The 57671-nt window shown below is 67.7% G+C and carries 55 protein-coding genes, 1 tRNA gene and 2 pseudogenes (2 of these 58 running past the window's edge); 16 read left to right on the top strand and 42 right to left on the bottom strand.

Annotated features, from left to right (window positions below; translation table 11 throughout):
- The 3 genes in view from ASG64_RS20150 to ASG64_RS20140 are tightly spaced (at most 13 nt apart) and all read left to right on the top strand, a layout consistent with a single transcriptional unit that may run on beyond the window.
- A protein-coding gene (locus tag ASG64_RS20150) for a molybdopterin molybdotransferase MoeA (RefSeq protein ID WP_056076373.1) crosses the window boundary here: on the top strand, positions 1–485 show its 3' portion. The gene continues 721 nt to the left of window position 1, outside the view; only the last 485 of its 1206 coding nucleotides appear in the window; its start codon lies beyond the left edge, outside the window; the stop codon is at positions 483–485.
- Between the two features lie 13 nt (positions 486–498).
- Complete coding sequence (gene moaCB / locus ASG64_RS20145) at positions 499–1527, top strand: bifunctional molybdenum cofactor biosynthesis protein MoaC/MoaB (protein WP_268793349.1); 1029 nt, start codon at positions 499–501, stop codon at positions 1525–1527.
- On the top strand, positions 1524–1937 hold the full coding sequence (locus ASG64_RS20140) for a molybdenum cofactor biosynthesis protein MoaE (RefSeq protein WP_042576462.1): 414 nt from the start codon (positions 1524–1526) through the stop codon (positions 1935–1937). The genes moaCB and ASG64_RS20140 overlap by 4 nt, the downstream gene beginning before the upstream one ends.
- Here the strand turns inward: ASG64_RS20140 and ASG64_RS20135 are convergent.
- Both ASG64_RS20135 and ASG64_RS20130 read right to left on the bottom strand, forming a co-directional pair.
- On the bottom strand, positions 1934–2962 hold the full coding sequence (locus tag ASG64_RS20135; protein WP_056075889.1) for a CobW family GTP-binding protein: 1029 nt from the start codon (positions 2960–2962) through the stop codon (positions 1934–1936). The two genes, ASG64_RS20140 and ASG64_RS20135, sit on opposite strands and share 4 nt — an antisense overlap.
- Before the next feature lie 43 nt (positions 2963–3005).
- A pseudogene (locus ASG64_RS20130) lies at positions 3006–3770 on the bottom strand (N-acetylmuramoyl-L-alanine amidase); the annotation flags it as partial.
- A 304-nt stretch (positions 3771–4074) separates the two neighbouring features.
- Between ASG64_RS20130 and ASG64_RS20125 the strand changes: the two are divergent.
- Positions 4075–4452, top strand: coding sequence for a histone-like nucleoid-structuring protein Lsr2 (locus ASG64_RS20125; RefSeq protein ID WP_056075887.1), 378 nt, complete (start codon positions 4075–4077; stop codon positions 4450–4452).
- Positions 4453–4539: 87 nt separating this feature from the next.
- Here ASG64_RS20125 and ASG64_RS20120 read toward each other — a convergent pair.
- Positions 4540–4612: transfer RNA gene (locus ASG64_RS20120), tRNA-Ala, on the bottom strand.
- A 94-nt stretch (positions 4613–4706) separates the two neighbouring features.
- Positions 4707–5498, bottom strand: coding sequence for a DsbA family protein (locus tag ASG64_RS20115; protein WP_042576532.1), 792 nt, complete (start codon positions 5496–5498; stop codon positions 4707–4709).
- Positions 5499–5621: 123 nt separating this feature from the next.
- Here ASG64_RS20115 and ASG64_RS20110 point away from each other — a divergent pair, with 123 nt between their 5' ends.
- A complete protein-coding gene (locus ASG64_RS20110; RefSeq protein WP_056076369.1) occupies positions 5622–6374 on the top strand; it encodes a VIT1/CCC1 transporter family protein in 753 nt (250 codons plus the stop codon).
- Here ASG64_RS20110 and ASG64_RS20105 read toward each other — a convergent pair.
- The 3 genes from ASG64_RS20105 to ASG64_RS20095 form a co-directional block, all read right to left on the bottom strand.
- Entirely contained in the window at positions 6315–7559 is a 1245-nt protein-coding gene (locus ASG64_RS20105) for an MFS transporter (protein WP_235579655.1), read from the bottom strand. The genes ASG64_RS20110 and ASG64_RS20105 overlap by 60 nt on opposite strands.
- 71 nt (positions 7560–7630) lie before the next feature.
- Positions 7631–9268, bottom strand: coding sequence for a phosphoglucomutase (alpha-D-glucose-1,6-bisphosphate-dependent) (gene pgm, locus ASG64_RS20100; protein ID WP_056075884.1), 1638 nt, complete (start codon positions 9266–9268; stop codon positions 7631–7633).
- A 62-nt stretch (positions 9269–9330) separates the two neighbouring features.
- Entirely contained in the window at positions 9331–10026 is a 696-nt protein-coding gene (locus ASG64_RS20095; protein WP_056075882.1) for an LON peptidase substrate-binding domain-containing protein, read from the bottom strand.
- A 93-nt stretch (positions 10027–10119) separates the two neighbouring features.
- Here ASG64_RS20095 and treZ point away from each other — a divergent pair, with 93 nt between their 5' ends.
- Positions 10120–11877 carry a malto-oligosyltrehalose trehalohydrolase gene (gene treZ, locus ASG64_RS20090; RefSeq protein ID WP_082518529.1) on the top strand — a complete coding sequence of 586 codons (1758 nt, stop codon included), beginning with the start codon at positions 10120–10122 and terminating at the stop codon, positions 11875–11877.
- Here treZ and ASG64_RS20085 read toward each other — a convergent pair.
- Positions 11853–13328: an MFS transporter gene (locus ASG64_RS20085; protein WP_082518602.1), complete on the bottom strand. Its 1476-nt coding sequence runs from the start codon at positions 13326–13328 to the stop codon at positions 11853–11855. The two genes, treZ and ASG64_RS20085, sit on opposite strands and share 25 nt — an antisense overlap.
- Before the next feature lie 170 nt (positions 13329–13498).
- On the opposite strand from ASG64_RS20085, the gene ASG64_RS20080 reads away from it, so the two are divergent.
- On the top strand, positions 13499–14035 hold the full coding sequence (locus ASG64_RS20080) for a TetR/AcrR family transcriptional regulator (RefSeq protein WP_042576458.1): 537 nt from the start codon (positions 13499–13501) through the stop codon (positions 14033–14035).
- Here ASG64_RS20080 and ilvA read toward each other — a convergent pair.
- Together ilvA and ASG64_RS20070 are read right to left on the bottom strand one after the other, a co-directional pair.
- Positions 14023–15360, bottom strand: coding sequence for a threonine ammonia-lyase IlvA (gene ilvA / locus ASG64_RS20075; RefSeq protein WP_056075877.1), 1338 nt, complete (start codon positions 15358–15360; stop codon positions 14023–14025). The two genes, ASG64_RS20080 and ilvA, sit on opposite strands and share 13 nt — an antisense overlap.
- A 38-nt stretch (positions 15361–15398) precedes the next feature.
- Entirely contained in the window at positions 15399–15833 is a 435-nt protein-coding gene (locus ASG64_RS20070; RefSeq protein WP_042576456.1) for a nitroreductase family deazaflavin-dependent oxidoreductase, read from the bottom strand.
- 137 nt (positions 15834–15970) lie between these two features.
- On the opposite strand from ASG64_RS20070, the gene ASG64_RS20065 reads away from it, so the two are divergent.
- Together ASG64_RS20065 and ASG64_RS20060 are read left to right on the top strand one after the other, a co-directional pair.
- A complete protein-coding gene (locus ASG64_RS20065) occupies positions 15971–16201 on the top strand; it encodes a hypothetical protein (RefSeq protein ID WP_056075873.1) in 231 nt (76 codons plus the stop codon).
- 234 nt (positions 16202–16435) lie between these two features.
- Entirely contained in the window at positions 16436–17053 is a 618-nt protein-coding gene (locus ASG64_RS20060; RefSeq protein ID WP_056075870.1) for a hypothetical protein, read from the top strand.
- Positions 17054–17060: 7 nt separating this feature from the next.
- On the opposite strand, the gene dnaE is transcribed toward ASG64_RS20060, so the two are convergent.
- Positions 17061–20594 carry a DNA polymerase III subunit alpha gene (gene dnaE / locus ASG64_RS20055; protein ID WP_268793348.1) on the bottom strand — a complete coding sequence of 1178 codons (3534 nt, stop codon included), beginning with the start codon at positions 20592–20594 and terminating at the stop codon, positions 17061–17063.
- 75 nt (positions 20595–20669) lie between these two features.
- The gene (rarD, locus tag ASG64_RS20050; protein WP_442971169.1) at positions 20670–21638 is read right to left on the bottom strand and encodes an EamA family transporter RarD; all 969 of its coding nucleotides are present in this window, start codon (positions 21636–21638) and stop codon (positions 20670–20672) included.
- Here rarD and ASG64_RS22215 point away from each other — a divergent pair.
- Together ASG64_RS22215 and ASG64_RS22130 are read left to right on the top strand one after the other, a co-directional pair.
- Positions 21600–21851: pseudogene (locus ASG64_RS22215) on the top strand (DUF2256 domain-containing protein); the annotation flags it as partial. The gene rarD and the pseudogene ASG64_RS22215 overlap by 39 nt on opposite strands.
- A complete protein-coding gene (locus ASG64_RS22130; protein ID WP_268793354.1) occupies positions 21834–22121 on the top strand; it encodes a DUF3253 domain-containing protein in 288 nt (95 codons plus the stop codon). The pseudogene ASG64_RS22215 and the gene ASG64_RS22130, both read left to right, overlap by 18 nt.
- A 9-nt stretch (positions 22122–22130) precedes the next feature.
- On the opposite strand, the gene ASG64_RS20040 is transcribed toward ASG64_RS22130, so the two are convergent.
- Positions 22131–22895 (bottom strand): MBL fold metallo-hydrolase, encoded by a 765-nt coding sequence (locus ASG64_RS20040; RefSeq protein WP_056075862.1) that lies wholly within the window; start codon positions 22893–22895, stop codon positions 22131–22133.
- A gap of 124 nt (positions 22896–23019) precedes the next feature.
- Here ASG64_RS20040 and ASG64_RS20035 point away from each other — a divergent pair, with 124 nt between their 5' ends.
- A complete protein-coding gene (locus ASG64_RS20035; protein ID WP_231568792.1) occupies positions 23020–23682 on the top strand; it encodes a hypothetical protein in 663 nt (220 codons plus the stop codon).
- Between the two features lie 20 nt (positions 23683–23702).
- Here the strand turns inward: ASG64_RS20035 and ASG64_RS20030 are convergent, their stop codons facing one another.
- Both ASG64_RS20030 and ASG64_RS20025 read right to left on the bottom strand, forming a co-directional pair.
- Positions 23703–24197, bottom strand: a complete 495-nt coding sequence (locus ASG64_RS20030; RefSeq protein WP_056076361.1) for a beta-class carbonic anhydrase — start codon at positions 24195–24197, stop codon at positions 23703–23705.
- Between the two features lie 121 nt (positions 24198–24318).
- On the bottom strand, positions 24319–24975 hold the full coding sequence (locus ASG64_RS20025) for a SanA/YdcF family protein (protein ID WP_056075860.1): 657 nt from the start codon (positions 24973–24975) through the stop codon (positions 24319–24321).
- A gap of 83 nt (positions 24976–25058) precedes the next feature.
- Here ASG64_RS20025 and ASG64_RS20020 point away from each other — a divergent pair, with 83 nt between their 5' ends.
- Positions 25059–25655 carry a CHAP domain-containing protein gene (locus ASG64_RS20020; RefSeq protein WP_056076358.1) on the top strand — a complete coding sequence of 199 codons (597 nt, stop codon included), beginning with the start codon at positions 25059–25061 and terminating at the stop codon, positions 25653–25655.
- A gap of 6 nt (positions 25656–25661) precedes the next feature.
- Here ASG64_RS20020 and ASG64_RS20015 read toward each other — a convergent pair whose 3' ends face one another.
- The 3 genes from ASG64_RS20015 to lspA are packed head-to-tail and all read right to left on the bottom strand — an operon-like array spanning position 25662 to position 27744.
- Complete coding sequence (locus ASG64_RS20015) at positions 25662–26297, bottom strand: hypothetical protein (protein ID WP_056075857.1); 636 nt, start codon at positions 26295–26297, stop codon at positions 25662–25664.
- Positions 26298–26299: 2 nt separating this feature from the next.
- Positions 26300–27226: an RluA family pseudouridine synthase gene (locus ASG64_RS20010; RefSeq protein WP_056075855.1), complete on the bottom strand. Its 927-nt coding sequence runs from the start codon at positions 27224–27226 to the stop codon at positions 26300–26302.
- The gene (lspA, locus tag ASG64_RS20005; RefSeq protein WP_156388456.1) at positions 27223–27744 is read right to left on the bottom strand and encodes a signal peptidase II; all 522 of its coding nucleotides are present in this window, start codon (positions 27742–27744) and stop codon (positions 27223–27225) included. The genes ASG64_RS20010 and lspA overlap by 4 nt, the downstream gene beginning before the upstream one ends.
- A 151-nt stretch (positions 27745–27895) precedes the next feature.
- Between lspA and ASG64_RS20000 the strand changes: the two genes are divergently transcribed.
- Complete coding sequence (locus ASG64_RS20000) at positions 27896–28834, top strand: DUF6263 family protein (RefSeq protein ID WP_056075853.1); 939 nt, start codon at positions 27896–27898, stop codon at positions 28832–28834.
- A complete protein-coding gene (locus ASG64_RS21715; RefSeq protein ID WP_056075849.1) occupies positions 28825–29580 on the top strand; it encodes a sensor domain-containing protein in 756 nt (251 codons plus the stop codon). Before ASG64_RS20000 ends, ASG64_RS21715 begins: the two co-directional genes overlap by 10 nt.
- Before the next feature lie 76 nt (positions 29581–29656).
- Here the strand turns inward: ASG64_RS21715 and ASG64_RS19990 are convergent, their stop codons facing one another.
- Positions 29657–30163, bottom strand: coding sequence for a hypothetical protein (locus ASG64_RS19990; protein WP_042576447.1), 507 nt, complete (start codon positions 30161–30163; stop codon positions 29657–29659).
- Positions 30164–30369: 206 nt separating this feature from the next.
- Here ASG64_RS19990 and ASG64_RS19985 point away from each other — a divergent pair, with 206 nt between their 5' ends.
- Complete coding sequence (locus tag ASG64_RS19985) at positions 30370–30927, top strand: dihydrofolate reductase family protein (protein ID WP_056075846.1); 558 nt, start codon at positions 30370–30372, stop codon at positions 30925–30927.
- A 43-nt stretch (positions 30928–30970) separates the two neighbouring features.
- Here ASG64_RS19985 and ASG64_RS19980 read toward each other — a convergent pair whose 3' ends face one another.
- The 23 genes from ASG64_RS19980 to ASG64_RS19875 form a co-directional block, all read right to left on the bottom strand.
- On the bottom strand, positions 30971–32266 hold the full coding sequence (locus ASG64_RS19980; RefSeq protein ID WP_056075843.1) for a sensor domain-containing phosphodiesterase: 1296 nt from the start codon (positions 32264–32266) through the stop codon (positions 30971–30973).
- Between the two features lie 77 nt (positions 32267–32343).
- Positions 32344–32685: a DUF2200 domain-containing protein gene (locus tag ASG64_RS19975; RefSeq protein WP_056075840.1), complete on the bottom strand. Its 342-nt coding sequence runs from the start codon at positions 32683–32685 to the stop codon at positions 32344–32346.
- Between the two features lie 28 nt (positions 32686–32713).
- A complete protein-coding gene (locus ASG64_RS19970; RefSeq protein ID WP_042575289.1) occupies positions 32714–33361 on the bottom strand; it encodes a cutinase family protein in 648 nt (215 codons plus the stop codon).
- Positions 33362–33928: 567 nt separating this feature from the next.
- Positions 33929–34492, bottom strand: coding sequence for a TIGR03086 family metal-binding protein (locus ASG64_RS19965; RefSeq protein WP_056075837.1), 564 nt, complete (start codon positions 34490–34492; stop codon positions 33929–33931).
- A 13-nt stretch (positions 34493–34505) separates the two neighbouring features.
- Complete coding sequence (locus tag ASG64_RS19960; RefSeq protein ID WP_442971174.1) at positions 34506–35801, bottom strand: DNA polymerase IV; 1296 nt, start codon at positions 35799–35801, stop codon at positions 34506–34508.
- 72 nt (positions 35802–35873) lie between these two features.
- Positions 35874–39011, bottom strand: coding sequence for an isoleucine--tRNA ligase (gene ileS, locus ASG64_RS19955; protein ID WP_056076349.1), 3138 nt, complete (start codon positions 39009–39011; stop codon positions 35874–35876).
- Positions 39012–39265: 254 nt separating this feature from the next.
- Complete coding sequence (locus ASG64_RS21950) at positions 39266–39424, bottom strand: hypothetical protein (RefSeq protein ID WP_042575277.1); 159 nt, start codon at positions 39422–39424, stop codon at positions 39266–39268.
- A gap of 37 nt (positions 39425–39461) precedes the next feature.
- The gene (wag31, locus tag ASG64_RS19950; protein ID WP_042575276.1) at positions 39462–40313 is read right to left on the bottom strand and encodes a DivIVA-like cell division protein Wag31; all 852 of its coding nucleotides are present in this window, start codon (positions 40311–40313) and stop codon (positions 39462–39464) included.
- A gap of 241 nt (positions 40314–40554) precedes the next feature.
- Complete coding sequence (locus ASG64_RS19945; RefSeq protein ID WP_042575275.1) at positions 40555–40833, bottom strand: YggT family protein; 279 nt, start codon at positions 40831–40833, stop codon at positions 40555–40557.
- 130 nt (positions 40834–40963) lie between these two features.
- Positions 40964–41653, bottom strand: a complete 690-nt coding sequence (locus tag ASG64_RS19940; protein ID WP_042575274.1) for a cell division protein SepF — start codon at positions 41651–41653, stop codon at positions 40964–40966.
- Positions 41654–41744: 91 nt separating this feature from the next.
- Positions 41745–42470, bottom strand: a complete 726-nt coding sequence (locus tag ASG64_RS19935) for a YggS family pyridoxal phosphate-dependent enzyme (protein WP_056075834.1) — start codon at positions 42468–42470, stop codon at positions 41745–41747.
- On the bottom strand, positions 42467–43198 hold the full coding sequence (gene pgeF / locus ASG64_RS19930) for a peptidoglycan editing factor PgeF (RefSeq protein ID WP_442971168.1): 732 nt from the start codon (positions 43196–43198) through the stop codon (positions 42467–42469). The genes ASG64_RS19935 and pgeF overlap by 4 nt, the downstream gene beginning before the upstream one ends.
- Entirely contained in the window at positions 43195–44382 is a 1188-nt protein-coding gene (gene ftsZ, locus ASG64_RS19925) for a cell division protein FtsZ (RefSeq protein ID WP_042575272.1), read from the bottom strand. The genes pgeF and ftsZ overlap by 4 nt, the downstream gene beginning before the upstream one ends.
- Before the next feature lie 168 nt (positions 44383–44550).
- Entirely contained in the window at positions 44551–45357 is an 807-nt protein-coding gene (locus tag ASG64_RS19920) for a cell division protein FtsQ/DivIB (RefSeq protein ID WP_082518525.1), read from the bottom strand.
- A 14-nt stretch (positions 45358–45371) separates the two neighbouring features.
- Positions 45372–46847, bottom strand: coding sequence for a UDP-N-acetylmuramate--L-alanine ligase (murC, locus tag ASG64_RS19915; RefSeq protein ID WP_042575271.1), 1476 nt, complete (start codon positions 46845–46847; stop codon positions 45372–45374).
- Complete coding sequence (murG, locus tag ASG64_RS19910) at positions 46844–47980, bottom strand: undecaprenyldiphospho-muramoylpentapeptide beta-N-acetylglucosaminyltransferase (protein WP_235579626.1); 1137 nt, start codon at positions 47978–47980, stop codon at positions 46844–46846. Before murG ends, murC begins: the two co-directional genes overlap by 4 nt.
- On the bottom strand, positions 47977–49509 hold the full coding sequence (gene ftsW, locus ASG64_RS19905) for a putative lipid II flippase FtsW (RefSeq protein WP_082518524.1): 1533 nt from the start codon (positions 49507–49509) through the stop codon (positions 47977–47979). The genes murG and ftsW overlap by 4 nt, the downstream gene beginning before the upstream one ends.
- Positions 49506–50996 (bottom strand): UDP-N-acetylmuramoyl-L-alanine--D-glutamate ligase, encoded by a 1491-nt coding sequence (murD, locus tag ASG64_RS19900; protein ID WP_442971167.1) that lies wholly within the window; start codon positions 50994–50996, stop codon positions 49506–49508. The genes ftsW and murD overlap by 4 nt, the downstream gene beginning before the upstream one ends.
- Positions 50989–52068 (bottom strand): phospho-N-acetylmuramoyl-pentapeptide-transferase, encoded by a 1080-nt coding sequence (gene mraY / locus ASG64_RS19895; protein WP_042575268.1) that lies wholly within the window; start codon positions 52066–52068, stop codon positions 50989–50991. Before mraY ends, murD begins: the two co-directional genes overlap by 8 nt.
- Complete coding sequence (locus ASG64_RS19890; protein WP_056075825.1) at positions 52065–53516, bottom strand: UDP-N-acetylmuramoyl-tripeptide--D-alanyl-D-alanine ligase; 1452 nt, start codon at positions 53514–53516, stop codon at positions 52065–52067. The genes mraY and ASG64_RS19890 overlap by 4 nt, the downstream gene beginning before the upstream one ends.
- Entirely contained in the window at positions 53513–55096 is a 1584-nt protein-coding gene (locus ASG64_RS19885) for a UDP-N-acetylmuramoyl-L-alanyl-D-glutamate--2,6-diaminopimelate ligase (protein ID WP_442971166.1), read from the bottom strand. The genes ASG64_RS19890 and ASG64_RS19885 overlap by 4 nt, the downstream gene beginning before the upstream one ends.
- A gap of 206 nt (positions 55097–55302) precedes the next feature.
- Complete coding sequence (locus ASG64_RS19880) at positions 55303–57198, bottom strand: peptidoglycan D,D-transpeptidase FtsI family protein (protein WP_156148928.1); 1896 nt, start codon at positions 57196–57198, stop codon at positions 55303–55305.
- Between the two features lie 35 nt (positions 57199–57233).
- A protein-coding gene (locus ASG64_RS19875) for a hypothetical protein (protein ID WP_052493294.1) crosses the window boundary here: on the bottom strand, positions 57234–57671 show its 3' portion. 354 nt of this gene lie beyond the right edge of the window; only the last 438 of its 792 coding nucleotides appear in the window; its start codon lies off the right edge, out of view — the gene reads right to left on this strand; it ends in the stop codon at positions 57234–57236.

Genomic DNA, 57671 nt, shown 5'->3' with positions numbered 1-57671 from the left:
AGATGCTGACCGAGGCCGCCGCATCCGCGGACGTGGTCTTCACGTCCGGCGGAGTCTCGATGGGCGACTTCGAGGTGGTACGGGACGTGCTGGGGCCGCTCGGCGGCACGTTCACCCACGTCGCGATGCAGCCGGGTGGTCCGCAGGGATGGACCGACCTGGACGGCACACCGGTCATCAGCTTTCCCGGCAACCCGGTCAGCACTGTCGTGTCGTACCTCGTCTTCGCCCGGCCGGTGATACGTCGACTGACCGGGCTGCCCGTCTCGGCGCCGTCCGACCACGTCGCCGACGCCGAGATCGTGTCCATCCCCGGCCGTCGACAATTTCTCCGCGGCCGCCTGACCGACACCGGCGTGGCCGTGACGTCCGGGCCCGGTTCGCACCTGGTGGTCTCGATGGCGGCAGCGGACGTCCTCGTCGACGTCCCGGCGGACACGGTCCGGATCCCCGCCGGCAACACCGTGCGCGTCCTGCCGTTGTGACAGGCTGATCTCCGTGAACGAGACCACCCCGCAGACGAGTCCTGACCAGGAACAGCCCGGCGGCGCCCTCTCGCACCTCGATTCCGACGGGCGCGCCCGCATGGTCGATGTCAGCGACAAGGCCGAGACCCGACGCGTCGCGGTCGCCGCGGGACTGCTGCGGACCACTGCGGACGTGATCCGTCTGGTCCGCGCGGACGGGATGCCCAAGGCCGACGTCCTCGCCACCGCCCGCATCGCCGCCATCTCGGGAGCGAAGCGGACATCCGAGCTCATTCCCTTGTGCCATCCCCTCCCGTTGTCGTCGGTCGCCGTGTCGTTCGAGTTCGGTGAGGACTCCATCTCCATCGAGGCGACGGCCGTCACGACCGGACGCACCGGTGTGGAGATGGAAGCGTTGACGGCCGTGTCGATCGCCGGCCTGACACTGCACGACATGGTCAAGGCCGTCGATCCGGCCGCGTCGATCGAGTCCGTCCGGTTGGTCCGCAAGGAAGGCGGAAAGCGCGGTGTGTGGACACGGGACTCGGCGACACCGACGCCCGCGCCTGCTCGAGCTCCCCTCGGAGATCGCACCGCCGTCGTCGTCGTCGCCTCGACCGGAAGCGCCGCCGGAACGCGCGAGGACACCACCGGACCCCGTATCGCGGCATGGCTCGACGAGCGTGGATACGACGTCCGTGGACCGCTGGTGGTCGCGGACGCCGACATCGCCGCCGGGCTGCGGGACGCGCTGACGGACGGTCCCGCACTGGTGATCACCACGGGCGGCACCGGTGTTTCGCCGACCGACGCAACTCCCGAGGCCACCAGGGCAGTGCTCGACCGCGAACTCCCCGGGGTCGCGGAGCAGATCCGGCGCGCAGGCCTCGAGGCGACGGTGCACGCATCACTGAGCCGCGGCCTGGTCGGGGTCGCCGGGCGGAGCGTCGTGGCGAACCTGCCGGGATCGCCCGGAGGGGTGAAAGACGGCCTGGGAGTTCTGGATCCGCTCCTCGATCATTTCGTCGCACAGGTCCGAGGCGGAGGAGCACACGAATGACCGAGATCCTTGCTCGCATCTCGAGCGATCCGATCGATCCCGCCACCGTGTCCGACGCGGTCGCCGGGCCCACTCACGGTGCGGTACTGGTGTTCTGGGGTGTGGTCCGCGATCACGACCACGACAAGTCCGTCTCCGCCCTGGAATATCGCGCCCACCCCGATGCCGAGAAGTTCCTGCGGCGATGCTGCGAGGACGCCGCGGCGGCCTCGGGGCTGCCCACGGCGGCAATTCATCGCGTGGGCGATCTGACGATCGGGGACACGGCACTCGTCGCCGCCGTGGCGTCACCGCATCGCGCCGAAGCCTTCGCCGCCCTGCAGACCCTCGTCGACCGCATCAAGACAGAGGTACCGATCTGGAAGCGTCAGCAGTTCCCGGAAGGCACCAGCGAGTGGGTCGGACTCTAATCCCGTTCTGCCGCAACGTCATCCGTCGACCGGCGGACGAAGCGATGGACCGCCAGCAACTCGGCGTCCGTCGCGCTCTCCGTCTGGATCATGGAACCGACCCGTCGCCTGGTGTCCTCCACGTCCAAGCCTGACCCGATGAACACCAGCGCCGTCCCACCGCGTGGCGACGCCGTCTCGATCTCGATGTGCACTCCGACCGTCTGCACCAGGAACCGAGCAGCACCTCGACCGAATCGGGCAAACCCTTTACAGCGGTACAGCCCCGGTGGCGGATTCTCCAGGAAGTCGATCAATGCTCTCGGATCGAGGTTTTCGGTCGTCTCGACACTGACCGTCTGATACTCGGTGTGCAAGTGGTCGTGGTGATCGTCGTCCTCCCGGAGGAGGTCGTCGAGCGTCAGTTGGCGCGGCCCGTCGTCCTGGCGTTCCGGCGGATCCAGGAGTAGCCGGACATCCACTGCTCCCCTGGACGTCACCACCCTCGGCGCCGTGGGTGCGGCCCGATGCACCTCGGCCAGAACCGCGTCGAGCGTGGACTTGTCGACCGAGTCGGCCTTGTTGACGACGACGAGGTCGGCCATCGCGAGGTGCTGGTCGAGGTGCGGATTGGCCGCCGCCGTCTCGGGCAGGGACAGCGCGTCGACCACCATGACCAGTCCGCCGTAGCGGATCCGCGCATCCGCACTGGCCAGCACCATCTTGATCAACGCTCGTGGTTCGGCGATACCGCTGGCCTCGACGACGATGGCGTCGACAAGTCCACTCGTGGCGGTGAGAGCGCCGAACATGTCGTCGAGATCGTCGGTGTCCACGGCGCAACACAGGCAACCGTTTCCCAGCGTGACGACGGAGTCGACCTGGCCGGCCACCAACATCGAGTCGATGTCCACCGCACCGAAATCGTTGACCACGACGCCTATGCGGAGTCCGTCGTTGCGCCGCAGGATGTGATTGAGCAGGGTCGTCTTTCCGGACCCCAGATACCCGGCCACCAGGACGACCGGAACTGCGTTGCGTGGCACGCCGAACAGGGTACGTGAGGCCCGCTGTGCGTCACTCGTCGTGCAGAACGAAGTCGATGATTCCGGCGCCGATCGCGATGGCGTGGGACAACTGTCCGTCCGCGCTTTCCAGAATCGCCGCATCACCGGGGTCGGAGCCGTTCCCCATCTCGACGAACACGACCGGCACCGTGGTCAGTGCAGGCGCGGCGATATCGGATCGTTCCTGGATGCCGTCGACTCCCGCATAGTTCGAGGGCGTGAAACCCTCCCGCAGATAAGAATCGCGCATTGCTGTCGACGCGACCCGCCCCGCACCGGACTGCACCGAGTTCACCTCCGAGGACGGAACCGGAAGTGTCGGAACGATGATGTGGAAACCGTGATCGGCCGAGTCGGGCGTGCCCGCCGTCGAGGTCGAGTCCGCGTGGATACTCACGGCGACGGCTGCCCCGGACGCACTGGCAGCGGCCGCCCGGTCGGTGATGCAGCCACCCCACCCGTCGTCGTCGGGACGGCTGAGGACGACGGTCGCACCCAGGCTCTCCAGACTCGATTTCACCAGCTGCGTGACGTTCCAGACGATGGTGTGTTCAGGGGTGCCGCCCAGAGCCGTCATGCCGGTGGTCTGGCAGTCCTTCGTTCCTCCCCGCCCGTCGTCTACCTGACGTGAGAGGTTTTCGCCGGCGGAGCTCCCCTGGTGACCGGGGTCCAGGAAGACCACTGTCCCGGCGAGCGGCTCCGCTGCTATGGGAGTGGCTGCAGCGGTGCCTGATACCGCGAATGCGAGAACGACCGCCGACGTCGTCAGCGAGCTGCGCTCGAACATTGTCCTGACCCGCACACGTCCCCCATTCCACGCCGAGCGCGCACGCGCCCGACGAAAACCTCCCACAACATGAAGAATGGCTCGGAAGAATTGACTGTCCGTACTTCCATCGAGAGGCGACCGTGACCGCATCGTGACCGATTACCATGCTCGGCCGGACGGTGACAGCAGAATTCGACAATGGATCCACCGGTTACGGAAAATGACGGCAACAAAGCGCACCCGACTATTACTCGGTCCCTGACCGACGGTAATGTCCGTCGCAGCGCGTTTCAGGAATACGAATACAACGAAAGCGGACGACATGGCAAAGAAGGTCGTTGTTCACCTGGTCGACGACATCGACAGCACCCCTATCGACGAGGACGGCGAACACATCACGTTCGCCGTCGACGGACAGACGTACGAAATAGATCTCGGGCCGGTCAATGCTGCGGAATTCCGCCGCACGGTGGGTTACTACGTGGACCATGCGGCGAAGGTGTCGGGGAGTTCCTCGACCCGGTCCGGCGGTTCGACTCGCAGCAACTCCTCGACTCGACGACAGTCGACCGCTGTGGGACGTCGCAGCGCCGAGGAGACCAAGGCCGTGCGCGAATGGGCCCTCGGCGCCGGATACGACCTCGCAGCGCGCGGACGCATCCCGTCCGAGGTGCAGAAGGCGTACGACGCCAGTCACTGAGACACGACGAAGCCCCATGATCGGAAGATCATGGGGCTTCGTCGTATGTCGGTGAATCTCGTTGTTCGGTGGAGCTTGTTCTTCCGGTGGAGCTAAGGGGACTCGAACCCCTGACCCCCACACTGCCAGTGTGGTGCGCTACCAGCTGCGCCATAGCCCCGTGCATCTCCGTGTGGTCCGGAAAGTGCTTCCGTACCGCCCGAAGAACGCTCGACCGAAGTTACACCATCGCCATTGCGAGGTCCAAATCCGGTTCAGCCCAGATCGGCCACCCACCCTGTGTCCGTGGTGGTGTCGACGATCGCACCGTCGACGATGACCGTGGGCGTGCCCTGCGCACCGGCAGCGGCGAGAGCGGCGCTGCCCGCCTCGGCATTCGTTGCCGCGGTTGCTACCCCGGCACCGTCGGTGATGCATTGCACGGCCTCGTCGGATGCGCCCGCATCTCCCGCCGCAGTCGCCAGCTCGGCGTTGGTGTGGTCGGCGCTGCCGTTCTCCTCCGGCTGGAACTCGGGTGAGAACAGGTTCGAGTGGAACGCGGAGAAGGCCGGACCGTCACCCGTGGCCGCGATGCACTGCGAGGCGGCTACCGCGCGGGTGCTGTAGTCACCGCTGGGCGAGAGGCGGTTGAGGAAGTCGAGCATGTGGTACCGGACGGCGACTGTCCCGTCGTCGATCTTCTGAGCTAGTTCCTGGCCGTAGGTGTTCTCGAGCTCCGCGCAGTAGGGGCACATCGCGTCCTCGAAGATGTCGACCGTGCGGCTCGCGCCGGGCGCACCCAGGGTGACGACGCCCGAGGGATCGACCGAGGTGGTGACCGCAGTGTTCTGCACGGAACCGTATCCGTCGGCCCGAGGTGCGCTGCGCGAGTTCTGCCACAGAACGCCGCCGATGACGACGGCCGCGATGACGAGGAGCGCGAGACCACCCAGGACATAGGTCGACGTGCTCGACGACTTCTGCGGCGTGTATTTCGACGACTTGGTCGTTCTCGCGGATCCCGACGACTTCGGCGATTTCGGTGACGACGGCGTGGAGGCATTCACGGAGAACACTGTGTCACGGTCGACTGACAACGGCCTGAGAAACCCGGTCCGCAACACGGTCAGGTTTGCCAATGCTTGCTGGTAGAGAACTCGACTTCGCCGTACATTCGCCCGGTGACCCACATTGACCCCCACGACCCGCAGGCCGTCACCTCACCGGCCGGGGAATCGACTCTGCCGCCACACGAGTTCGATCACACGCACGCCGACGTCTCCGGCGGATGGCTGCGCGCCGCGACGTTCGGCGCCATGGACGGACTGGTCACCAACACCTCGCTCATCGCGGGTGTCGGTGGGGCCGGCGTCACCACTCACACGCTCGTCCTGAGCGGAATCGCCGGACTCGTCGCGGGCGCATTCTCGATGGCTCTCGGTGAGTTCACGTCGGTGTCGACCCAGAACGAACAGATCGATGCCGAGGTGAACACCGAGCGTGCCGCGCTCTCGAAGTATCCCGCTGAGGAGCAGGCGGAGCTGGTCGGCATGCTGACCGACATGGGCATGTCCGCCGAGACCGCCACCACGGCTGCCCGCGAGATCCATGCGGATTCCGACCGCGCCGTCGATCTGCACATCTCCCGCGAACTGGGCGTCGATCCCACGGAGAAGCCGTCACCGTGGGTCGCGGCGGGGTCTTCGTTCGTGCTGTTCTCGATCGGCGCGATCATCCCGCTGATCCCGTTCCTGCTGGGATCGGACGTCCTCGCGTTCGGACTCGCCTGCGGAGCGGTGGGATTGATGGTCGCCGGAGCACTCGCCGCTCACTTCACCTCACGGTCGACGGTGATCGGTGCGCTGAGGCAACTGCTGTTCGGATCACTCGCCGTCGCGGCGACCTACGGCGTCGGGTCCCTCATCGGCGTCGGTACCGCGTAGCGCGTCGGAACCGCTCGAGACGGCTGCCAGGCCGCCTCCCGACCGGGTGTCCGGAACGACCATCCACCCCACCGCGGCGATCAGCAGGATCGCGCCGGACGAGCCGAATGCCACGCCGTAGGACAGGTGCGTCACCAGGACTCCGGCAACCAGCGGCCCGATGACCGAACCGACGTCCATCGCCATCTGGAAGGCGGCGAGGACCGGGCCGCCGCGGGCGCGGCTACCGATGAGGTCCGCGACGGCCGCCTGCTGGGTCGGCGTGATCAGACCGGACCCGATGCCGGCGACGAACGTGATGACCAGGAACACCTCGGTGGACCCGGAGATACCCATCGCCGCCGTGGACGCGCCGCACAGCAGCAGGCCGGCGACCAGGAACGGCTTGCGGCCGTGCCGATCGGACAGGCGCCCCGCAGGCACCAAGGCCACCGCATTGCCGACCGCGAACACCGCGAGGGCGATGGCGGCCATCGACGCGCTGCGGCCCAGCGCCGACACCACGAACAACGGAACGATGGCTGTCCGCACGCCGAAGACCGCCCACCCGTTGGCGAAGTTCGACAGCAGCGCCGACCTGTACGTCGACGATCGGAGCGCGTCGGCGAAGCGCAACGTGACGGATGCGGCCTCGTCGGCTCTCGTGGTGGCTGCCGGCGAGCGCAGGCCGACGGCAACGACCGCAGCCGCGGCGACGAGCGTGACCGCATAGAACACGAACGGTGCACGGAGGCCGCCGATCCCGAGCACGATCCCTCCCACGAACGGCCCCAGGACCGTTCCGGCGAGGAAGCTCGACGCATACATGCCGGACACGCGACCGCGGCGGTCCGGCGGGGCGATGCGGATGAGCAAACCTAGCGCCGACACCGTGAACATGGTCGACCCGATGCCGCCGAGCGATCTGAACAGCAGCAGTTGCCAGTACGTCTGAGCGAGCGCACACAAGCCCGTCGATACCGCGACAACGACGAGCCCGGTCAGGTAGACCCTGCGCTCACCGATGCGCTGGACGAGCGACCCACTGGCCGGGGCGAAGATCAATCTCGTGGCCGCGAAGGCGGAGATGATGACCGTGACGGCGAACTCGTCGACGCCGAAGTCCAGCGCGAACCCCGGCAAGGCCGGCGCGACGATGCCGAACCCCAGAGCGATGACGAACGCGGCGGAGACGAGAATCCAGATGTCACGCGTCGGGTCGTCCTTCGCCGAACTCTTCGGGGCAGGGCCGCCGTTCGAGAGGTCGGACGAGTCCGTCACGTCCCGGACAGGACGGACGAGACGAGATCGCGTGCCGCACTCTGCACCTCGGCCAGATGGTCCGCTCCCTTGAAGGACTCCGCGTAGATCTTGTAGACGTTCTCGGTGCCCGACGGGCGCGCGGCGAACCACGCGTTCTCCGTCGTCACCTTCAGCCCACCGAGGGCGGCGTCGTTCCCGGGCGCGGACGTCAGGGTCGCGGTGATCTCCTCCCCCGCCAACGTCGTGGCCGTCACCTGATCCGCGGACAGCTTGGCCAGCAACGCTTTCTGCTCACGATCGGCGGGCGCATCGGTACGCGCGTAGGCCGGGTTGCCGAAGCGGTCGGTCAGGGACGAGTACCGCTGCGACGGCGTCGACCCCGTCACCGCCGTGATCTCCGAGGCCAGCAGCGCGAGGATGATGCCGTCCTTGTCGGTCGTCCAGACGGATCCGTCCTTCCGCAGGAAGGACGCGCCGGCACTTTCCTCGCCGCCGAACCCGATGTCGCCGGAGATCAGACCGGGCACGAACCATTTGAATCCGACGGGGACCTCGAGCAGTCTGCGGTCGAGCGAGGACACGACCCGGTCGATCATCGACGAACTGACCAACGTCTTTCCGACGGCGGCGGCGGTCGGCCATCCGGAACGGTGCGAGAACAGGTATTCGATGGCCACCGCGAGGTAGTGGTTGGGATTCATCAACCCGTCGGGGGTGACGATGCCGTGGCGGTCGGCGTCGGCGTCGTTTCCGGTGGAGACGTCGAAGTCGTTGCGCGCCTCGATGAGCGAGGCCATCGCGTTGGGCGACGAGCAGTCCATGCGGATCTTGCCGTCGGTGTCGAGAGTCATGAATCGCCAGGTGGCGTCGACCAGTGGGTTGACGACCGTCAGATCGAGACGGTGCCGCTCGGCGATCGCACCCCAGTAGTCGACGCTCGCACCGCCCAACGGGTCGGCGCCGATACGCACGCCGGCGGAACGGATCGCGTCGATGTCCAGGACGGACGGAAGGTCGTCGACATACGTGCCCAGGTAATCGTATTTCTGCACACTTCCGGCGAGTGCGGCAGCGAGGGACACCCGCTTCACGGACGCGACTCCCGAGCGCAGGATCTCGTTGGCTCGCGCGGCGATGACCGAGGTGGCGTCGGTGTCGGCGGGCCCGCCGTTCGGCGGGTTGTACTTGAAACCGCCGTCGCGCGGGGGGTTGTGCGACGGCGTGACGACGATTCCGTCCGCGAGCGCCGACGGGCCGGTGGCGTTGTGCCGCAGGATGGCATGGCTGACGGCAGGTGTCGGCGTGTAGCGACCGGCGGAGTCGACGAGAACGACGATGTCGTTGGCGGCGAGAACCTCGACCGCGGTGACCCATGCGGGCTCCGACAGGGCGTGGGTGTCCTTGCCCAGGAACAGGGGGCCGGTGGTGCCCTGCGACGCGCGGTACTCGACGATGGCCTGCGTCGTGGCGATGATGTGGTCTTCGTTGAAGGCGCCGTCGAGGCTGGATCCGCGGTGGCCCGACGTTCCGAACACCACCTGCTGATCGGGGTCGTCGACGTCGGGCGTCACGGTGTAATAGGACGTCACCAGATGTGGCAGGTCGACCAGATCCGACGCCTGCGCACGTTGTCCCGCTCGCTCGTGAGCCACTTGTGGTCCTCCTGTGTAGATCGCGAACCCCCGTCGTGAACGACCCTAACGGGCGCCGTCGATCACAGGTCCGGGAGTCGGGAGAATTCGGCGATCGCGATGACGTCGTCGAGTGCCGTGGCCACCACCCGGAGCCGCTGACCGACGGTGTCGGCGGTGAGGATCTTCGAACGATCGGACGAGCCGAAGGGCAACGACGACGCGAACGCCCACAGTTCGTCCGTCGATCGTCCCCCGCCGGCGTCGACGCGTGGCACCTCGGGTGTCGGAAGATCGCGCGCCCGGGCGATGTCGGTGAGAATGTCGAAGAGGCGCTCGGTCCGCTCCTGCACCAGATCGACGATCTCGTCGTTGTTCTCCGCGGTGTCCGGCGCATCGGGCCACGCGGTGACCCGAGCCCGAGGGTAGGGATCGTCGGTCAGCCATTCGACGACACGGATGCGCTCGACGCCCCGGCACTCGAGGACGAACCGTCCGTCCTGGGTGGGCAGCGCTCGGTCGATTCGCGTGGACACTGCCGCGGTGCCGCGGACGTCGCCTCCGCCCACCTCGTGGCCGCGCTCGATCAGGACGACCCCGAAGTGCGAGTCCGTGTCGAGGCAGTGCTGCACCATGGCGCGGTACCGCGGTTCGAACACGTGCAGCGGGACGTCGTCTCCGGGTAGTACGACGGAGCCCAGCGGGAACATCGGCAGGATCGACCTGTCGTCCGGCCTCGTGTCCGGTTGCCGGTCGAGGGTGTCGTCGTCGTTGTCCACGACTCCAGCATGCACCTACGGCCGGGAGTGACGCTCGCAACCGCCTCACCGTCTCCGGTGTCGACACGGCCTCCGCTGGGTAAGGATGCGTGCATGAGCCCCTCCACTTCGGCAGATGCGTCGACCCTTCACACGTTCTCCGTCTGGGCGCCCACGCCGGACCGTGTGCGACTGCACCTCGACGGTCGACTGCACGAGATGACCGAGGCGAACGGGTGGTGGACCGCCGAGGCCGCTGCCGCCGACGGCGCGCGATACGGCTTCGTCCTCGACGACGACGAGTCGGTGATCCCCGATCCTCGCTCGCCCCGGCAGCCGGACGGGGTGCACGAGGCCTCCGCGCTGTACTCCCCCGAGTCCTACGCATGGTCCGATCAGTCGTGGACGGGTCGTCCGCTGGCGGGCGGCGTCCTGTACGAGCTGCACATCGGAACCTTCACCACTGCAGGAACTTTCGACTCCGCGATCGAGCGACTGGACTACCTCGTCGATCTGGGCGTCACCTTCGTCGAGGTGATGCCGGTCAACGGTTTCAACGGTACGCACAACTGGGGTTACGACGGTGTCCTCTGGTACACGGTGCACGAGGGGTACGGAGGCCCGGAAGCGTTCCAGCGCTTCGTCGATGCGTGCCACGCGCGAGGACTGGCCGTCACGCTCGACGTGGTCTACAACCATCTCGGACCGTCGGGAAACTATCTGGAGAAGTTCGGCCCGTACATGGCCGACGGCGCCAATTCGTGGGGACAGACGGTCAACGTCGCGAGCGACGGATCGGACACCGTCCGCCGCTACATCATCGACAACGCGCTGCGGTGGTTCGACGACTTCCATGTCGACGCACTGCGTCTCGACGCGGTGCACGCGCTGGCGGACACCACCGCGACGCACATTCTCGAACAGCTGGCCGTCGAGACCGCGACGCTGTCGGCCCACGTCGGTCGACCGCTGAGCCTCATCGCCGAGAGCGATCTCAACGACCCCACGCTGATCACGGCTCGCGCGGGCGGCGGCTACGGGCTGACGGCGCAGTGGGACGACGACGTGCATCACGCGGTCCACGCCGCCGTGTCGGGCGAACGGCAGGGCTATTTCGGCGACTTCGGTTCGATGCAGTGCCTCGCGACGACGATCTCGCAGGGCTTCTTCCATGCGGGTACCTACTCGACGTTCCGCGGTCGGGTGCACGGGCGGCCGATCGACCGACGTCTGCTGCCGGCGAGTTCGTTGGTCGCGTACACCACGACGCACGACCAGGTGGGCAACCGCGCGATCGGCGACCGGCCGGGCTTCTACCTGACGCCGGGCCAGCTGGCGGTCAAGGCCGCTCTGATCCTGTTGTCCCCCTTCACTCCCATGCTGTTCATGGGCGAGGAGTTCGACGCGTCGACACCGTTCCAGTTCTTCACCTCGCACCCGGAACCGGAACTCGGCGAGGCGACGGCGAAGGGTCGCAAGGCGGAGTTCGCCTCGCACGGATGGAACAGCGAGGACATCCCCGACCCGCAGGATCCCACGACGTTCACCGACTCGAAGTTGAAGTGGGAGGAGATCGCCGAGGGTGATCACGCGCGGGTCCTCGAGTGCTACAAGGCACTGCTGGCCTTCCGCTCGAGCCGCATCGAGATCACCGATCCGTGGCTGACCGATCTGCACGTCGACTACGACGAGGACGAGCGGTGGATCGCGATCCAGCGGTCACCCGGACTGCGCATCGTGTGCAACCTGTCCGAGTCGCCGGTCACGGTCCCGTACGGCGGCACCCCGCTCCTGTGGTGGGAGGAGGCCACGCCGAACGCGACCGGATCGGCGACCACGGTCCCGGGTCACTCCTTCGTCGTCCTGTCCTGACCGTCACCGCCGCGCAACGCGAGTGCCACGAGCACCGCGTTGCCGGCGAGGACCACGGCGGTCGCAACGGCCGCGACGTGCATGCCGTCGACGAAGGCCACGCGTGCCGACGCCGCGAGCGCGTCACCGATCTCGGCGGGCAGTGTCGACGCGATCGACACCGCCTCGCCGATGGTCTCCTGCGCCCCGGCAGCATCCGAGCCGTTCAGCGCGGCGAGGTCGATGCCTCCGCGGAACACGGACATGACGACGGATCCGAGAAGTGCGACACCGAGCGCGATGCCCAGTTCGTAGGCCGTCTCGGACACCGCCGACGCCGCTCCGGCGCGTGACGGCGGCACCGACGCGACGACCAGGTCCGAGGTCAACGTCAGGGCCAACCCCGCACCGACCCCGACGAGAACGAACGACGCCATGAACACAGCGATTCCGTCGGTCTGGCCGAGTCGGGTGAGCAGCAGCGCGCCTACGGCGGACGTCGCGAGACCGACCGCGAGAACGGTGCCCGCCTCCCACCGTCGAACCAGGTGAGCCGCGGCCAGCGATGCCAGGATGCTGGTGGCGGTTCCCGGCACCATCACCAGGCCTGCCTCCAGTGGTGACACCCCGAGAACCGATTGCAGGTACTGCGACCCGAAGAACAGCACGCCGGCGAGAGCGAACACCGACAGCAGGTTCGTGGCGACGGCCGTCGAGAAGCGGCGCTGGGCGAACAGCGTGAGGTCGATCATCGGTGCTGACAGTGTCCGTTGGCGTCGGACGAAGACGAGGCCGGCGAGTATCCCGACCAGCGCGATCGGCACCATCACGGCGTTCGGGCCGTGGGCCGCGGTCTCCTTGACGGCGTACACGACGGGAACGATCGCGAGAATCGACAGGACCGCGCTCGGAATATCGAATCGTCCGGGGTTCGGATCCTTGGATTCCGGGATCGTGAACGGCCCGACCACGACGAGCGCGATCATGATCGGCACGTTGATCAGGAAGACCGATCCCCACCAGAAGTGCTCGAGCAGGTACCCGCCGACCAGCGGTCCGGCGGCAGCGCCGCCGCCCGCCATCGCGCCCCAGACGCCGATGGCCAGGGTGCGCTCGCGTCGTACCTGGAACATGGTCCGGATCAGGCCGAGTGTCGCCGGCATGAGTGTTGCGCCCGAGATCCCCTGAAGCACACGAGCCGTGATCATCATCGCCGGATCGACCGCGAATGCCGCCACCACCGACGACAACCCGAAACCGACGGCGCCGATCAGCAGAAGCTTGCGTCGGCCGATGCGGTCACCGACCGTGCCCATCGTGACCAGCAGTCCCGCGAGCACGAAGGAGTAGACGTCGATGATCCACAGCAGCTCGGTACTGCTGGGACGCAGATCGGAACTCAGGAACGGGAGCGCGATGTCGAGCACGGTGCCGTCGACGGCGATGAGCATCACCGCTCCGGCGAGCACCATCAGGCCGATCCATTCACGCCTCGTGGCGGGTACGGCGGACTCTTCGGGATTCGGCTGCACGGACGCAGCCGCGGACACGGACACAGGTCACCTCTTTCGTTTACCGTCCGGACGGTACAGTCGGACTCCGTCAGAGTAGCAACAACCGTCCAGCCGGTACAGTCCTAGTCATGGCAGCCGATACGCGCGACCGAATCCTGGACGCCCTCGAGGCGCTGCTGCTCGACGAAGGCCTGGACAGGACGACCCTCGAAGCGGTGGCCGCGCGGGCGGGCGTCTCCAAAGGTGGCTTGCTGTACCACTTCCCGAGCAAGGACGCGATGATGGCGTCGATGGTCCGACGACTCGGTGACCGCGCGGACGCACAGCGAGTCGATGCCGAGAAGGCCGGCTCCTCACTCGCGCAGTGGTACCTCCAACCGCCCGACGCGACCTCGGCCGAGGAAGTAGCGCTCTACCGCTCCACGCTTGCTGCGCTGCGCAGCATGGACGGGCGGCCCGGCGAAGTCCACCAGGCCGTCATCGAAGTCATGGGAATGTGGGACCGAGCCTTGCAACGGGAGATCGAGGATCCGGTCCACGCGGAGATCGTCCGACTGGTCGGCGACGGGATCTATTTCGCCGCGCTGCTGGGCCTCCCCCAAACGGATGCCGACCTGCACCGCGCCGTCGTCGAGCGACTGCTCGGGACGAACTACGTCAGGTAGCGGTACGCCGGCGAGCCCGGTTCGAGGTGCTCGACGTGCATCGGCGAGTCTTCCATCCGCTCCAGCAGGGCCGACAGATCCGCAGAGGATCCCAGTTCGATGCCGACGAGCGCGGCACCGGTCTCACGGTTGTTCCGCTTGACGTACTCGAAGAGCGTGACGTCGTCGTCCGGGCCCAGCACGACGTCGAGGAACGTCCTCAGCGCGCCCGGCTCCTGCGGGAAGTCGACGAGGAAGTAATGCTTGAGACCCTTGTGGACCAACGACCGTTCGAGGATCTCGCCGTAGCGGGACACATCGTTGTTCCCACCCGAGATCAGGCACACCACGGTCGACCCGGCAGGAATGTCGACGTGCGACAGTGCGGCCACCGACAGTGCTCCCGCCGGCTCGGCGATGATGCCCTCGCTCTGATAGAGGTCGAGCATGGCCGTGCAGATCGCGCCCTCGTCGACCTGCGTCACGACCACCGAGCCGCGGCCGTCGTCGGTTCCGGTCCTGATGGGAAGCGCGGAGTGCGATGCGACCGTGGTGCCGAGGCTTGCCATCACGCGATACGGCAGGTTCCCGACGCGTCGGACCGCCGCGCCGTCGACGAAGGGATCGACCTCGGGAAGCGTCACGGGGCCACCGGCCATCAGGGCCGCCGCCATCGACGCTGCACCGGTGGGTTCGGCTCCGACGATCGACGTGCTCGGAGAACGTTCCGCCAGGTATGCGGCCACTCCCGTCATGCACCCGCCGCCTCCGACAGGAACGACGACGAGATCGGGAGTGGTGGTGCCGAGCTGAGAGAGCATCTCGGCGGCGATGGTTCCCTGGCCGGCCGTCGTCCGAGGGTCGTCGAACGGCGGGACGATGGTGGCTCCGGACCGTGCGACGTCCTCGAGAGCGGCTGCGGCAGCGGCGTCGAACGTCGATCCGACGCTGATCACCTGAACCATGTCGCCGCCGTGGAAGGCGATGCGATCACGCTTCTGCTTCGGGGTGTTGGTGGGGACGTAGATGCGGCCGCGGACGCCGAGTGCGCGGCACGCGAACGCGACTCCCTGTGCATGGTTACCGGCACTGGCAGCGACCACACCGACAGCGCGCTCGGCATCGGTGAGCTGAAGCATGAGGTTGTACGCGCCACGCAGCTTGTACGAGCGGACCCGCTGCAGGTCCTCGCGCTTGAGATAGACGTTCGCACCCGTCACCGCGGACAGCCTGTCGCAGTACTCGAGCGGTGTGAGAGTGGCGATGTCCCGCAACCTGACGGCCGCAGCGTCGATGTCGGCTGCGGTCGGCGCAGCGGCGTCGGTACGGGTCGTCGTCTCGGTCACACGGTCATGCTGCCACGGTCAGCGGCCGGACACCGACGTCAGGCCCTCTCGAGGACGAAGACCGGTATCTCGCGATCCGTCTTCTCCTGATAATCGGCGTAGTCGGGGTACGCGGCCACGGAGCGTTCCCACCACAGCGCTTTTTCCTCGCCGTGGACCTCTCGGGCCACCATGTCCCACTTCTCCGTCTTGTCGCGCAGCTCGACATGCGGATTCGCGAGGACGTTGAAGTACCAGACCGGGTGCTTCGGTGCGCCGCCGAGCGAGGCCACGGCTGCGTACGCACCGTCGTGCTCGACTCGCATCAACGGCGTGCGCCGCAGCTTGCCCGTCTTGTTACCGATCGTCGTGAGCAGGATGACGGGCATCCCCCGCATCTCGGTTCCCTCGGTTCCACCGGAGCTCTCGTACAGGTCGGCCTGATCGGCTGCCCAGGTGGACGGACTCGGTTCGTACTCCCCTTGTAATGGCATGAGACCAGTACACACAGCACCTCCTCGATCGGCAACCGAACGGGCCTGATCGGCGAGTTTCGGTGGCCCGAACTTCGAAGTACGTGTAGCCTTCGAACCAACGCAGGGTGTACGGAAATCGACGTTCGGGAGGCAGCATGACCACGGTCGACCTGACAACTACTCGCGCTCTCCCCGTCCGGACGGTGGACGTTGCCGGCACCGACTGGCCGCTCTACAAGATCGAAAGCCTGGTGCTCGCGCTCCTCGTCTTCGCCGCCCTTGCCCTGACTGTCACCATGCAGACAGCCGTCCTCACCTCTGCCGCTGTCGGTGTGACGCTGTGGTGGGCCCTCGGCGCGACCGAGCGGTTCCGCACCCGACGCTGACCACGTACACACGCCGACGGGGCGCCCACATCGTGTGGGCGCCCCGTCGGCGTTCGTGTGGTCCGGCCGTATGTCAGGAACCGAACGGCAGAACACCGGGGGCCAGGTAGAGCCCGCTGCTTCCGGCGGCGATGCCACCGACGAGTTCGAGCACGGCGTTGATGAAGTTCGTGATCATAGGATCGTCCCTCTCGGTCGAGTTCGATTGACTATCCGACGGTACCGTCCGTTCCTGTGAACGGTCACGATCTGGTCTGGTACGTCGGCTACGGCTCGAACACCCTGCCCGCACGCCTCGACGCCTACCTGGGCGGCTCCGCGGACCACAGCAGATTCGGTGCGCACGCCGCCCCGCGGACCCTGTCGCCTCCGCGCGAGCGCCGGTGGATCACCGTGCCGCACGCGGTGTACTTCGCCGGCGTCTCGGCCCGGTGGACCGGAGCGTCCGCGTTCCTCTCGCTCACACCCTCCCCCGACTCCGACAGCATCGCCCGCGCCTACCTCCTGGACTGGTCTGCCCTCGACCACATCGCGACCGTGGAGAACGCACAGACGGAGCAGACACTCGACGTCCGCGCCTCCCTGCCCACACAGCCGGGGGCGTGGGCGCTGCTCCCGGTGGAGCCGTCGACCGAGCCCCACCGCGGCAAGTACGACGCGGCGCTACGCCTGGACGACATCGACGGCGTCCCGGCCGTGACTCTGACGTCGAGCCACGTGCGAGAACGCGGAGTGCCGGCCGACCGCTACCGCGACGTCATCGCGGAGGGCTTGCGGGACAATCCCTTCGGCGTCGACCCGGATGTCTACCTCGCGGCGGCCGTGGAGCGGTCGGCCGTCGTCAGGCGGTGAGGCAGCATCAGACGGCGAGGCAGCCGGGTCCGAGCAACGCCTTGAGATCGCCCATAAGCGCCGATGACGGTGTGACGCGGAGCTTCTCGTCCACCTTGAGCATGGTGACCCGATCGCCACTGATGAGTCGCAGGTGCACGTCCGTGGTGCCGGGATGGCTGGCCAGCACCCGCTTGAGGGCACCCACCTTGTCCGCGGTGCACTGACGCGTCGGCAAGCTGACGGCCACTGGTTTGGCAACTCCGACGGACGACAGGTCGGGCACCGCGATGTCGTTGGCGATCAACGAGATCCGGTCGTCGCGCGCGGACACCCTGGCCTTGACCAGCACGACGGCATCCTCGGCCACGTCCGCGCCGAACACCGAGTACGCCTGGGGGAAGAACAGCACCTCGATACCGCCCGTGAGGTCCTCGAGTTGAGCGGAGGCCCAGGTGAGGCCGTTCTTGTTGACGCGCCGGTTGACGGACGCCAGGATGCCGCCCACCGTGACCTGCGTGCCGTCCTTCAGGCTGCCTTCCAGAATCGTGGGAATGGCGGTGTCGGACTGCGCGGCCAGCACGTGTTCGACGCCGTTCAACGGGTGCCCGGACACGTACAGGCCCAGCATCTCCCGCTCGAGCGCGAGACGGTGCTTGCTGTCCCATTCCTCCGCGGGGATCTTGACGTTGAACACGGACGTGATGGACTCGTCGGCGTCGACGCCGCCGAACAGGTCGAACTGTCCGATGGCCTCGGCTTTCTTGGTTCCGAGGACCGCGTCGATGGCGTCGGCGTGGATCAGCATCAGACCCTTGCGCGGGTGGTCCAGGGAGTCGAATCCACCTGCCTTGACCAGCGACTCGGTGACCTTCTTGTTGCAGGCTGTGGCGTCGATCTTGGCCAGGTAGTCGGAGAAGTCGGTGAACTTCCCCTTCTCCTTGCGCGCCGCGATGATCGAGGCCACCACGTTCGCGCCGACGTTGCGGACGGCGCCCATACCGAAACGGATGTCCGTGCCCACCGAGGCGAAGTTGAGCTCGGACTCGTTGACGTCGGGCGGCAGCACCGTGATGCCCAGCCGGCGACAGTCGGCGAGATAAATGGCGGCCTTGTCCTTGTCGTCACCGACGCTGGTGAGCAGACCGGCCATGTATTCGGCGGGATAGTTCGCCTTGAGGTACGCCGTCCAGTAGGACACCAGCCCGTAGCCCGCGGAGTGCGACTTGTTGAACGCGTAGCCGGCGAAGGGCAGGACCGTGTCCCATAGCGCCTTGATGGCCGCTTCGGAGAAGTCGTTGTCCAACATGCCCTGCCGGAACCCGGCGTAGGCCTTCTCGAGCTCGGAGAGCTTCTTCTTACCCATGGCGCGGCGCAGGAGGTCGGCCTGGCCCAGCGAGTAGCCCGCCACCTTCTGTGCGAGCTGCATGATCTGCTCCTGGTAGACCACCAGGCCGTACGTCTCGCCGAGGATGACCTTCAGCGGCTCCTCGAGTTCGGGGTGGATGGGCTTGACCTCTTGACGGCCGTTCTTGCGATCGGCGTAGTCGTTGTGCGAGTTCATGCCCATCGGACCGGGCCGATACAGCGCCAGCACGGCCACGATGTCCTCGAAGCCGGTGGGCTGCATCTTGCGCAGCAGATCGCGCATGGCGCTGCCGTCCAGCTGGAACACTCCGAGAGTGTCACCGCGAGAAAGCAATTCGAACGTTGCGGGGTCGTCGAGCGGAAGCGCGTCCAGATCGATGTCGATCCCGCGGTTCGCCTTGATGTTGTCGATGGCGTCGCCGATGACGGTGAGGTTGCGCAGCCCCAGGAAGTCCATCTTCAGCAGGCCGATGGCCTCGCACGACGGGTAGTCCCAGCCGGTGATGATGGCGCCGTCCTGCGGACGCTTCCACACCGGGATCGCATCGGTGAGCGGCTCCGAGGACATGATGACGGCACAGGCGTGGACGCCGGCGTTACGGATCAGACCCTCGAGGCCCTTGGCCGTCTGATAGATCTTCGCCACATCCGGGTTGGAGTCGATGAGCGAGCGGACCTCGGTGGCCTCCTTGTACCGCTCGTGCGCGGGGTCGGTGATACCGGCGACCGAGATGTCCTTGGCCATGATGGGCGGCGGCAACGCCTTGGTGATCTGGTCGGCGATGGCGAAGCCGGGCTGGCCGAACTGCACGCGGGCCGAGTCCTTGATGGCGGCCTTGGTCTTGATGGTGCCGAACGTGATCACCTGTGCCACACGGTCACTGCCCCACTTCTCGGTGGCGTAGCGGACCATCTCGCCGCGGCGGCGATCGTCGAAGTCGATATCGATGTCGGGCATCGACACGCGCTCGGGGTTGAGGAAGCGCTCGAAGAGCAGTCCGTGCGGCAACGGGTCGATGTTGGTGATACCCATCGCGTACGCCACGAGCGAGCCGGCGGCGGATCCACGACCCGGTCCGACGCGGATACCGACGTCCTTCGCGTGGTTGATCAGGTCACCGACGACGAGGAAGTAGGCCGGGAACCCCATCTCGAGGATGACGCTGATCTCGTAGTCGGCGCGGGAGAGGTACTCCTCGGTGGGACCGTCGGGGAAGCGGCGGTGCAGACCGTCCATCACTTCCTTGCGGAGCCACGTGCCCTGGGTGTAGCCCTCGGGGACCGGGAACACCGGCATCCGGTCGCGGTGCTCCCACACCTCGTCGTAGGGCTGGACGCGCTCGGCGATGAGCAGCGACGAATCGCACGCGCCGGGCACCTCGTCGTCCCAGAGCGCGCGCATCTCCTCGGCCGACTTGAGGTAGTAGCCGTCGCCGTCGAACTTGAAGCGGGTGGGGTCCGAGAGTGTCTTGCCGGTCTGGATGCACAGCAGCGCTTCGTGATTGACCGACGCGTCCTTGGTGACGTAGTGGCAGTCGTTGGTGGCCAGCGGAGGGATGGACAGCTGCTGCCCGATGTTCAGCAGACCCTCACGGACACGACGCTCGATGGACAGACCGTGGTCCATCAATTCGAGGAAGAAGTTCTCGGGGCCCCAGATCTCCTGCCACTTCGCCGCCGCCTCGAGCGCCTCCCGATCGTGGCCGAGACGCAGACGGGTCTGGATCTCGCCGGACGGGCACCCCGTGGTGGCGATGATGCCCTGGGCGTGATTGGCGATGATCTCCTCGTCCATACGGGCCCACTTGCCTAGCTGACCCTCGGTGGACGCCAGCGACGACAGCTTGAACAGGTTGCGCAGACCGGTCGCGTTCTCCGCGACCATCGTCATGTGGGTGTACGCGCCGCTGCCGGACACGTCGTCCGACTTCTGACTGCGGTCTCCCCACAGCACGCGCTTCTTGTTGAACCGGGACTCCGGAGCGATGTACGCCTCGATGCCGATGATCGGCTTGATCCCGGCCTTCTTGGCCTCGTTGTAGAACTCGCTGGCGCCGTACATGTTGCCGTGGTCCGTCATACCGACCGCGCTCATCCCGAGGCGCTGGGCCTCGGCGAACATGGGCGCGATCTTCGCCGCCCCGTCCAGCATGGAGTACTCGGTGTGATTGTGGAGATGAACGAAGTCCGACACGGGAGCCACTCTAAGGCTTCGGACCGACACGCAACGCCGTCACACGCGCCTGTGACGACTGTGACGGATGAGGACTCAGCGTGGTGTGTCCGCGGACGCCGCCTCGACCGGCACCGACGCCACCCGGTGGGCCCGCAGACGCCGTACGGAGTCCACGGTGAAGATCACCAACGCGCACCAGATCAGCGCGAATCCGATCCACCGGGACGCCGGCATGTCCTCGTTCAGCACCAGCACTCCCCACGCGAGCTGCAGGCCCGGTGTCAGGTACTGCAGGAGGCCGAGGGTGACCAACGGCAACTTCTGCGCAGCCATTCCGAACAGCAGGAGAGGCAGTGCGGTGACGGGCCCGGCGAGTACCAGGAGCAGGGCGTGCGGCACCCCGAGGGACAGCGCGCTCGCTCCCCCGCCGACCCCCAGGACGATCAGGTAGACCAGGGCGATCGGTGCACCGACGAGTCCCTCCGCGGTCAGCGACGTGGTGGGTTCGAGCCGGACCACCTTCTTCATCACTCCGTACAGAGCGAAGGAGAACGCCAGCGTCAGCGCGATCACGGGCGGTCGGCCGTAGTCCACGGTGAGCACGACCACCGCCACGAATGCCAGTGCGAGAGCCGCGATCTGGGCACGGCCCAGCCGTTCCCGGAACACGACGACTCCGAGCAGGACGCTGACCAGAGGGTTGATGAAGTATCCCAACGCGGCCTCGACCACTCGGTCCTGGGAGACGGCGTAGATGTACACGCCCCAGTTGATCGAGATGAAGACCGACGACAACGCCACCACACCCCAGGTGCGCGCCGGCAGACCTCGCAGTGTCGACAGTCGTCCGAGCGCGGCGAGGAGCACCAGCATCAGGACCAGTGTCCACACGATCCGGTGAGCGAGGACCTCGACCGGCCCTGCGAACGACAGCACGCCGAAGAACGCCGGGAACAGTCCCCAGAGGCCGTAGGCGCCCACCCCGCTGAGCAGGCCCACGCTGCCGGCAGAGCGCGGAGTGCCGTGTTGTCGTGCGCCGACTCGGAACCGGGAACTCGTCACACCGCTCACGCTATCCCCGCTGCCTGCGCCCCCTACGCGGGGCGTGACCCCCGGACGACGGGGAAGGGCACAATCGAGTGCGTGTCACACAGGAAGCGATCGGCCGAGGCCGCGACATCACGCGAGGACAAGACGTGTGTGGTGTGCGGGCGCCGGATCGAGTGGCGCAAGAAGTGGGAGCGCGACTGGGACTCCGTGAAGTACTGCAGCGACTCCTGCCGCCGAACCGGTGCGGACGGCGCCGACGACGGTCTCGAGGACGCCATCCGGCGCGCACTCGACGGGCGCGCTCGCGACTCCTCGATCTGCCCGTCCGACGTCGCACGCGCGGTGGCCCCCGACGACTGGCGTCCCCTGATGGAACCCGTTCGCCGAGCCGCCCGACGCCTCGTGGCCGCCGGCGAAGTCCAGATCACGCAGAAGGGTTCCGTGGTGGACCCGTCGACGGCCAAGGGTCCCATCAGGATTCGATGGACGCGCTGAGCCCGGCCCTCAGCTGCCGGCACGTACGCGTCGCACCGCGTCGGCGACGGAACCGCGGTGCACAGGCCCGTGGCCGGGAATCAGCACGTCGGCATCGAGGGCGGCGAACGCGTCCAGGGCGGCCAGCTCGCGCGGCCGATCGTGCTCGAACAGCGGTGGAAGCATCTGCGGACCCTCGTGCGCGCTGAGGGCGTGACCGGTGATCACCGCGTCGCCACTGAGGACGGCGCCGGCGCTCGGGACGGAATAGGCCGTGTGTCCCGACGTGTGCCCGGCCGTGTCCACCGGCACCGGGCCACCCGGCAGGTCGAGCGGACCGCCGGGAACCGGCCCCACGACGGACCCGAAACCGTCGGCGTCGGGCACCGCTCCCGACTCGGTCCCGCCCGCCCGGAGGATGCGGAACGTCCAGGGCAGCGCGCCGCGTCGCCAGACATTGCGCGCCACGTCGAGCGGCGTCGCCTGCTCGAGGTACTCGCGCCGAGCGTGGCGCGCCTCCGTGTCCGAGGTCAGCACCGGAGTCCCGTAGGTGGTCGCGAAGTGGGCAGCGCCGCCGATGTGATCGATGTGGGCGTGGGTCAGGAGGATCGCGCGGACCTCCTCCGGACGGCGTCCGACCCGGGCGAGCGATTCCAGGACGGCACCGACGTAGCGGGGGTAACCGGAGTCGACGAGGGTGACGTCCTCACCGTCCACGAGGAGCGTCCAGTTGACGTCGGGACCGTACGCTACGTGGACGCCGTCTGCGACGGTCGTGACTTCGAGGCTGCTCACAAGTGCCGAGTATGGACGGTGCGACGCGATGTGTCATGACGTTCATCACCGTCGGTGCGAAAAGCCCGAGGCGACAGACGGTCCCGCGAGTCGGTACCGCATCCGTGCACTACGCTGATTCGACGTGATCGACGATCGAACCCTCGGCTCCAGCACTTCCTCCACGATGACCTCCACGCCCGTCGACAGCACCGCCGACGTGCCCCCGACCACCCGCCGGTGGAGCCCCGGCGGCTGCGTCTGGTGCGGCAGCCGTACCGATATCGAGACGTTCCGGGACGAGCCGCGGTGCGCGGAATGCCGCGAGCACGAGAACACGATCGACGCTGCACGACGGTTCATCGGGATGTACGGACTGCGTCCCCTGGGCGGCGCTGTCACGTCCGACGACGACGAGGAACTCGAGCACCGCACCGCGGCTCGCGCCTCCCGTGCCGCACTCGACCGCGTGCGCCTGCCCAAGCGACCGGGTGCAGCCGACGTACGGAAGGCCTCGGCGCGCGCCGGAGCATCGGCGTCGGTCCGCTCGGCTCCGGCCCGGTCGACCACCGCTGCGACGAAGCCGGCCCCGTCGGGCGTCGTCACGGATGTCGACGTCTCCGTCCTGGCCGACCGCGTCGCGGGACTGCTCGAGCAGCTCTCGGCGATCGACGTGGGAATCACCGACGCGGAGTCCTCTACCGGGCTTCCCGCGCGAGCGCGGCTGAGCGACCTGCAGCGCCAGCGCGCGACCGTCATGTCGACTCTCGCCGCTCTCGAGAAGGCGCGACGGGGCAGCGCGAACTGACCCCGTTTCACCGGCCGAGATCAGGCTGCGGTGACCTCGCGCAGTTCTCCACTGGCGACGTCGAAGACGAACCCGCGCAGTGACGTGGTCTTCGTGACGAACGGGCTCAGCTCGATTCGCTTCAGCTGCTGACGCACGTCGGTGTCCAGATCTCCGAACGCCTCGGCTGCCCATGTCGGCTTGACACCGACCTCGTCCGCGATGCCGGCCTTGAAGTCGTCGTCGGAGAAGGTGAGCATGCCGCAGTCGGTGTGATGGATCAGGATGATCTCGGTGGTGCCGAGCAGCCGCTGGCTGATGGCGAGCGAGCGGATCTCGTCGTCCGTCACCACTCCGCCGGCATTGCGGATCACATGCGCTTCACCGTCGTTCAGCCCCAGGATGCGGTAGACGTCGAGCCGCGCGTCCATGCACGCGACGACGGCGACGCCCTTGCTCGGCGGAAGCGGAAGCGGTCCCGAGAACGAGGCTGCGTAGTCCTTGTTGTTCGCGAGGTACTGATCGGTGACGGACACGTCGGACTCCTGAGGTCGGTTCACATGGCGACATGAGCACTCGTGCATGAATGCTCTCGCTCACACTCCCCCGGCGCCGACCGGCCCGACAGGGTTCGACTCGAGGTGATTCCGAGCGTGCTCAGCGCGCCGCTCGCTGCACCTGGTCCGTCGCCGGCGTCGAGACTGCTGGAGGTCTGCCGCGCAGGACATCGAGCACCGCCTTGGGCCGGGCCAGCATCTCGCGCACCGACTGCCGCAGCAACGCGCGGCGTGAACAGTCGCACGCGGCGATCACACCGTCGGCGTCGAGTCCGACCGCGCGACACAGCGCTACCGCTCTGGACACGTGGGTCCCCTGACTGACGACGATCGCTCGTCCGATTCCATAGGTGGCCACGGCACGCAGGCACGTGTCGTACGTGGTCAGACCTACGCCGTCCACGACGATCCTGGACGGGTCGACACCCCGATCGACGAGGTAGTCGGTCATGACGGCGATCTCGTCCCCCGACGCGCCGTTCGCATTGCCGGAGAGCAGCAGAGCACGGACCGTCCCGTCCTCCATCAACCGGAGTGCCGCGTCCAGTCGCCCGCGCAGGAACGCCGACGGCTCACCGTTCTGTACGCGCGCCCCGAGGACGATCGCGACAGGGGCGGTCGGCGCATCTGCCGCGTCGTGCACACGGCCGTGCGAGGCGAGAGCCACCCACGATGCCGACCCGGCGACGACCGCAGCGACGGCGACGGCTGCCACCGACACCGCGACCGCGACGTGTCGGCGACCTATGGGAGTCATGCGTCCAGTTCACCATGTGAGGGTTCGGTGAAGATCCACCCGGCGGCGCCCGCATCGCCGTGCGCGTCGGTAGCGTCGAGGCCATGACGACGACCACACGAACACGGGTCCGCCGCAGTGCCGTCGGCGTCGCCGCAGTCGGCATCATCGTCGGCGGCGCCGTGGTGTGGTCGGCGCCGGAGCGTTACTTCCCCTGGGACACAGCCGATTTCCCCGCGGCGAGCTCGAATCTGACGCCGGCGCAGCAACGCGTCCTGTCCGTTGCGGGACAGGAGCACGACGAGCCCCGTCCGGGAACGTTCTACGCCGAGGGTGTCGAGGAGGCGTGGTGCGCCGATTTCGTCAGCTGGGTCATGCGTGAGAGCGGCATGCCGCTGGAGAATCCGAACTCCGGCAGCTGGCGGATCCCCGGTGTCTACACGCTGACCGAGTACTACCAGGAGCAGGGCCGCTTCGAACCGGTCGGCGACTATCGGCCGGCCGTCGGCGATGTGGTGCTCTACGAATCGGGCGGTCCGCTGGGAAACGTCCTGGTGGGTCAGCACACCAACATCGTGGTGGCGGTGGACGGCGATTCCGTGACCACCGTCGGCGGTAACGAGATGGGCGGGATCCGGGTGCACGATCTCGCCGTGGACGACGACTCGGCCGTCCTGGGCTTCGGTCGACTCGAACCCTGACTCACCTCACGCGGGCGGGAGCGGCCCGTCGTCGGGCTGGACGGCGTCGCCGACACGTTCGGGGTACAGCGGCGCGACGGCGAAACGTCCGAACACTGCGTCCGTCGGAAGTGCTTCCACCGCACGGATATCCGCGCTGCCCGCCAGAGCAACCAACCGGTTCCCGGTCGACCGGACCAGAACTCCCGCGACGCACGCACAGTCCGCGAGAAGCCGGTTCCGGACCAGGGTCTGCACCGCTCTCCCTCGCTCGCTGCGACCGGGCGGGACCAGACGCGCGGCCTCGCGCACCGACCGGATCACGACCTGTCGGGTGTCCGGGACCGGTACCTCGACGAGCGGGGTCTGGACCCGATCGACGACGACATGGACGTACACCACGGAGACTCGGGTGCCGTCCACGACGGACGGGACCTCGTCCGCGGTGAGTTCCCGCGAGAACGACACCAGAGCCCACTGCGGGTCGTCGCCGGGGACGGGTGCGCCCACTCGGTCGAGATACTGCTCGGCGGTCTCGTCGTTGTCGGGACCCAGCGCATCGGTGCGAACAGAGGACATCCGCACCGGATTCACGACGCCCAGCACCAGGACGAGCACGGCCAGCACGACGACGGCCGCCACCGGCGCGGCCCGATGCACCACGGTCAGGTCGCCCTCAGCACGTCCAGTGCATGCTGCAGATCCGCCGGATACGGGCTGGAGAATTCGACGTAGCGGCCGTCGCCCGGATGCGTGAATCCCAGTGCCCTCGCGTGCAACCACTGCCGCTCGAGGCCCAGCCTCTCGGCCAGACGTGGGTCCGCGCCGTACGTGAGATCGCCGCAGCACGGATGCCGGAGCGCCGAGAAATGGACCCGGATCTGGTGCGTGCGACCGGTTTCCAAGTGGACGTCCAGAAGGCTCGCCGCTTGGAAGGCCTCGACCGTGTCGTAGTGCGTGATGCTGGCCTTACCGTCCGCCGTCACCGCGAACTTCCAGTCGTTGCTGCGGTGACGCCCGATGGGGGCATCGATGGTTCCGCTGCTCGGGTCGGGATGGCCCTGCACCAGTGCGTGATACCGCTTGTCGATGGTGCGTTCCTTGAACGCCCGTTTCAGCAGCGTGTAGGCCCGCTCCGACGTGGCCACCACCATGACACCGGACGTTCCGACGTCGAGCCGATGGACGATGCCTTGACGTTCGTGCACGCCCGACGTCGAGATGCGGAAGCCGGCCGCCGCGAGACCACCGATGACCGTGGGACCGGTCCATCCCACACTGGCGTGCGCCGCGACACCGACGGGCTTGTCGACGACGACGATGTCGTCGTCGGAGTACAGAATCTGCATCCCGGGTACCGGTTGCGCCTCGATGGTCAACGGACGCGCCGGCTCGGGAAGCTGGACCTCGAGCCACGTTCCACCACCCAGCCGGTCGGACTTCGAGACGTCGGCGCCGTCCACCTGCACGGAGCCCTCCTCGGCGAGTGTCGCCGCGACCGTCCGAGACACACCGAGCAGGCGCGCGAGGCCGGCGTCGACACGCATGCCGTCCAGCCCGTCCGGAACGGGCATCGACCGCGACTCCCTCACGCGTTCTTCTCCACGTTCACAGCGTCGTCGGAACTGTCGTCGGTGGCATCGGACCGGCGTCGTCCGTCGGGTTCGATACCGAACACCGTGATTGCCACCAGCAGGATCGCCCCGCAGACGATGGACGAGTCGGCGACGTTGAACACCGGCCACCATCCGATGGACACGAAGTCCACCACGTGCCCTTGCAGCGGGCCCGGGGCGCGGAAGAAGCGGTCGATCAGATTGCCCAACGCACCGCCGAGCACCAGACCGAGTCCCAACGCCCACCATCCGGATCGCAGTGTCCGGCCGATACGGACGACACCGATGACGACAGCCACGGCCACCAGCGTCAACAACCAGGTCATGCCCGTCGCCATCGAGAAGGCAGCGCCCGCGTTGCGAACCAACCGGAGAGTGACGGTGTCGCCGACGATGCCGACGCGCTCGCCCGGCGCGATCAGAGCGACCGCGGCGATCTTGGTGGCGAGGTCGAGCGCGAGCACGACGGCAGCGACAGTGACGAGCCGTCGCATGCGTCGGGCAGCGGGACGGCTGCGAGGTTCAACATCGGGCGGTTCCACGTCGGTCACCGGTCCATTCTCCACTACATCGGATCCGCCGTTTCCCGTCCGTGCCCGAATACTGCTCACCGAGCGCTCAGGTTGCACCGCTAACCTCGGGCGTGTGACACCCCTCTCCACGCGCCCCGGTCCGTGCCGTGCCCTCGTCGCCGCAGCGGCACTGTCCGTCGTCCTCGCTGTCGCTGCGTGCGGGACCGATTCGGACACCCCCGCGACAGAGGAACTGACGCCCAGCACCACGGCCGTGACGTTGCCCGTCTCCGACGTGACCACCACCCTCGTCGACCCGGGAGCCGAGCCTCGGGCCGTCATCGCATCGGCGCCGTCGCAGGACCAGCAGTCCGCGACCCTGACGACGGAGTCGACGATCGTCCAGCAGATCGATGCGGCCGCGCCGCAGGACTTCTCGACCCCCGCGCTCACGATGCCGATGACGGCGACGTCGTCCGAGACCGAGGGCGCGGACACCCTGGACATCGCGATGACGTTGGGTGCGGCCACCACTCCCGACGCCACTCTGCAGGCGAGCCTGTCGCCCACCGAGGGGTCGTCGGCTCGCCTGACCACCACGGCGTCCGGCGCGGTCACCGCACTGACCATCGACCCGTCTCCCGACGCACGCGACATCGCCCGCTCGGCCGTGGAACAGGCACTCTCGCAGGCGGTCTACCGTGCTGTTCCCTTCCCGGCCGAGCCGGTCGGGGTCGGGGCGTCGTGGACGGTGACCCAGGAAGTGGTCAGTGGGATCTCGCTGAAGCAGACGACGACCGTCACCCTGAAAGCTCTGGACAACGGAGTCGCCACCGTCGACGTCGCTGTCGAGCAATCGCCCGAGGACCCGGTGTGGCAGTTGCCCGACAACCAGGGAACTTTGAACATCGAGTCGTTCGTGATGACCGGTCAGGGTGAACTGCGGATCGACCCGTCCAAGCCGCTCCCGCTGGGAGGGACCGTCACCGTCGGTGGTGATCAGATCTACCGCGACGCGAACAGTCAGACGACGCTGAAGCAGACCACCGGGAACACGGTGACATGGAGTTGAGCGCTCGGGTCGCGGCAGCGGCCATCGCCGTGATCACACTGACCGCCTGCAGCGGTCCGGCGGAGACGGACACGTCCTCCGAGTCCGCCCCCGAGGCACCGACCGTGGAACTGTCCGCGTTCGTCCCCGTGGAGACCCCGGCGGCCACGACCGGGAGCGGACCGATCACCGACAACGCTCTGCTGGCGGGCAGGATGATCAGCATCGCCGACCTGCCGCCCGGCTACACCGGGTACGACCTGCCGCCGCTGGACCCCTCGTCGCCCGGCGCGTCCGCGGAGGACCGATCGAGCACCGACCCGGCCGAGTGCGCTGCCGTGCTCGCCCCTGTCGCCACCCAGCTTCCCGGCGGCATCAGCTCCGCCTCCGTCACCTACGGCGGGCCGGACTTCTCCTCCATCGACCAGGACACCGCCAGCTACGACGGGCCCGGAGCGCTGACAGCCTTCCGGACGGTGCAGGAATCCCTGACTCGTTGCGCGACCTTCTCCGGCACCGATGCCGACGGCGTGCGAGTCGACTACCGCGTCGGGGCGTCCACTCTGTTGACCGACGCGCCCACGATCGGCGACGCATCCGTGGCCGTGCGACTCGCGGTGACCAGCGACGGCGTGTCCCTGACCACCGACGCGGTGCTGACCCTCGTGGGGTCGACCGTCAGTCAGCTGGTGGCAACGGGGACGGAGCCGGTGAACGCGGACCTGGTCAGGCAGCTTGCACGGACCTCGGCGGACCGCCTGCGCTGACGGCGAGCCGGTCACGACAGCAGAACGCCGACACCACCCGAGAGGGTGATGCCGGCGTCGGCGATGGAGACGTGACTCAGGCGGTGCAGGCCGGAGAGGTGAGCTGAGCCAGCGACACGATCGCGCAGGCGTTGTCCTTCGACAGCTTCCACTGACCGTCCTCGGCCACGTAGGTGACCTGGAGCGGGTTGACCTGGCCACCGAGGTCGATGGTGGCGTTCGAGCTCAGGGTGCCGTCGCCGAGATCGGTGACGTCGAGAACCTGGATCTGCGCATTGTTGACGCGAGCGGCCTCGGCGACCTTGTTGATCAGCTCGGGATCGAGCTCGGCGCCCTGGACGTAGGCGACCTTCTGGTCGAGCGGCACGGCGGGATCGAGGCTCTGCTGCAGGCGAGTGTTGAGCTCCTCGGCGGTCGGAACCGGGGGGAGATCGGTCGGGGCTTCGGACATCGCGCTGGACGAGGAAGCGGCCGTCGTGGTCGTCTCCGGGGTCTCCTCGCTGGAGCTGCAGGCCGTCATCGTCAGGGCCGCGGCGACTGCCATGCCTGCCACCAGTGCACGTCCGGTACGGGGAAGCTTCACGTGTACATCCTCTTCATCTCGTGAGTTACTGGTTTCCCAGTGTCGGTGTATCGAGCGTCGGGCCAGACCTTACCGACCGGTTCTGAGGAAACGATAAAGCTCGGATTCCTTCGGTAGATGTCCAGAAGAACTGGCGTGGTCTCGATGAGTTCCCGCGCTGCCGAGGGTCGACACCCACAGGTCGCACATGCACCCCGGGAGGATTCATGGCAATACTGACGTACGGCATGCACATCTCGCTCGATGGATACATCGAGGATTCCGCCGGCAGCATCGGTTTCGGGACTCCGGACGAGGAGATGCATACGTTGGCCAACCAGCAGGCCCGCGACACGGCCGCCTTCCTCTTCGGGCGGCGGCTCTACGACGTCATGGAGGAATTCTGGACATCGCCGGAGCGCGCCGACGGTGACCCGGTGGAGGCCGAGTTCGCCGAGATCTACGCCGAGACACCCCGCATCGTCTTCTCCGACTCGCTCGAGTCCGTCCCCGAAGGGTGCCGACTGGTGCGCCGGGCCGACACCGTCGACGAAATCACACGGCTGAAGCGGGACCTCGACGGGATTCTGAGCGTCGGCGGCGCAGAACTCGCGGCGTCGGTGGTCGACCTGATCGACGAGGTGAACCCGTGGATTTTGCCGGTCGTCCTCGGCGGCGGAAGGCCGTTCTACCCGATGGGCACTCGACTCGACCTGACCCTCGTCGAGCACCGGTCCTACCAGCCGTCCGGGTGGGCCTACACGAGGTACACGGTCACGCGGTGATGCGTCCGTCGGCTCGGGACGTGCCTGCCGATCACGGTGGCGCTCAGTGTGACAACGGCAGTACGCGTGCCATCAGCGACCGTGCGGCGGCGACGACGAGATGACGATCATGCGTGAGGATGAACTCGAACCTGCGGTCGGCATCCGGCCTGTCGGTGTCGCCGATGTCTCGAGCGATCAGTGCTGCGAAGTAGTGCGCGCCGACCGCCGTGACGGTCCACTCACGGGCGAAGCGCTCGGACGGGTCCAGTCCGGCTCCCCGCACGCCGGGGGCAGGCTCGGGACTCAATCCCGCTCCGACAGCAGCGACGAAGGGGTGTTTCGCCGCCAGCGCGGCGTACCTCTCGACCACATTCGGCGCGAACCACCGCGACCGCTGGAAGGCCGACTGCACGGTCAGTTGCTCACCCGCGGCGCGAGCGAAGTCCTCGATTCCCCGTGCCATCGTCAACAACAGCGCCTTGTCCCCGATCGACGGCGCACGATGCTCGAACAGATCGGACGGTACCGCCGGGATGTCGTCGCTCGTCATCTCGCGGGGTGACCGCGGGGCCGGTGACCAGGACAGCTCGGCAGAGTGGTGCTCTGCCGCGAGCGACGCGGGTCGGCCGAACATCCAACCCTGACCCAGAGTGGCGCCGAGCGCGCGAGCCCGCGTGAGGTGAGCAGGCGTCTCGATGCCTTCCGCGAGGAGTGTCGCTCCCGTCGCCTCGATGTAGGCGGACACTGCCGCGACCGTCCGTCCGTCGGCAGCCGTCAAGGTGTTCTGGACCAGTGCACGGTCGAGTTTGATGATGTCCGGTGCCACGAACTCGAGCATCGCCAACGATCCGGGGTCGGCGCCGACGTCGTCCAACGCGATCTCGCATCCGAGACGACGGGCATCCGCGACCACCGAGAGCAGGGTCGCCGGATCTGCCAGCAAGGACCGCTCGGTCAATTCGGCGACCACGACGAACCCCTCGACCGCGCGGCGGCGGATGTCCCGGAGTCGCTCGCGGACGGAGTGCTCGGTACTCACCCCGGACGTCGGTTCGATGTTGACGAACAAGCGATAGGGAGCACGCAGGCCCGCGTCGACAGCACCTTCGATTGCCGCTAGGCGGCACACCCAGTCGAGAGCACCGAGAAGTCCGCGCGTCGATGCCGTGCCGAACACGTCCGTCACGTCGGCGTCGGGGTACGCGGGCCACCGCGCGAGCGCCTCGTATCCGATCACCTGGCAGGTACCCAGTTCGACGACCGGCTGATAGCTCGCGCGAACCGAGCCGATGTTCGCCAGGACCGATTCCGTCACCAGAGATGTCGAGCCGGTGGACTCGTCATCGTCGACACTCATCTGTGACCCCTGCCTGGAACGCGACGGAGGCGCGAGCGGTCCCACCATAGTGACACGTCACGGCCGGACGGGCCGGTTCACGCTCGCAGAACCTTGACCATCGGACGACCTTTCGCCAGCTCGTCGACAAGCTTGTCGAGTCGGCGGATGTTCTGCATCAGCGGGTCCTCGACCTCCTCGACGCGCACACCGCACACCGATCCGGTGACGAGCGCGGCATGCTCGTTCATCGGTGCCGCATCGAAGAAGTCGGCAAACGTCGTCTCGGATGCCAGATGGTGCGCGAGCTCGGAGTCGTCGAAGCCGGTGAGCCACCGGATCACCTCGTCCAGCTCCTCTTTCGTGCGACCTTTTCGCTCCACCTTCGCGACGTAGTGCGGATACACGGACGCGACTGCGGTGCCGAAGATGCGGTGCATGCCGACGATCCTATGGCTGATCGGCCGCTTACTGGAGCTTCGAGACCGCGAAGGTCGCACCCTGCGCAGCGCTGCCGTTCGACCCGTAGGTGAGGTGCGCGAAAGTGTTGAAGCCACCGATCTGGCAGACCGGGTCACCGAAGTTGCAGAAACTCCGCGCCTTCGGACCGTAGGTGCTGCTGGCCGTCTCGATGCGCTGACCGGTCAGCCCCAGCGGATTGCCGAAGACGACGACGGCGCGGACTCGATCGGCGACGGCAGCAGGAAGCACCGCGCCGGTAACGCTGCTGGGGGTTCTGAGCCCGACGGCATTGGACACGACCGTGGCGCCCTGCGAGTAGCCACCGATCACGAACTTCGTGCCGGGGCACGATGCTGCAACGGACGTGACGTGGGCGACGAGGTCCCGCGAACCGGGACCGGCACTGGCCTGCGTGAAATCCGCCGCGTAATTCACCGCATACGTACTGACCGATCGACCTCCCGCCTGCGCCGTCAGACTGCTGACGAACGGCCCGCCGGTAATGCCGAATCCGGGTATTTCACCCGTACCGCGTGCGAAAGACACGTCGATATCCGAACAGGGCGCTGCCGTTGCGACTGCACCCGGAATTACCAGTGCCGATGCGACTACCGCTGCCGTTGCGCAGAATTGGGCGAAAAGACGAATTCTCATGTCACTCATTCCCTCGACTGTCATGGTCGACGGTCACAGTAACCAACTTGCCGGTACCGGCACAGCCTTTCGACGGAAAGAATGTCATGGCAACAATGCAAGAATGTGCACGCGTGACATTGTTGGTGTGCGGTGAATAAGGTGGCGCACGGGTCACGGCCGGTGCGCACACCCCCTGTGTGAACCGCACACCCCCTACAGTCGGCAGCAACAGGTGCGCGCTCACCACAACGGGTGTGCACACCCCCTCCAGCCCACGGCGGGCGGCGCTCAGCAGTCCGGCACCCCGGCACCCGCAGCAGTTCGGCGGCCCCAGCAGTCCGGCGCACAGCCACAGCCCGTGCACACACCCCCAGCGTGAACCGCACACCCCCTACAGCCGGCAGCAACGGGTGCGCGCTCACCACAACGGGTGCGCACACCCCCTCCAGCGCACGGTGGCAGTCCAGCGCTCGGCCACAGCCCGTGCACACACCCCCTCCATGAACCGCACACCCCCTACAGCCGGCAGCAACAGGTGCGCGCTCACCACAACGGGTGCGCACACCTTCTCCAGCACCCGCCACGTCAGCGATGCAACGGATCCCGACCGATGAAGCCCAGCAGACGAGTCTGGACGTCGGCGTCGTCGGGAACCGCGACGCGCGGGCCGTACTGCCCGGACGAGCGGAGAAGGTCGTCGATCGGTTCCATGCCCGCGAGCATCTCGGCGCAGGTGTCCTCGTCGAGATGCTCGTCCTGACCGGTCGCTCGGGCGAGGTCCCAGGTGTGCATGAAGATGTCCGAGACGTAGAACTGGCTCACCGCGACCGGCAACGGCATCGTCCCGACCATGGGGTGCTCGAACGGAGTTGCCGCGTCGGGTCCGTCGAGCACCCTCTGCACCGCATCGGTGTGCACGGTCCACGCCGCGACGGGATCGTCGGTGACCGCCGGTCCGCGCTCGAGCTCCAAACCGGTAGCGCTGGACAGGAAGGCCGGGAACCACTCGACCAGGTGTCCCACGACATCTCGCGCACGCCAGCCGGGAACGGGCGCCGGTGCATCCCAGTCAGTGGTGCCCTCCACGCGCGCGGTGAAGCCCGCCGCGACGGCGCGGTGACGCTCGGCCGGATCGCTGGGAAGTGCCATGTTCGATGCTCCTTCAGGAAAGACTGTCCATGGGATCGGCGACAGCCAGGTGTGCATCGTCGCCGGCGAAGGTCCGCGCCACACCGGGGCCGGTGCTGCGGGTCTCGAACCTGACCGTCACGACATCATGCCCTGCGCCCTGAACCCACCCGTGCCCGTACTCGTCGTGTCGGACATCGAGCCCCGGCCTCCACAGCAGCACGTCCTCGGTGACCACCGCAGCGGAGGGTTGCGACGTCGTCACCGCGCTCCCCAGGTCGACGCTCTCCTGGTCGAGCTCGGGGAACAACGACTCCTGCCGGACCGTCGACAAGCCCGCCAGTCCGACTCCGACCAGGCGGATACTGCCCAGCTCCTGCGGATCCAACGCCTGACGTTGAGCGGTCGCGATGATGATCGACAGATCGACGGTGGCGTAGGGAAGAGTCGCCGACCGGGTGACGATGCTCATGTCCGACTTCCGCAGCTTCAGGACGACGGTCCGCGCAGCCCGTCCGTCCTTCATCAACCGAGCGTGCGCCGCCTCCGCGCTGGCCACGATGGCCGACCGCAAGCCGCTCATGTCGACGATGTCGGTGGCGAACGTCGTCTCGGCGCTCACCTGTTTGGATTCGGCGCGCTCGACGACGGGCCGGTCGTCGACACCACGAGCCAGGCGGTGCAGGCTCGGGCCGACCGCAGAACCCAGGACGGACGCTGCCTCCGCCTCGGGCAGCGCCGCGAATGCTCCGACAGTGAGCACTCCCAGGCGGCGGAGCTTGTCCTCCGCAACGGGGCCGATGCCCCACAACTTCCGGACCGGGAGAGTTTCGAGGAGCGTCGCCTGGTCCGACGGCGGCACCACCGTGATGCCGTCGGGTTTGGCCAGTCCCGAAGCGATCTTCGCGATCTGTTTGCCGGCGCCCGCGCCGATCGACGCCACCAGTCCCGACGCGTCCAGCACAGCGGCCCGCAGTCCCTCGCAGAACTCCTCGACCTCGGCCGGAGTCGCTCCGACCAGTTCGGTGGGCTCCCCGAAGGCCTCGTCCAGCGAGAGCTGCTCGATCACGGGCACGATGCGGCGCACCGTGTCGAAGACGACGGTGCTCAGCGCGGAATAGACCTTCCCGCGGGGAGGGACGACCACCGCATTCGACCCGATCAGCCGGCGCGCCTGGTGCATCGGCATCGCGGACCGAGCGCCGAACACCCGAGCCTCGTAGCTGCACCCGGCCACGACGCCGCGGCCGCTGGACCCGCCGACCAGAACGGGCCGACCGCGCAGCGTCGGCCGGGTGAGCTGCTCGACGGATGCGAAGAACGCGTCCATGTCGAGATGCAGCACCCAGCGTCTGCTGCGATCGGCCGAACTGCCGGTCACCCCGCGGTACCCGTCACACCGTCAGGCCTTCACCAACGATGCTCGCACTCCGTCACCCAGATCGACGGCGGCGTCTCCCGGGTCGCCCACCTGAAGGTCCGTCGCCAGGATCTCACCGGCGATGAGATCGCGGTGGGTGTCGAACCATGCCCTCCGCTCGGCGGGAACCTCGACACGCACGACGAGACGATCGGAGACGTCGAAGCCACCGGACCGGCGGGCGTCCTGGAACTCCCGGACGCGGTCCTTGGCCCAGCCCTCTGCCTCGAGCTCCTCCGTCACCACCGAGTCCAACACGACGAGGCCAGCATTACCCGGCAGCGCCGTCGTCGAATCCGGTTCCGTGGCAACGAGTCTGCGCGTGTACTCCGTGGGAAGCAGGTCGAGTCCCGCCGCCTGCACGACGCCGTCGGTCTCGGTCCACTCCCCCGCCTTCACGGCCTTGATGACTGCCTGGACCTGCTTGCCGATGCGCGGCCCGGCCGCGCGGGCGTTCACGACGAGCTCGAAGCGTCCGTGAGCGTCGACGTCCGTCGTCAGATCGACGCGCTTGACGTTCACCTCGTCCGCGATGAGATCGGCGAAGGGCCGCAGACGTTCCGCATCGTCGGCAGCGACGGTCAGCTCCTGCAGCGGCAGACGCACACGCAGGTTCTTCGCCTTGCGCAGCGACAGCGCCGCACCGCACACCGTGCGGACCTCGTCCATCGATGCCACCAACTCGGGATCGGCCGGCAACTCCGTACCGACCACCGGCCACTCCGCCAGATGCACGGAGCGTCCGCCGGTCAGGCCACGCCAGATGACCTCGCTCATCAACGGCAGCAGCGGTGCGGCGATACGGGTGAGCACCTCGAGAACCGTGTGCAGTGTGTCGATCGCATCGGCGTCCTCGTTCCAGAAACGCTGACGCGAGCGGCGAACGTACCAGTTGGTCAGCGCGTCGCAGAACTGACGCAACTCGTCGCACGCCCCGGCGATGTCGACCGCTCCCAACGCCTCGGTGATGACCCTGGTGGTCTCGGCCAGCTTCGCCAGGATGTAGCGATCGAGCACGTTGGTCGAGTCGGTGCGCCACGTCCCCGGCTTCGACGCGTACAGCTGCAGGAAGCTCCACGCGTTCCACATCGGAAGCAGCGCCTGGCGCACACCCTCACGGATGCCCTGCTCGGTGACGATCAGATTGCCGCCGCGCAGGATCGGCGACGACATGAGGAACCACCGCATGGCGTCGGAGCCGTCGCGGTCGAACACCTCGTTGACGTCCGGGTAGTTGCCCTTGGACTTGCTCATCTTGAGCCCGTCCTCACCCAGCACGATGCCGTGTGCGGCCACGGTCCGGAACGCCGGCCGGTCGAACAGCGCCGTTGCCAGGACGTGGAGGGTGTAGAACCATCCGCGCGTCTGGCCGTTGTACTCCACGATGAAATCGCCCGGGTTGTGCGTGGAGAACCACTCGGCGTTCTCGAACGGGTAGTGCACCTGGGCGAAGGGCATCGATCCCGACTCGAACCAGCAGTCCAGCACCTCGGGGACCCGGCGCATGACGGACTTACCCGTGGGGTCGTCCGGGTTGGGACGGGTCAGCTCGTCGATGAAGGGCCGGTGCAGATCGGTCGGACGGACGCCGAAGTCGGCCTCGATCTGGTCGAGGCTGCCGTACACGTCGGTACGCGGGTAGGCGGGATCGTCGGACACCCACACCGGGATGGGGCTGCCCCAGTAGCGATTACGGCTGATGTTCCAGTCGCGGGCACCTTCGAGCCACTTGCCGAACTGGCCGTCGCGGATGTGCTCGGGAACCCACGTGATGTCCTGGTTCAGCTCGACCATCCGGTCGCGGAAGCTGGTCACGGAGACGAACCACGAGGGCACCGCCATGTAGATCAGCGGCTGACCGGAGCGCCAGCTGTGCGGGTAGGAGTGCTCGATCGTCTCGTGCCGCACAAGCTTTCCCGACGCCTTGAGATCCTTGATGATCACCGGGTTCGCATCGAAGATCATCAGACCCTCGTACGGCGGCACCATCGAGGTGAACTTGCCGCCGGCGTCGAGGGGCTGCACGACCTCGATGCCGTTGGCCGTGGCGACGTCCATGTCCTCTTCACCGAAAGCCGGTGCGAGGTGGACGATCCCGGTGCCGGAGTCGGTGGTCACGTAGTCGGCCGACAGCACACGGTGGCTGTTCTCGTGGCCGAGGAAGAAATCGAACGGTGGCGTGTAGGCGAGGCCGATCAGGTCGGCACCGGTGTGCTCGGAGACCACGACCGGCTCGTCGCCGAACTCCCGCGCATAGTGGGACACGCGATCGCGAGCGAGCACGACTCGGCCACCCTCGCCGTCCTCGATCTGGACGTAGTCGATGTCGGGGCGTACCGCCATCGCCAGGTTGGACGGCACGGTCCACGGGGTGGTGGTCCAGATCAACGCGTCGGCACCGTCCAGCGGTGAGCCGGGAGCGCTCAACGTCATCCGCACGGTGACCGCGGGATCCTGACGCATCTTGTAGGCGTCGTCGAGGCGCGTCTCCTGGTTCGACAGGGGCGTCTGCTCGTACCAGGAGTACGGCAGCACACGGAAGCCCTGGTAGACCAGGCCCTTGTCGTGCAGCTCCTTGAACGCCCACATGACCGACTCCATGAAGTCGAGGTCCAGCGTCTTGTAGTCGTTGTCGAAGTCGACCCACCGCGCCTGGCGCGTGACGTAGTCGCGCCACTCACCGGTGTAGCGCAGGACGGACTGCTTGCAGTACGCGTTGAACTCGGCCAGTCCCATCGAGTCGATCTGGCTCTTGTCGGTGATGCCGAGCTGCTTCTCGGCCTCGAGCTCGGCGGGAAGTCCGTGGCAGTCCCACCCGAAGCGTCGCTCGACCTTTTTGCCCCGCATGGTCTGGAACCGGGGGATCAGATCCTTGACGTATCCCGTCAGCAGATGGCCGTAGTGCGGCAGTCCGTTGGCGAACGGGGGCCCGTCGTAGAAGACGAACTCGTCGGCGTCGGCGCGGGCGTCGACGCTGGCGCGGAAGGTTCCGTCGGCGTCCCACCCGGCGAGCACCCGTTGCTCGAGGGCGGGGAAGTCGACGCCGTTCGATCCCGCACCGTACGAGACGATCGGGTAACCCGACGACGTGTCGGCCGGCTTCGACGGTTGATCAGTCATGGCGGTGATACTCCTGTGCCCGAGAAGATGCGGCACGGGGACGACATCCGACGCATCGTGCGTCGGAGCCGCGGTACCACCCCGCTTGGCCACCGGCGATGCGGCGACCCTCTCGTCGTTCGAGCTGTGACGGGCTCGACCCGTCCGGTTCTACTGAGCGCCCACTCCTCGTCGAGGAGGACACGCCGTTCTTCCGGACAACTCCCCGGTGATAGCCGGATCATCGCTGATGTGCAGTGACTCTGCGGGCGAGTCTACCGCCGTCGGGCCGCGAGGGCACCGACCAGCAGCAGGATCGCTCCGATGAGGCAGACGCCGATACATGCCCACGCCCAGATCACCGAACCGGTGATCAACGACGTGATGAGCAATGCGAAGCCGACGCCTGCCAGTACGAGCGTCAGAACAAGCACGCACTCACCCGATCATTCTCGGCGGAAGTCGAGAGGATCAGTTGTTGCCCTTGGCGTATTGCCCGAAGTTGGACGACTGTCCGTTGTCCTTGCCGAAGGGATCCTGACCACTGTCGACGGGCAGTGCCGACGAACGCTGGTCGAGTTCCTGCAGCTGGGACTCCAGGTAGGACTTGAGGCGGACCCGGTACTCGCGCTCGAAGGTCTTGAGGCGCTCGATGCGCTCCTCGAGAACCGAACGCTGCTGGTTGATGGTCGCCATGATCTCGGTGTGCTTGCGCTCGGCGTCGTTCTCGAGAGCGTCGGCCTTCTCCTTGGCCTGGCGAAGCTGCGTCTCCGAGCGGGTCTGCGCATCCGTGAGAAGTGCGTCGGCCTTCTGACGAGCCTCGGACACGAGCGACTCCGCGCGAGACTGAGCCTCGCTCACCAGACGGTCCGAGTTGGCACGGGCGCTTCCGAGCAGCTGCTCGGACTCGGTCTTCGCGTCGCCGGTCAGACGATCGGCCATCTCCTGGGCGAGGCCGAGGATCTTGGCTGCCTGCATGTTGGAGTCGCCGGCCGACTGCGCGGCGGGAGCCGGTGCGGGCGCCGGAGCCTGCACCACGGGGGCGGGCTTCGGGGGCTCCGGGCGGGGCGCGGGCGGAGGTGTGGGAGCAGGCGCGGGCGCAGGGGTGTTCTGGCGCGAGGACGCCGAGCTCTTGGCCTCGGCCAAGTCCTGGTCGAGTTCCCCGACCCGCTGACGCAGGTCGGCGTTCTCCTCGATCAGGCGCGACAGCTCCTGTTCGACGAGATCGAGGAATGCATCGACCTCGTCCTCGTTGTATCCGCGCTTACCGATGGGCGGCTTGCTGAACGCGACGTTGTGCACATCGGCGGGAGTCAGCGGCATGGAAGGGTCCCTTCACGCGTCTCGAGAGCGGTGGAGCATCGACAAGCGATGTACGCGAGCATTCGTTCGATCAACAGGTGGCAGTGGATTCCTGATCGCAGCGGCGGTCACGATGCTGCCGACAACCAGGACATTCAGTTATATCGCACAAAGAGCGACGGGTACTCATCGTGCACCTTCGAGGAACATTCTGTCACATGCGGCACTGCCGCCGTCCACGGAACGCGCCAGGGCGGTGCGCTCAGCCGACGCCCTGAACGACACGCATCAGAATGAACACGATGAACAGCAGAACCATGATCGACAGGTCGAGGCGGACCCCACCCAGGTTGAGCGGCGGAATGATGCGCCGGAGCAGCTTCACGGGCGGGTCGGTCACCGTGAAGATCGCCTCCAGGACGATCACGACCACACCGGTCGGACGCCAGTCACGTGCGAACGACCGGATGAATTCGACGATGATCCGACCGATGAGCAGCAGCCAGAAGACGAACAGGATGAAGTACAGAACGGCGAACACTCAGTTCACCGCCCGGCGGAACTCGGCACACGGCGACAACGACGACATTCTCTGATCACGCACTCCACCACAATGCCATCTCGCGGCACCCGGAGGTGCCGACGACACTCTCACCGCGGGGAGGTCGGCGTCACTGCTGGTTGTAGAAGCCCGTCTCGGCGATTCGGCGGCGCTCCTCGGCGGACACATCGACGTCCGCGGGTGAGAGCAGGAACACCTTCGTGGCGACTTTGTCGAACGAACCACGGAGGGCGAAAGCGAGGCCTGCCGCGAAGTCGACCAGACGCTTGGCGTCGGCATTGCTCATCTCGACCAGATCCATGATGACCGGGGTGCCGTCACGGAACCGCTCACCGATGGTGCGTGCCTCGCTGTAGTCGCGGGGACGCAGCGTGGTGATGGTCGACATGGGGCCTCCGTCGTCGAGCGACACCTGCCGGCGGGGCTCTGCATGTCGGGGTTCTGCGTGGCGGGATTCCGGAGCGTTCCGGGTGTCCATGGCGAGTGCGCCGCGCGTGGAGGTACGCATCGATCCGGCCGACCGAGGTCCGCCACTCGACCGTGACGACATCGGGGAGACACGCGCGCTGTGACGCGGCTCCATACGGTCGTAATCGTCGTCGTCGCGACGTCCTCCGACGTAGGCCGGCTCGGCGAATTCGCGGTCGGCGTAGTCGTCATGGTCGTCCATCGATTTTCCGTATCCGCCACGCGACGACCGGGATGCGACGGGCGCATCCGTGTCGTCGAGGTAGTCGTCCTCGAAATCGTCGAGTGGGACCATGCCGAAGTAAGCCTTGAACTTGTGCAACGTGCTCATCGGTGGACCTTCCTGGCGTGGCGGTGAAGCTCTGCGTTACTGGTACTCATGTGACTGAACGAGATCAATGGTGACGATGGTGTTCATGCCGTCAAGGCGAGGTTATCGGCCGCGGACCGAGGATCGCGGTTCCGACACGCACACACGTCGACCCATGTCGGACAGCCTCTTCCAGGTCACCGGTCATGCCCGCGGAAAGCTCGACCGCACCCGGATGCGAGCGCAGGACCTGCGCGTGCAGAGCCTGCAGATCCTCGAACGCAGCGTCCGGATCGGCGTCCATCGGAGGCACCGCCATCAACCCGGCGAGGCGAAGCCCCTCCGTCGCGGCGACGTCGTCGACCAGTGCGGGAAGATCCTCACGGTCGACGCCTCCCCGGTGGGTGTCGCCGTCGAGGCTCACCTGCACGAACACCTCCAGATCACGGGTGCGGGCACCGTCGTCCATCGCCCCGGCGACGGCCTTCCCCAGCGCGGCGACCAACCTGTCCGTATCGACCGAGTGGATCGAATAGGCCCACGCAGCAACAGCTTTGGCCTTGTTGCGTTGCAGACGTCCGATCATGTGCCAGCGGACGCCGTCGGTACCGATCTCGGCGACCTTCGGCGACGCGTCCTGCTCGCGGGATTCACCGAATTCCGTGCACCCCAGATCGCGCAGGATCGCGATGTCCGACGCGGGGAAGAACTTGGTGACGGGAAGCAGTGTCACGTCCTCCGGTGACCGATCCGCAGCGACGCACGCCGCGCGGAGACGGGTGCGCACCTGATCGAGGTGCTCGGCGAGGTACGACCGGCGTTCGTCGTGAACGTTCACGAGGTGGTGTCCATCCAGATGACACCCGCATGCCGACCGGTGGGTGCGCCGCGGCGATGACTGAACAGTGAGCGATCGGTGATCGTCTCGCGCGGATCGAGCGCTACGCCCGCGATACCGGACTCGAGGAGTTGCCTCCGCAGACCCGCACGGATGTCGAGCCCCGGCGTGCCCTTCCGTGTCCGAGTAGCGCTGCCGGGTAGATGGGTCTCCACATCGATCTGCATCGTGCGGGGAACTTCGTAGTCCTCTCCCCCGGCCGCGGGACCCATGAATGCTTCGATACGCGAGATCCGAGCACCGACGGCCACCATGGCGTCGAGAACACGCGGGACGATGCCGATGCGCGCACCGACGCGTCCCGCGTGGACTGCAGCGATGACACCGGCCGCGTCGTCGGACAGCAGCAGGGGGACGCAGTCCGCCGCCAGCACGACCAGCGCGAGGTCGCGCTGCGTCGTCACCACCGCATCCGTCGCGTCGAGCGGAGCGCTCTGCGGACCGTCGATCGTGGCCACCGAGCGTCCGTGGATCTGATCCATCCACACGAGACGGCCGGGATCGAGGCCGATCTTCTCGGCGAGACGGCGACGGTTGGCGGCGACGTCGGCAGGGCTGTCACCGACGTGGTCACCGAGATTGAAGGAATCGTAGGGAGGCTTGGACACGCCTCCGGCGCGTGACGTGGTCACGCGCCGGACGCGGTAGCCGCGGTCGGAGATGCTCACCGACGCATGAAGGAAGGCACGTCCACGTCGTCGTCACCGTCGTCGTCCACCCGGACGGGATGTCCGGTGGCACGCGCGGCGCGCTCGCCGATCGGCGGGAGAGACGACGACGAGGAGGGCGCGTCGCGGAAGACGGCGGGACCGTCGTCCTCGGTGCGCGTCTCACCCGCGCGAGCAGTGCCCACGGTGGCGCCGCGCGACTGGCTCTGCGGTGCCTCGACGGGACGGCGAGCGGGTCCGCTGCCGTCGAATCCAGCAGCGATGACGGTGACGCGCACCTCGTCGCCCAGGGAGTCGTCGATCACGGTGCCGAAGATGATGTTGGCGTCGATGTGCGCAGCTTCCTGGACCAGCGATGCTGCCTCGTTGATCTCGAAGAGTCCCAGATCAGAGCCACCGGCAATGGACAGCAGAACGCCGCGGGCGCCTTCCATCGACGCTTCGAGCAGCGGCGAGTTGATCGCCGACTCGGCCGCCTTGATGGCGCGACCTTCCCCGCGGGAGGAGCCGATACCCATCAGGGCGCTGCCCGCTCCGGACATGACGCCCTTGACGTCGGCGAAGTCGACGTTGATCAGACCGGGAGTGGTGATCAGATCGGTGATGCCCTGCACTCCGTTGAGAAGGACCTCGTCGGCGGACCGGAACGCGTCCATGAGGCTGACGGCTGCGTCGCCGAGCTGGAGCAGCCGGTCGTTCGGGATCACGATGAGCGTGTCGCACGATTCGCGCAGACCCTGGATACCGACGTCGGCCTGGCCGCCGCGACGCTTGCCCTCGAACGAGAAGGGGCGCGTGACGACGCCGACGGTGAGGGCGCCGAGCTTGCGGGCGATGCTGGCGACGACGGGTGCGCCGCCGGTACCGGTGCCGCCACCTTCGCCGGCGGTGACGAAGACCATGTCGGCGCCCTTGAGCACCTCTTCGATCTCGTCCTTGTGGTCCTCGGCGGCCTTGCGGCCGACCTCGGGATCTGCGCCGGCGCCGAGACCGCGAGTGAGTTCGCGGCCGACGTCGAGCTTGACGTCGGCGTCCGACATGAGCAGCGCCTGCGCGTCGGTGTTGACCGCGATGAACTCGACTCCCTTGAGTCCCTGTTCGATCATGCGGTTGACCGCGTTGACGCCGCCGCCGCCGATGCCGACGACCTTGATTACGGCGAGGTAGTTGTGCGGGGGCGTCATGGGCTCTCGCCTTCCGTGGTTGGTGATCAAGATGCTGCCAAACCCTCAACCTGAACCATAGGTTCATAGTTATGTCAAGTGATCGACTGGGTGGAACGCTAGAGACACCGTCTCGTGGGTTCCATTAGGCGCGCCGACACACGCCGAGAAAACTTGTGAACGGCTTTTCTATCGAATGGTCGGGAGATCAGGACTGGACACGTCGTACGTCTGTCCCGGCTGCGTGAGCAGCGGCAGCGCGACCGACGCCTTGTACTCGTTGTCGTCGTTGCTCCCCCACACCACGACGCGTCCGTCGTAGAGCGTCAGCGATACCGCCGAGATGGTCGGCGCGTCGATCTGCGCGACCTGCGAGCGCAGGGGGGCCGGAAGCGAAGTCAGCACCGCCAGAGCGGATCTCGTCTCCAGGTTCCCGAACGACGGACTGGCCGCCACCAACCGCACGACCCCCGGAGGCGGCGGCTCGACGGCGAAGTCGACCGCGTCGACATCCATCAGATGAGTGCCGTCGGGGGCATCGAAGAACACGACGGGAATGCGTTCCTCGACGGTGACACGGACGGTTGCCGGATAGACGCGTTGGACCCGCACCGTGGCGACCTTCGGAATGGCGGCGACACGGGACGCCGCCCCGTCGGTGTCGACCCTGGGCAGCGGAGTTCCCTCGACCACCTGCAGAGCCTCGACGACCTGCTCCCGCGTCACCGCGGCATTGCCCGTGACGTCGATGGTGTCCACCGCCCACAGCGGGCCGAAGTACGACACGACGACGAATCCGATCGACGCCACCAGGGCGGCGAGGATCGCGAACTTTCCCTTGCGACCGATGCGGGGCTCGCGCGCTGTCGACCTGCTCGATCCCCGAGTGCCGGACGCACCCCGACTACCCGACGTGCGAGTTCGCGTCGAGCGCTGCGCGCCCACACGTCTCGGTGTCGCCGCGGGGCGAGTACGACCGCTTCCGCGTGAAGTCATCTCTCTCGACCCGCTCAGCGCCGCGCCGGCGTCGAGCGGAGGGCGTCCAGGATCTGGCTCCCGAGCATCGTCACGTCGCCCGCGCCCATCGTCACCACGATGTCGCCGGAGACGCACAGCCCCGCCACCTGACGAGGCGCTGCGGACAGATCCGGTTGGTAGTGAACGGGTTTGGTGACCGACCGGGCGACGGTGGCGCCGCTGATCCCCGGTACCGGATCCTCGCGGGCGCCGTACACGTCGAGGACGACGACCTCGTCCGCGAGATCGAGTGCCGCGGCGAACTGATCCGCGAACGTCGCGGTGCGGGAGTACAGATGCGGCTGGAACACGACGATCACGCGGCCCGGCGTCGCCGTATCGGCGGTGCGGACCAGATCGGCGGCAGCACCGAGAACGGCACGAACCTCCGTCGGGTGGTGGGCGTAGTCGTCGAACACCCGGACGCCGCGTTCGCGTCCCTGCAGCTGGAAGCGTCGGTGAACGCCCGCGAATCCGGCGAGACCCTCGACGATCTCGTCGACACCGGCGCCCGTCTCGCGAGCTGCGACGACAGCCGCCATCGCGTTGAGGGCCATGTGCCGCCCGGGGACACCGAGACGGACCGTGCGCGCCCGCTCCTCCCCCGCCAAGCGGAACTGCACGACACCGCCCGTGTCCTCCGGGGACCACCCCAGCAGCTCGGCCGCCGTCTCGACGCCCTCGATACCGGCGTCGTCCGAGCCGTACCCCAGGACGCGGACACCCTCGGGCGCACGCTGGGCGACGCGGCGGGCGAGTTCCCGCGATCCGGGATCGTCCGTGCACACCACCAGGGCGCCGCCGGGAGACAATCGCGCCGCGAAGTCGTCGAAGACCTGCACGTACGCGTCCTCGCTACCGAAGTAGTCGAGATGATCCGCCTCCACGTTGGTCACGACGATCAGATCGGGGTCGTACTGCAGGAGTGACCCGTCGCTCTCGTCCGCCTCGGCCACGAAGACCTCGCCGGTGCCGTGGTGCGAGTTGGTGCCGGCCTCGTTCAGTTCCCCGCCGACGGCGAACGACGGGTCCGCTCCACAGTGCTGCAGAGCGACGACGAGCATCGACGTCGTCGAGGTCTTCCCGTGCGTACCCGAGACGAGCACGGTACGAAATCCGCGCATCAAGGACGCGAGCACAGCAGGCCTGAGCAGAACGGGCACGCCGCGATCCGCCGCCTCGACGAGCTCCGGATTGGTCTTGGGGATGGCGGCATGCGTGGTGACGAGTGCTGTGGGGCCGCCGTCGAGCATATCGAGAGCCGACGCGTCGTGACCGATGCGGATCAGCGCACCGCGAGCGCGCAGAGCCTTGACGCCGCGGCTCTCCTTCGCATCGGAACCGGACACCTGACCCCCGCGGGACAGCAGGATGCGGGCGATCCCGGACATTCCCGCTCCGCCGATGCCCACCATGTGGACGCGCTGCAGTTCGGGAGGAAGGGTCGGATCGACCGAGGAGGTACTCATCGGTCGCCTCCGCCCCGTGCGATGTCCAGGACGATGCGCGCGACGTGTGCCGCCGCGCCGCGATGCCCCGCACCGGCGGCAGCCGCGCTCATCGATTCCAACCGTGCGGGATCGGTCAGCAATGCCACCACATCGGACGACACGAAGTCCGGTGTGAGATCGGCGTCGGCGATCACGACGCCGCCCCCGGCCGCGACGACCGGGCCCGCGTTGAGCTCTTGTTCCCCGTTGCCATGAGGCAAGGGTACGTAGAAGGCGGGCAGACCGACTGCCGAGACCTCCGCGACGGTCATGGCGCCCGAGCGGCACACGGCCGCGTCCGCCGCGGCGTACGCCAGATCCATCCGTGTCAGGTACGGGACGGCCACGTACGGCGCAGGTGTCACCGAGCCGTCGTCCGACGGTGTAGGCAGGTCGAGCGTGTTCTTCGGTCCGTGTGCATGCAGCACGGACACACCTGCCGCGCGCAGAGCGGCCGCGGCTCCGGACACCGCGACGTTCAGCGATCGCGCGCCCTGGGATCCGCCGAACACCAGAAGAACGGGGCCGTCCTGGGGAAGACCGAAATGCTCGCGGGCCTCCGCGCGCAGGCCGGCGCGGTCGAGATCGGTGATCGTGGGCCGGACCGGGATGCCGACGACCTCCGCATCGCTGCGCCCACGCCCGTGGATTCCCGACCCGTCGACGGCGGCCAGGACGCGCGTCGCAAGACGCGCGCCGACCTTGTTGGCGATACCGGCGCGCGCATTGGCCTCGTGCACGACGATCGGCACCGAGCCTCGCGCGGCGAGATAGGCCGGAAGCGCGACGTACCCACCGAAGCCGACCACGACATCCGCGTCGACCTCGCGCAAGACCTTGCGTGTTTCGCGCACCGAACGCACGACTTTCGCGGGCAGGCCCAGCAACGCGCCGGTCAGCTTGCGCGGCAACGGAACCGGCGGGATCAGCGCGAGTGGGTAACCGCGTGCGGGAACGAGAGTGGTCTCGAGTCCACGCTCGGTACCCAGGGCCGTCACCCGCACCGACGGGTCCAGCTCCCGCAGGGCATCCGCCACCGCGAGAGCTGGTTCGATGTGTCCGGCCGTGCCGCCCCCGGCGACGACGACGGACACGCCGGAAGAACTTGTCACCGGTCGTATCTCCGTTCTCGGGGTGGGGTGCGGCGAGGACTCTGGCGGCCTCGCTCCGCCCTCGGGTCCTGATGTGGTGCGCCGCGCCGCGGCTGCTGGTGCTCGGCGCGTCCCGACATCCGTTGTGGCGCTGCGCGACGCGCGTCCTGCGAGGGAATCGCCCGGCGACGCGGCGGCGCGGCGACAGCGCCCCGCCCGCGAGCCTGCGACGACCGGGCCGGCGAATACACCTCTGGCACCGGCAGTCTCAGCAACCGCCCGAACCTTCCGTCGCGACCGGATGCCAGGGCCGCCACCGCTTCGGGTTCGTGCCGAGAGATGTTCGCGAGAAGTCCGAGCACCAGAAGTGTGATGGCCGTGGACGTTCCACCTGCCGACACCAGGGGCAACTGGAGGCCGGTGACGGGAAGCAGTCCGACGACGTAGCCGATGTTGATCGCGGCCTGCGCCAGGATCCACACGGTGAAGGTCGCGACGAGGATCTTCATGAACGGATCGGGAACCCGTGCGGCGATACGCAAGCCCGTGAAGACCAGGATGCCGAACAGTCCGATGACGGCGACGCAGCCCACCAGACCGAGTTCCTCACCGATGATGGCGAAGATGAAGTCGTTGTGCGCGTTCGGAAGGTAGCTCCACTTGGCCCGACTCTGACCGAGGCCGAGTCCGAACATCCCGCCGTCCGCGAGCGAGTAGAGAGCCTGACGCGACTGGTAGCCGATGCCCTGCGGGTCACTGCCGGGGTTCAGCCAGTTCTGGATGCGAGCCGATCGGTATCCGGCGGTCATGGCGAGGGTGGCGGCGGCGAGGAAGAGCCCACCGACGACGGAGCCGAACACCTTGACCGGCAACCCGGCGAACCACAGCAGCGCCATCAGGATGATGCCGAGCGCAACCGTGGTTCCGAGGTCCGGCTGCAGCACGATGAGTCCGAACACGACCATCGCGGCAGGAACCAGCGGAATCAGCAGTTCCTTGAGCCCCGCTCGTTCGGCTCGTCTCGATGCGAGCAGGTGCGCACCCCACACCGCGAACGTCACCTTGGCGATCTCGGACGGCTGCAGGCCGACCCCGCCGATGGTGAACCACCCGCGAGTTCCCTGGGCGACCGTGCCGATACCGGGGATGAGCACCAGGACCAACATCACGATCGAGATCACGAACAGCGGCAGCGACAGCTTGCGCACCAGGCGGATCGGCACCCGCAGAGCGAACACGAACATCACGAGTCCGACCACGGTGAAGATCGCCTGGCGCGTGAACATCGTGTACGCCGATCCGTCCTCGGCGTACGCCTCGACGGACGACGCGGAGAGCACCATGACCAGTCCGAGCGTGGTGAGCAGCGCAGCGACGGTGATGATCAGGTGGAACGAGGCGAGAGGACGATCGATCCACGTCTCGAACTTCGCTCGAACCGGGCGACGACCGGTCGTCCGCTCGGGACGTGTCGCGCTCGACGGTTCGGGCGCGATGGGACCACCCGCGCGCGACGGTGGTGTCGTGGCGGTTCCGCGAGCCTGCGTCATGCCGGTCGACCCCCGAGGTCGCTCTCGGTGAGAGCGAGCGCGGCCGCCGCGAAGCTGTCCCCGCGGTGCCCGTAGTCGCGGAACTGGTCGAAGGAGGCGGTGGACGGAGCCAGCAGCACGGTCGTGCCGGACTCGGCTCGGCGAGCGGCCGCACGGACCGCCTTCGTCATCACTTCGTCACCGTCAGTCACATCAGTCGCATCGGCCACTTCAGCATCGTCTCCCGGCGGCACCCGAACGACGGGCACATCCGGGGCGTGTCGCGCGAGTGCTGACGCGATCCGGTCCCCGTCCTGGCCGAACACCACGGCGGCGACCAGTCGGGACCGGATCTCCGAGATCAGATCGTCCACCTCGGCGCCCTTGAGCATCCCGCCCGCGAGCCACACGACGCGATCGTGCGCCAGGATCGACGACCGGGCCGCGTGCGGATTGGTGGCCTTCGAATCGTCGACGAACCGCACGCCGGCCAAGGTCCGCACCGTGGCGGCACGGTGCGGACCGACGCGGAAGGCTCGCAGGCCGGCGTCGACCGCAGCCGGAGAGACGCCGATCGCCCGAGTCAGAGCCGACGCGGCCAACGCGTCCTGCAACCCGGCGGGGCCGGGCGGCTCGATGATCGAGATGTCCACCAGCGAGACGCAGTCACCGAACGCACGATCGACGATCGCGCCGTCGATCACCCCGACATCGCCGGCGTCCGGCTCACCGGCCGTGAAACCGACCGTCGTCTCCGCGGTCGAACGATCGCGCAGAGACGCCGCTACCGCGTCGTCGAGACCGACCACGGCGATGTCTCCACGCAGCGCCTGCAGCTTCGCCTGGACGTAGGCATCCATACCGCCGTGCCAGTCGAGGTGATCCTCGGCGATGTTGAGCACCACGCCGGCCGCAGGCTGCACCGACGGCGCCCAGAAGAGTTGGAACGACGACAGTTCGACCGCGAGCACATCCGCGCGTGGTTCGCGGCGGAGCGCGTCCATCACCGGGACGCCGATGTTCCCGCACGCGGCGGACGGAAGGTTGGCGGCCTCGAGGACCGACTCCACCATCGACGTGGTGGTCGTCTTGCCGTTGGTGCCGGTCACCACCAACCATTGCCGAGCCGGTCCGTAGACCTCGGCGCGATCGATCCGCCACGAGAACTCGATGTCGCCCCAGACCGGCACGCCGACGGTCAGCGCAGTGGTGAGCAGCGGCGAGTCGGGCCGGAAGCCGGGGCTGGTGACGACCAGGGCGTACTCGGCGACGGCGTCGCGATCCGTCGCCACGGAATCCATGTGCACCGTGTCCACACCGAGCTCGGCACACGTCTCCAACGACGACACGTCGGAATCGGTGACCGTGACCAGGGCGCCCACGTCGTGCAGGGCCGGAACGACCGCTCGACCGGACACCCGGCCGCCGGCGACGAGCACGCGTCGCCCCTGCAGGTCGAGCGGAGATCCGAGCGGGGCGCGAGGTTCCTCCGTGACCACGTCAGTCACCGATCGCCGAGAGGTATTCGCTGTAGAAGAGCGCCAGGCCCACCGCGGACGAGATGGCCGCCAGCAACCAGAACCGGATGATGACCGTCGTCTCGGCCCACCCTCCGAGTTCGAAGTGGTGGTGGAACGGGGCCATCCGGAACACCCGTCGACGGCTCGACCGGAACACCGCCACCTGGATGACGACGGACGCGGCCTCGGCCACGAACAGCGCGCCGATGACGACCATCAGCAACTCGGTGCGCGTCACGATCGACAGCCCGGCCAGCAGACCGCCGAGTGCCAGCGACCCGGTGTCCCCCATGAAGATCTTCGCGGGAGCGGCGTTCCACCACAGGAATCCGATGCACGCTCCGGCCGCGGCCGCACAGATCAGGGCCAGGTCGAGCGGATCGCGCACGTCGTAGCAACCGGGGCCCGGCTCGGTGGTGCACGACTGGCGGTACTGCCAGAACGTGATGACCGTGTACGCGCCGAGCACCAGGGTCATCGATCCTGCTGCGAGGCCGTCGAGACCGTCCGTCAGGTTGACGGCGTTGGACCAGGCGCTGACCAGCAGGTAGCAGAACAGGATGAAGACGACTCCGCCCATGGACACCGTCGCGATGTCACGCACGTAGCTCAGTTGGACGCTGCCCGGCGTCAGACCGCCCGCGCCGTTGAACTGCAGGGCCAGCACACCGAAGATGACGGCCGCGATCAGCTGGCCCACCAGCTTCGCCGTCTTGTTCAGCCCCAGGTTGCGCTGCTTGCGGATCTTGATGAAGTCGTCGAGGAACCCGACCACGCCCAGAACCGTCGTCAAGCCGAGGACCAGGAGCGCGGAGACGGACGGGCCGTCCGCGTCGTACCCGACGCCGATGAGGTGCGACCCCCAGTAGCCGGCCCACAGACCGGCGAGGATCGCCACACCGCCCATGGTGGGCGTGCCCCGCTTCGACTGGTGGCTCGCCGGCCCCTCGACGCGGATCTCCTGGCCGAATCCTTGCTTGGAGAACGCCTTGATCAGGACGGGTGTCAGCAGGATGGCGACCGCGAGCGCGATCCCTCCCGCGAACAGAATCTGTCTCACCGAGTCTCCCCCTGCTCGTCGAGCAACGCTTCCGCGACGGTCCACAGGCCGATCGACCGGGACGCCTTCACCAACACCAGATCGCCCGGGAGAATCTCTTCCCGCAGCAGCTCGATCGCCGCGGCCGGATCGTCGACGAGGTAGGCCTCGTCGCCCCAGGACCCTTCCATCACCGCCCCCTGATACATCCCGTGGGAGGGTCGGCCGGTCCCGACGACGATGATCTTGCTGACGGCCAGTCGGACGGCGAGCCGGCCGATGCGATCGTGCTCGATGACGGAATCGTCGCCCAACTCCCCCATCTCTCCCAGCACGGCCCACGACCGCCGACCGCCGTCACGGCCACTGCGCGCCATGGTGACCAGAGCCTTCAGCGCGGCGCGGACGGAGTCGGGATTGGCGTTGTACGAGTCGTTGACGACGGTGACTCCGTCGGCCCGGGTACGGACATCCATCCGCCGTGCGGACGCGGCCTCGGCACCGGACAGCGCCGCGGCGATCGTCTCGACGTCCATGCCGCACTCGAGTCCCACCGCGGCGGCCGCGAGCGCGTTCCCCACCTGATGTTCCCCGTGCACCAGCAGGGACACCGGCGCAGATCCCGACGGCGTGACCATCGTGAAGGACGCGCGGGCGGTGTCGTCGAGAACGATGTCCCGCGCATTGACGTCGGCACCCTCGTTCTGGCCGTACGTCACGACCCGTGCCGTCGTCTTGGACGCCATCGCGGCGACGAGAGGGTCGTCCAGGTTCAGGACGGCGACACCACCGGCTTCGTCGGCCGGAAGCGCTTGCACCAGTTCGGCTTTCGCTTCGGCGATGATCTCACGGGAGCCGAATTCGCCTAGATGGGCCGTGCCGACGTTCAACTCGACGCCGATACGGGGCGGCGCGATCGCGGCGAGCTCCGCGATGTGTCCCCGGCCGCGCGCGGACAGTTCGAGAACGAGGAACTTCGTGGACGCGTCGGCACGCAGCGCGGTCCACGGATGGCCCAGCTCGTTGTTGAACGATCCAGGAGGAGCGACCACCGATCCTGCGCGCTCGAGTACCGCGCGGATCAGGTCCTTCGTCGAGGTCTTGCCCGACGAACCGGTCACCCCCACGACCGTGAGTCCGCCGGCCACCAGGTCGGCGACGGACGCTCGCGCGAGCGTCGCCAAGGCCGCGAGAACGGCCGGTCCCGGACCGTCGGCGTGCTCGACCACGATGGCCGGCACTCCGACCGGACGCCCCGCGAGGACCGCGACGGCTCCGGCTGCGATCGCTCCGGCCGCGTGCTCGTGTCCGTCCACGCGCTCCCCCGGCAATGCAAGGAACAGCCCACCCGGGGTCATCGTGCGGGAGTCGAACTCGACTCCCGCCGTCACCTCGGCGGTGGGATCGGGTACGTCGTGCAGCGTTCCGCCCACGATCTCCGCGATGGCGGCCAAGGACAGTCGGATCACATCGAGCCTCTCAGTCGTTCTATGGCCTCGGCGAGCACCAGTCGATCGTCGAACGGGTGCTTGGTTCCGCCCACGTCCTGGCCCACCTCGTGACCCTTGCCGGCCACGAGCACCACGTCACCGGGGCGTGCCCACCGAACAGCGGCATCGATCGCGTCGTCACGCGGGGAGATCTCTCGGACCTCTCCGCTCCGATCGCCGGGCACCTCGTCGGCCCCGCGCCGGATGGCGGTGCGGATGGCGGCGGGATCCTCGGAGCGGGGATTGTCGTCCGTGATGATCACCAGGTCGGCGGCAGTTGCCGCGGACCTGCCCATGATCGGTCGCTTCTCCGCATCACGATCGCCGCCCGCGCCGACGACCACGGCGATCCGGCCGTCCGTCGAGGCCCGCAACGTGGAGAGGACTGCGTCCAGGGCGGCCGGCTTGTGTGCATAGTCGACGACGGCGAGGAACGACTGACCGCGCTCGACCCGCTGCATCCGTCCCGGCACGTCGACAGTGGCCATCGCGTCGAACGCGGTCGCGGGATCGACACCCACCTCGGCGCAGACGGCCGCGGCGAGTACGGCATTGGCGACGTTGTACCGGCCGGGGATGCGCAAGCGCGCGGACAGCACCTCGTCTCCGTGGGACACCTCGAAAGTCTGCGTTCCGTCCGATCCGGGAGCCCACGCGCCGACCGTCCACGACCCCGCGGCACCGCTCCCGTCCGTCGAGACCGTCACGGGTGCGGCGGTCGCGGACGCGATGTCCGCCATCCGCCGGCCCCACTGATCGTCGATACACACGACCGCCCGCGCCGCGCGGACCGCTGAGTCCGGGGCAAACAGTCGAGCCTTCGCCGCGAAGTAGTCCTCGAAGGTGTGGTGGAAGTCGAGATGATCCTGCGACAGGTTGGTGAACGCGCCCACCGCGAAGCTCGTGCCGTCGACACGTCCCAACGACAACGCGTGCGACGACACCTCCATGACCACGGTGTCCACACCCTGCTCGTACATCGCGGCGAACATCGCGTGCAGATTCGGAGCCTCGGGCGTCGTCAACGCGGACGGAACGGGCTCGGTGCCGATGCGGGTCTCGATGGTTCCGATCAATCCGGGAGTGCGCCCGCCGGCCCGTAGTGCAGCCTCCACCAGATAGGAGGTGGTGGTCTTGCCCGAGGTGCCGGTGATCCCGATGACCGTCATCTTCGACGACGGCGAATCGTAGACGGCCGCCGACAGCGCGCCGAGAACGTCGCGGGGACGTGGGTGCACGAGGACGGCGACTCCGTCGGGCACGCCGTCGGTACTCATCAGAGCCAGACCCTCGTCGTCCGTCACGACAGCGACTGCACCGCGGGAGAGGGCGTCGGCGGCGAAGGTGGCCCCGTGCGAGCGCGCACCCGGCAGGGCCGCGAACACGTCTCCGGCCACGATGTTCTGCGCACGGAGCTCGATGCCCGTCACCCGCACGTCCTCCGACGACTCCTCGAGCGCGCCTCCGCGGAGGATGCCCCGGCGAAGACCTACGGCGCGTGCCAGATCGCTCGCCGACGTGACCGGAGGCCGCTGCGGGCGGAGGGACGTGCTGGGCACTTCGATGACGCTCCTCGTGTGGATCGGGACCCGGTGTCCGGTCGGGCAGGAAATTCGGACATGCGGCTGTGACACGGTCGAGTAGACGACGGACATGCCGACAGCCGACGCATCAGATTACCGGCGAGCCGACCCCGCGGCGGACGTGCCGTCGGCAAGCGGGTGTCGCGGCAGGTGAGCGCCGTGTCGCCGCGCTGTTGCGCGGCCTACTGGTCGGCCTGGAGAACCAGCCGTCGTCCCTCTGCGGACAGCGGAACCGCATCTCGCTGGAGCATCCAGGACGCGATCGTGTGGAAGAGCGGTGCAGCGGACTGTCCGCCCGAACCGTCGGAACTCCGGGTCGGCGCGTCGAGCATGATGCCGATCACGTAGCGAGGGTTGTCGGCCGGAGCGATACCGGCGAAGGTGATCCAGTAGCTCGAGTTGGAGTAGCACTTGCACTCCGGATCCACCTGCTGCGCGGTACCGGTCTTACCGCTGACCTGGTATCCCTCGATACCTGCCGCGACACCCGTGCCGCGTTGGTTGCCGGTGTCGCTCTGGGTGACGGCACGGAACATGTCGCGCACGGTCTTCGCCGTCTCCGGGCTGACCACCTGGACGCCGTCGGGCCGCGGCTCCTCGGTGCGCTGCCCGTCCGTTCCCACGGTCGCCGAGACGATGCGCGGCGGGATGCGGAGTCCGTCGTTGGCGATGGCCTGGTACATCCCGGTCATCTGCAGGAGGGTCATGGACAGACCCTGGCCGATGGGGAGGTTGGCGAACGTTCCGCCCGACCACTGGTCGCGGGCCGGAACGCTGCCGGCACTCTCGCCGGGAAGGCCGACGTCGGTGCGCTGGCCCAGACCGAACTTGTCCAGCATGTCGGCGTACCGATCCTCGCCGACACGTTGCGCGAGCATCAGGGTTCCGACGTTGGACGACTTACCGAAGACGCCGGTGGTCGTGTACGGCGCGACCCCGTGATCCCACGCGTCCTTGACGGTGGCGCCGGACATCGTGATGCTGCCCGGTACCTGCAGCACCTCGTCCGGGTTCGTCAGTCCTTCGTCGACGGCTGCTGCGGCGGTGATGATCTTGTTGACCGAGCCCGGTTCGAACGGGCTCGACACGGACAGATTGCCCATCTGGGCGGACGCGGAGTTGTTGCCGACGCCGATCGACGGATCGAACGTGCCGTCGTTGGCCATCGCCAGGACCTGCCCGGTCTGGGAGTCGAGAACGACGGCGGACGCGTTCTTCGCTCCGGAGAGGTCCTTGGCCTGCTGGACCTGCTGCTGCACGTAGTACTGGATGTCGCTGTCCAGCGTCAGCTCGACTGTCGACCCGTCGATGGCCGGCTGCTGGTCGCGCCAACTGCCGGGGATGACGGCGCCGTCGCTCCCTCGGTCGTAGGTGCGGGAACCGTCGGTTCCGGCCAGGACCGGATCCATCGAGTCCTCGAGACCGAGCAGGCCGTGTCCGTCCCATCCGGTCGCGCCGACGATGTTCGCGGCCAGGGCGCCACCCGGGTATTCACGGATGTCCTGCCGTTCCAGGCCTACCTCGGGGAACTTCTCGGTGATCTCCGCGGCAACGGCGGGATCGATGCTGCGCACCAGGTACTCGAAGGATGCGGAGCTGGTCATCTTCGAGATCAGATCGGACTCGGAGACCAGATCACCGAGGATGCCGTGGACACCTGCCGCGATCTCGCGGATCCGGACGTCCGGATCGGGAGCCGTGTCGTCCTTGGCACGAGCCTCTTCGAGCTGCACGCGGACGCGCTGGGGCTGGAACGTCAGCGCCTTCGCCTCCATCGTGAAGGAGATGGGATTGCCCTGACGGTCGGTGATCGACCCGCGCACCGCCGGGTCCACGACCGTCGTCGTCCGCTGGCTGGCCGACTGCGCCGACAACGTGGGTGCGTCGATGCCCTGGATCCACAGCAGCTGCAACGTGGCGACACCGAGCACCGCGAACATCGCGAAGCGTCCGTAGCGGAACCTGAAGTCGAACGTCTCGCTCTTCTTCGGCCCACGACGACGAGGAGGACCCGGGGGGCGCGGTCCGCCCGACCCGGGATCGCTGCGTCGACGCGGATCGTGCTGTGGGGAACGCATTCCGCGATCAGCGGGGCGATACGGTTGCCGCGTCGTCACCGGGCGCCTCCTGCGATGGGGACCTGCTGCTCGCCGTTGGCGGGCGCAGGTGTCGGAACGGGTTGCGCCGCAGTCGTCGTCGCTGCGGGCGGGGGCGTGGTGGTCGTCGGCGTGCTCGTGGCCGGGGGCGTGCTGGTGGCCGGGGTCGACGACGGAGTCGGAGTCGCCGACGCGGACGTGCCGCGAGTGACCGGTGTCAGCGCTTCCCCACCGGTCGCAGCGGGGGCACCCGGGCGGGACGCCATCGGCACACCCGGACCGCTCGGGGTCGCCGACGCGAAGTCGGGAGCGGGAGGACCCGATGCCGGCGCCGGGGTTCCGATCACCTGGACCATCCCGTCGGGCTGGACGACCAGTCGGGGAACGTCTTTCGTCGGGATCATGCCCTGCGCCGTCGCACGACGAGCCAGCTCCGGTGCCGACTGCGCGATTTC

Source organism: Rhodococcus sp. Leaf247, assembly GCF_001426185.1.
GTDB lineage: Bacteria > Actinomycetota > Actinomycetes > Mycobacteriales > Mycobacteriaceae > Rhodococcoides.
The sequence above is the reverse complement of the archived record's forward strand: the minus strand, read 5'-3'. Positions and strand labels throughout refer to the sequence as shown.

Bases quoted from the DNA above. Each gene is read 5' to 3' on its own strand.
- ASG64_RS19960 (WP_442971174.1), bottom strand. From the start codon at position 35,801: ATGGACGCGTTCTTCGCATCCGTCGAGCAGCTCACCCGGCCGACGCTG.
- ASG64_RS20140 (WP_042576462.1), top strand. From the start codon at position 1,524: ATGACCGAGATCCTTGCTCGCATCTCGAGCGATCCGATCGATCCCGCC.
- treZ (WP_082518529.1), top strand. From the start codon at position 10,120: ATGAGCCCCTCCACTTCGGCAGATGCGTCGACCCTTCACACGTTCTCC.
- ASG64_RS21715 (WP_056075849.1), top strand. From the start codon at position 28,825: ATGGAGTTGAGCGCTCGGGTCGCGGCAGCGGCCATCGCCGTGATCACA.
- ASG64_RS20085 (WP_082518602.1), bottom strand. From the start codon at position 13,328: ATGGTGCTCGCCGGAGCGGTGATGCTCATCGCCGTCGACGGCACCGTG.
- wag31 (WP_042575276.1), bottom strand. From the start codon at position 40,313: ATGCCGCTGACTCCCGCCGATGTGCACAACGTCGCGTTCAGCAAGCCG.
- ASG64_RS19970 (WP_042575289.1), bottom strand. From the start codon at position 33,361: ATGAGAATTCGTCTTTTCGCCCAATTCTGCGCAACGGCAGCGGTAGTC.
- ftsZ (WP_042575272.1), bottom strand. From the start codon at position 44,382: ATGACGCCCCCGCACAACTACCTCGCCGTAATCAAGGTCGTCGGCATC.
- ASG64_RS20125 (WP_056075887.1), top strand. From the start codon at position 4,075: ATGGCAAAGAAGGTCGTTGTTCACCTGGTCGACGACATCGACAGCACC.
- murC (WP_042575271.1), bottom strand. From the start codon at position 46,847: ATGAGTACCTCCTCGGTCGATCCGACCCTTCCTCCCGAACTGCAGCGC.
- ASG64_RS19985 (WP_056075846.1), top strand. From the start codon at position 30,370: ATGGCAATACTGACGTACGGCATGCACATCTCGCTCGATGGATACATC.
- ftsW (WP_082518524.1), bottom strand. From the start codon at position 49,509: ATGACGCAGGCTCGCGGAACCGCCACGACACCACCGTCGCGCGCGGGT.
- ileS (WP_056076349.1), bottom strand. From the start codon at position 39,011: ATGACTGATCAACCGTCGAAGCCGGCCGACACGTCGTCGGGTTACCCG.
- ASG64_RS19880 (WP_156148928.1), bottom strand. From the start codon at position 57,198: ATGCGTTCCCCACAGCACGATCCGCGTCGACGCAGCGATCCCGGGTCG.
- ASG64_RS19940 (WP_042575274.1), bottom strand. From the start codon at position 41,653: ATGAGCACGTTGCACAAGTTCAAGGCTTACTTCGGCATGGTCCCACTC.
- ASG64_RS20020 (WP_056076358.1), top strand. From the start codon at position 25,059: ATGACGACGACCACACGAACACGGGTCCGCCGCAGTGCCGTCGGCGTC.
- ASG64_RS20025 (WP_056075860.1), bottom strand. From the start codon at position 24,975: ATGACTCCCATAGGTCGCCGACACGTCGCGGTCGCGGTGTCGGTGGCA.
- ASG64_RS20065 (WP_056075873.1), top strand. From the start codon at position 15,971: ATGACCACGGTCGACCTGACAACTACTCGCGCTCTCCCCGTCCGGACG.
- ASG64_RS19965 (WP_056075837.1), bottom strand. From the start codon at position 34,492: ATGGCACTTCCCAGCGATCCGGCCGAGCGTCACCGCGCCGTCGCGGCG.
- ASG64_RS19920 (WP_082518525.1), bottom strand. From the start codon at position 45,357: ATGACTTCACGCGGAAGCGGTCGTACTCGCCCCGCGGCGACACCGAGA.
- lspA (WP_156388456.1), bottom strand. From the start codon at position 27,744: ATGCGACGGCTCGTCACTGTCGCTGCCGTCGTGCTCGCGCTCGACCTC.
- ASG64_RS19980 (WP_056075843.1), bottom strand. From the start codon at position 32,266: ATGAGTGTCGACGATGACGAGTCCACCGGCTCGACATCTCTGGTGACG.
- ASG64_RS19975 (WP_056075840.1), bottom strand. From the start codon at position 32,685: ATGCACCGCATCTTCGGCACCGCAGTCGCGTCCGTGTATCCGCACTAC.
- ASG64_RS20080 (WP_042576458.1), top strand. From the start codon at position 13,499: ATGGCAGCCGATACGCGCGACCGAATCCTGGACGCCCTCGAGGCGCTG.
- ASG64_RS20070 (WP_042576456.1), bottom strand. From the start codon at position 15,833: ATGCCATTACAAGGGGAGTACGAACCGAGTCCGTCCACCTGGGCAGCC.